Source organism: Flavobacterium restrictum (assembly GCF_007097245.1).
Lineage (GTDB): Bacteria > Bacteroidota > Bacteroidia > Flavobacteriales > Flavobacteriaceae > Flavobacterium > Flavobacterium restrictum.
The window spans coordinates 461,374-516,513 of record NZ_VJZT01000001.1 but is presented as its reverse complement, the minus strand read 5'-3'; the positions used below and the strand labels follow the sequence as shown (position 1 = coordinate 516,513).

Below are 55,140 nucleotides of genomic sequence, written 5' to 3'. Positions count from 1 at the left end.
TAAATTACCTGACATAAAAACTGCTTAATATATTGATTATTAAGCGTTAATGTAGTTATATTATATTTAATTAACAAATTTTTTAGTACTTATTTTTATGCAATATGATGCGTTTGCCCTGATAAACACCCATAATCGGGTAAATCAGCGAAAGTTTGTTTCTCTTTGTTTCTATCAAATATATTCATTTTTTCTTACAAATCGTTTTTTTTTGAACAAAGAAAAAATTTTCTAAACAGAAAACCCTTTCGTTTACTCGAATGCCGTAGCCCAGATAGCAGCGGCATCCTTTATGTTCTTTCTTTAAGAACATAAAGATAGAGCGTATAGCTGGATAAAGCTCCTGAAAACCGTCCTCATAAATGCTAAAATCTCATCTCCAACCTTTGGTTACTGCTTATAAGGTGAGTTAAAATGTCATATTGTCAGACCGTTTTCCGCCAAAAACACCATAAACTGACAATTTACTCGGTTTTTTGTCTTGGCACAATCCTTGACTTATCGGTTTCAAGATGTTAAAATAAGTATTCAATAAAAATTAAATAGAATAAAAATGGGTAAAATAATCGGAATTGATTTAGGTACGACAAACTCTTGTGTTTCTGTAATGGAAGGTAATGAAGCAGTTGTTATTCCTAATGCAGAAGGAAAAAGAACAACGCCATCTATCATCGCTTTTGTAGAAGGTGGAGAAATTAAAGTAGGGGATCCTGCGAAAAGACAAGCAGTAACTAATCCAACTAAGACTATTGCTTCTATCAAACGTTTTATGGGACAAGGTTTTGGTGAGGTTACGGCTGAAGCAAAAAGAGTTTCCTACAAAATTGTAAAGGGTGACAACAATACGCCACGTGTGGATATTGATGGTCGTTTGTACTCTGCACAAGAATTGTCAGCAATGACACTTCAAAAAATGAAAAAAACTGCGGAAGACTATTTAGGTCAAACGGTAACTGAAGCGGTTATTACTGTTCCTGCTTACTTCAACGATGCACAACGTCAAGCTACGAAAGAAGCTGGTGAAATTGCTGGTTTGAAAGTAATGCGTATCATCAATGAGCCTACTGCTGCGGCATTGGCTTACGGATTGGACAAAAAAGGAACGGATCAAAAAATTGCTGTTTACGATTTAGGTGGAGGTACATTTGATATTTCTGTTTTGGAATTAGGAGACGGAGTTTTTGAAGTATTGTCTACTAATGGTGATACGCACCTTGGTGGAGATGATTTTGACCACAAAATTATTGACTGGTTGGCTGACGAATTCAAAACTGAAGAAGGTATTGATTTGCGTTTAGACCCAATGTCATTGCAACGTTTGAAAGAAGCTGCTGAAAAAGCAAAAATTGAATTGTCATCTTCTGCTGAAACTGAAATCAACTTGCCATACGTTACAGCTACTGCTTCAGGACCAAAACACTTAGTGAAAAAATTGTCTAGAGCTAAATTTGAGCAATTGACGGATTCATTAGTAAAACGTTCTATGGCTCCAGTGGCTAGAGCGTTGAAAGATGCTGGTTTATCTGTTTCTGATATTGACGAAGTGATCTTGGTAGGAGGTTCTACTCGTATGCCAAGAATTGCTGATGAGGTGGAAAAATTCTTTGGTAAAAAAGCGTCTAAAGGAGTTAACCCTGATGAGGTTGTTGCTATTGGTGCAGCTATTCAAGGTGGCGTTCTTTCTGGAGATGTAAAAGATGTATTGTTACTTGACGTTACCCCTTTATCTTTAGGTATCGAAACTATGGGTGGAGTTATGACTACATTAATTGAGTCTAATACTACTATTCCAACAAAAAAATCACAAGTTTTCTCAACTGCTGCAGATTCTCAACCAACTGTTGAACTACACGTTCTTCAAGGTGCTAGAGCCATGGCTGCGGATAACAAAACTATTGGTCGTTTCAACTTGGATGGTATTCCACCAGCACCAAGAGGTGTTCCACAAATTGAAGTAACTTTTGATATTGATGCTAATGGTATCATCAAAGTTTCGGCAACTGACAAAGGAACTGGAAAATCGCATGATATTCGTATCGAAGCTTCTTCTGGATTGACTTCTGAAGAAATCGAAAGAATGAAACAAGATGCCGAAGCTAACGCAGAATCTGACAAAGTTTTAAGAGCAAAAGCAGAAAAAATCAATGAGGCTGACTCTATGATTTTCCAAACGGAAACGCAATTGAAAGAACTTGGAGCTAAATTAGCTGATGATCATAAAGTTGCTGTAGAATATGCTTTGACTGAATTGAGAATGGCGCACCAATCTCAAGATGTTCCTGCTATTCAAACGGCGTTGGACAACATCAATGCAGCTTGGAAAACAGCTACTGAAGCTATGTACGCTCAAGGCGAACAAGGGCAACAAGCAGCTCCACAACAAGAGCAAGCACAAGGAGACAACGTAGAAGACGTTGAATTCGAAGAAGTAAAATAGGGCGGAGCGTTAAAAAACAGTTGAGTGAACTGTTTTAGCGAACGAGCCAGGAGATGCATTGGCCTTCGAATCGCTTATCTCGATTTTTATCGGGATCTTTTGAAAAGCATAAATAATAAAAACCGAGTCAGCAATGGCTCGGTTTTTTTTGTTTAACTAATAAAAGCATTTTCCCAATAATTTATACTATTTCATAAACACAGTACACACAAAATTAATCCTTAAATCCTTGAATATAAGATTGATTCGTGGGTTTACTTTATTTTTTTACCAAACATAGTAAGTATTACAATAACGTGTGGAAATGTAATGGAAGCCAAAAAGGAAAAAAATAAAGCATAAAATGTTTTTTGATTTCTAAAAATAAGATACAATGCCGCAATGCCTGCAAGAGATACCATCCAGTAGACAAATGCTGATCGAAAGTATACTCTAAAGGTAGCCCATGTTACCTCTTGGTATAGAAATTTAATTTGATCCATCATAGAAGGAATACTGTGCCAAAAAATAAAATACAACGCAAAAGCCCATATAAGACTGGAAACTTTGAATAGAAGAGCAAATATGAGGAGATAGAATAGTTCCGTAAGGATAGGACTTTTGAAGTTTTTTAACACATAGTTATAATACAAGCAACTTCCCGCAAATGTAATTATCAAAAATTTTAAAATAGCTGAAAAATAAACAATTGGTATGGTAACGGCAGTTATGGCAACTATTATTTTCTGGACTTCTAGGTCGTGAAATACAAATATTAAAAATAAAAGTAAAACCCCATATTGGATTTCAAATAGCAATTTTATCCATTTGTTTTCACTATCTAGCTTTTTGTTCCAATGTTGCTCTCCAAAATGGTAACCACTAACAAGAACAAATAACACCAATGCAAACCACGGAATAGTATAGAATAAAAGGGCTCCAAATAGTACTACAAGAATGTAATAAAGCAATATATAATAGGAATGAATAGAATTACTTTGGGCGTTTACTTTTTTTATTAATAGTAAATCATTTGCACCATGCAGAATTCCAAAACTGAAAACGAGTATAAAACCAACCCAAGTTTGTGCCGTTTCGGTCAATGAAGAGTCCAACCAAAGCCCAAAAAAGCTTGCTACAATTGCGAAATTCGAATATTTTGCCATTCCATTTTATTTTTGTTTAAAAATACTTAAAAATTATTAAACAAAACGTATTGTTTTTGTTTAATGTTTTTATACATTTGGTTAAACAATTTATTAATCACAACCAAATCTTTTATTATTATGACAAATTTACTTTTCATTCCATCATTGGTGACTAAAATGTTACCTACTGATTATGTCGGTTTTACTTTTTTTGTAGGATGTATGGCCATGATGGCTGCATCAGCTTTTTTCTTTTTATCATTAAATCAATTTGATAAAAAATGGCGTACCTCTGTATTGGTTTCTGGATTAATTACTTTTATTGCTGCAGTTCATTATTTTTACATGAAAGAATACTGGGCAGTAATTGGGGAATCTCCAACTTTTTTTCGTTATGTAGATTGGATTCTAACCGTTCCATTAATGTGTGTTGAATTTTATTTAATACTTAAAGTTGCAGGAGCAAAATCTGATTTGTTATGGAAAATGATTGGACTTTCTATTGTGATGCTTGTTACAGGGTATCTAGGCGAAACTGTTTATGCTGATAATGCCGCATTATGGGGTGGTATTTCTGGATTAGCATACTTTGTAATTGTTTACGAAATATGGTTTGGTAATGCCTCTAAACTAGCTGCAACAGCAGGAGGAGATGTCCTTGCAGCTCACAAAATTTTGTGTTGGTTTGTTCTTGTAGGTTGGGCAATTTATCCTTTAGGGTACATGTTGGGAACTGACGGCTGGTATACTAGTATACTAGGAAAAGGTAGTGTAGATGTAGCCTACAATATTGCCGATGCGATTAACAAAATTGGTTTTGGTTTAGTAATTTACTCTTTGGCAGTAAAATCTCAAAAAGACTAATAGTACAATTTTAGTCTACTTTAAACCGAGTCAGCAATGGCTCGGTTTTTTTATGCTTTTATTTTTTGTGTTTTAAATTTAGATTTTCCCCATTTATAAGGGCATCAATAGGGCTAATTTACATTGCCATTTCGATAGGTTTCCGAAGTATATTTGACGGTATTTGGCAATGATAATTTGGTGTCTGAATTGAAAATTATTATCCATTTCATAATTCCAATTGCCATCTCTAAAAATGGTTTCGAAATTAAAAACATTTCCCACGAGCATTTTATAATCTGCAACCAAATCTTGCTGTTGTTTGGATTGCAAAATCGGCTTGATTTCGGTATCGTAGAAAGCCATTGCTGTTTCATTTACCGCCAATCCTTTCTCGATCCAATGTTGCTCTAATGAATCTTCTTCATATTTGAAAAAATCCGTAATCAGTTTGTCCGAAAACCAATCGGGTAACTTGACATTGGGCTGAACAGTATTCAAATCTGGTTGCAATTGCGAGTTGGGAATTACCGACGAATTGAATAGATACCAGACCGAATCTACAATCAAATAAATGAGTTTCCTAGTTTTTAGTTTGGCAAGCCACGTTCTATACCGCACGGGACTTTTGGGAAATAATCCAGGGTCAATAACCATTTTGCGTACTTTATTCCCAATGCGTACTTGAAGTATTGGCGCAACGTGATAGCCCCAATCTATTTTTCCATTAGGGGAAATATTTTTTTTATCGGCAAACGAGATTAATTTACTGCTAGATGTAGAATAAACCACCGGTGCAAACGCCCAAATTTTGGCACATTGATAGCCTTTAGATGCTAATAACATACTGATATAATGCGAAATATTATGACAATTGGCCTGTTGGTATCCAAAAGGAATTCCAGATTGCATAATTTCGGCAAATAAATCGTTCGCTGTATTTAGATCTATAACAGATGCTTTTCTTGGCGTTAAAAGTGGATGCTTTTTGATGGTGTTGGTATTAGATATTTTAATGTGATGTTTGTTACTGTTGACAACAAATTTATGTAAACTATTGACGGTCAAACTATAACAATGTGATCAATTGTTGTAAAATTTTAATGTTATTGGTATTCTGTTTTTTAAATTAAAATCAAACTAACGGTATCACATCCACCTCAACCTTTACTTTATGTTCTCCAGAACTAAAAATAATCCCTTTTAGCGGCGAAACATCGGCAAAATCTCTTCCGTAAGCCGTTACAATGTGCCGTTGTTGCGGAATCATATTGTTAGTTGGGTCAAATTCGCACCAGCCCATTTCTGGAATATAAACTGAAATCCACGCATGAGAAGCATCGGAACCCTCTAGTTTTATTTTCCCTTTTGGCGGTAGTGTTTCGATATAACCACTCACATATTTTGCTGGAATTCCAACGCTTCGCAAACTCGCAATCGCCAAATGAGAGAAATCTTGGCAAACTCCTTTTCGTTCTTTAAGTACCGTTTTTAGTGGCGTATTGACATTGGTTGCACCCGATTTGAATTGAAATTCAGTGTATATTTTTTTTATTAAATCTAAAATAGCTTCAAAAAGTGACACATCTGGAATGAGACAGGTTTTGGCAAAAGCTTCAATTTCTTCGTCCCAAGTGATGTATTGACTGGGCAATTGGTATTGCAAAACCTCAATTTTGAGTGCAAGATTGGTCTTAAATTTTTGTCTGGCTTCCTCGCAGGTTATCGGATTCAAGGGTTGTACCAGATTATGGAGTACTTCGACCTCGCTAGAAACGGTAACCTTTAGTGATTTATGCGATTCGTGCAGCGAAAAATAATGTTGAATGTTTCCAAAATAATCGGTACGAGAATATATTTTAGACGGTTTTGGCTCAATCTCTAATTTGAAATTGATGCATATTTGTTTGGCAGAATTTCGGGGTTGCAGGCACAAAATACTTTGGTAATTGTGCACCTCGTTTACGTAGGTATAAAGCGTTTTGTGTTTTAATTTATATTTCATCAGAATCGCTATTTTCAAGGGTTTCTAAAACAGAATGTTGCATCACAGAATGGTTGAAATACAAACGCGATAAATTGTTGGAAACAGTGCAAATCAGTTCAAAAACGCTAGAAAGAGTTTGATCTAATTCAGGACGAAATTGTGTTGCTGCATCGACTTGTATTAGATTATCTGCATCAATTAGTTTAATGATGGTGCTGGCCTCCAAAGCTGATTTTTCGGCAATAGTCAATCGGTGTGGCTCATTGGTTTTGGGCAATTTAGAAAGATAATACGAAAGTGTATCCAATAAATAAGTAAGCGTATAGGGTAGGTTTTTTTCTAAAAATACCATATTGATAACGGCTTTCAAACTCAAATGCGATTTGTAAATATTGCGATATTGTGCCAATAAATGGTGGTTTTCCAGAATAGCTTCCATCAAAACGGCTTCTTCTTCCACCATTTTTTTGAAATTGAATGTGGAACGAAATACCGATAATAAAGATAAAATACGCTCTATGTTTTTTCCTGCTTCCAATAAATAAAAGCCATTGTCTCGCGGCAAAGTTTCATAAATATTGCCATAAAAAGAAAACAAACGAATGTGCAATTTATCCAAAGCGTGGTTAACATAATTGATATTATCAGTATCGGTTTTTTTGAGTGTGTACAGGCTGTCTTCGACCAAATTAATGATGCGTCGGGTGTCGTGATTCCATTTTTCGCTCACCTGATTAATGGTATTGAGCAACGATTGTAAATTATAGACTACCGAGCCTGCTTTTTTAGGGTCATTAATCAAAAGCAGTAATTCTGCAATGGGGTCTTCAAAAATGGCTTCGTTATCAAATTCTTCCCCGTCTTTAGCTTCTTTCCCCACGAATCCTGGGTAAGTTTGGGTAAGATGTGTTAATGATTTTAATAAAACGACCAAAAATTCTGGCTGTTTATTGCCATGTTTGGTCACGTTTTCGTTCAATCTATTCAAGATTATTTTTAGAAAACTACGCAACGCCATCGTTCTTTCGCACAAGCGGCCTACCCAAAATAAGTTTTCGGCATTGCGGCTCGTCAAGGAATTATTGAGTTGGTTGTTAGTGTTTTTTCGTTCTACCGATTTTTCTTGATGTGTTGTAGGGCTATTCGTTATGATCCAAGTGTCTTTAGAAATTCCGCCTAATTGGTTCGAAATTTCAAACTTGTCTTTCACGGCAGAACTTCTAGTTAAACCGCCTTGCATTACTGTATATCCATCGCCATCAGCAATCAAAAAAGCACGTATGGCGGCATATCTTGGTTCAATTGATCCATTGATAAACGCAGGAGTTGTCGATAAACTTACTTCTTCTTGCGCCACATAATCTTTGGGACTTTTGAGAATTAAATGCTTTAAATCGGTCAGTTGTTCAATGGACAATAAGCGTCCGTAAATGGATCTAAAACCTTGTTTTCGGTTGGTTTTTTTGATAATTAATTTGGGTAAATTAGCCAAAACAAAATTCAATTCTTTGGTTTGTCCACACCACCAAGTCGCCACCGAACTAATTAAAAGCGGTTCGTTGAGTAAAAATTTACAGGCATTTTGCATAAAAGCCATCAAGCCATAATTTTCTAAAACGCTCGTTCCCGGAGGATTTACTACGGCAACATTTCCCAACCGAATTACTTGCAAAAGTCCCGGAATTCCTAGCAAAGAAGCTCTTCGCAATTCCAGCGGATCACACCATTCATCATCCAATCGTTTGATAATGACATCTACGCGTTCGAGTTGGTCAATCGATTTTAGCCAAACAAATCCATCTCGAACTAATAAATCGTTCCCTTGAACCAAAGTATATCCCAAATAGGACGAAAGGTAAACGTGCTCAAAATAAGTTTCGTTTCCTGGCCCAGGCGTTAGGAAAACTACATTTGGATTTTCGTTATTGTTGTTTCCTAATGTGTCAACGGTTTGTTGTAATTGATTAAAATAGGGAGAAAGTCGTTTTCTATAGGTTTTTTCGTTTAATTCTGGAAAAACCTTACTCATTACAATTCTATTCTCAAGAGCATATCCAGCACCAGAAGGAGCTTGGGTTCTATTGTCTAACAGCCACATTTTTCCGTCTGGCCCACGGGCTAAATCAACGGCATAATTTAATAATTGCGTATCTAGTTTTTGTCGAATATCAAAACACGGCAAGAGAAAACCTGAATTGTCAAAAACCAATTCGGCAGGAATAATAGCGTTTTTAATCAAAGTTTGATCGCCATAAAAATCTTTTAAAATCAAATCCAATAAATGCGCTCTTTGCTGTAATCCTTTTTCGATAGATAACCATTCCGATTCGTGGATTAGAAACGGAATAGGATCTAGTTTCCAAGCCCGATTCGACTCTTTATTAGAATCATACACATTATAAGTAACTCCGTTTTCCTTTAATTTTTTTACAATTTCTTGATTACGCAATTCCAATTCTTCAATTCCAATGGATTCTAAAGTATCAAAAAGTCCTTGCCAATAGGGTTTTACCTGACCGTTTTGGTCGAGTACTTCGTCATACGAATTGATTTTTTCTTTGTAGGTTTGGAGTAGTCCCAATGAAATATCTTGAATCATTTGTTAATTTGGAATGAATTATTTTATAGCCTTGCAAAATACTAGTTTTAAATGGGAATGGCAATGTTATTATTCAAAATAATCTGTGTTAATCATGAAATCTGTGGCAAGAAACTTTTACTTTTTCGCCACCCAAAAATGCCTTAAATCCAGTGTGTTTGGGTATTCGGGATTGACTAATTCTATGGGTGTATCGGGTTTTAGATTGGTTTTGTTTTGAGCCACAAATCTCGAAACCGTAGGTGTATCAATTACAGGTGCAGTTTTTTCAGAAATAGCGGATGGCGTGTGACCAAAATCCCAAAAACGACTAATTTTTCTCGATTCGGCTTCGTAACTATTGACAGGTACTGTTTCATAACTTCGACCGCCGGGATGCGAAACAAAATAGGTACAACCGCCAATAGATTTATTGTTCCAAGTATCTACAATATCGAAAACCAAGGGAACATCAACGCCAATATTAGGATGCAAAGCCGATGGCGGATTCCAAGCTTTATAACGGATTCCTGCTACATATTCGCCTTTGGTTCCCGTACTTCTTAACGGAATTCTACAGCCTTTACACAATAAAATATGACGGTCTGGAATGATTCCCGAAATTTTAACTTGCAATCTTTCTAAAGACGAATCTACAAAACGTGCTGTTCCATTACTGGATAATTCCTCGCCCAAAACGTGCCAAGGTTCTATTCCCAAACGGATTTCCAACTGAATATTATCTACCGTAATTCCTCCGTGATGCGGGAATCTGAATTCGAAAAAGGGATCAAACCACGAAATGTGAAAATCATAACCCACTTCTTTCAAATCATTAACGACATCAATCATATCCAAATAAGCAAAATGGGGTAACAAGAACTTATCGTGCAATTCTGTTCCCCAACGGACTAATTTTTTTTCATACGGGTTTTTCCAAAACTTCGCTACCAAAGAACGAACCAATAGGTTTTGAACCAAATTCATGTGTTTGTGTGGAGGCATATCAAAAGCGCGTAATTCCAGTATTCCCAAACGTCCGGTTGGCGAATCTGGAGAATACAATTTGTCGATGCAAAATTCAGTTCGATGCGTATTTCCTGTAATATCGGTCAGTAAGTTTCTAAAAATTCGATCCACCATCCAAAAAGGAACTTCTTCGTCTTTCGGAATTTGTTCAAAAGCAATTTCCATTTCATACAAGCGTTCGTCACGACCTTCGTCAATACGTGGCGCTTGACTTGTTGGCCCAATAAAAGGCCCTGCAAAAAGGTAGCTCAAAACAGGATGATGTTGCCAATAGGTAATCAAACTTCGCAATAAATCAGGTCTTCGCAATAGCGGACTGTCTTCTGGTTTTGCTGCGCCAAGGGTAACGTGATTTCCGCCACCAGTTCCAGTGTGACGGCCATCGACCATAAATTTATCAGTTCCCAAACGCGAAAGAAAAGCTTCTTCGTACAAAGCGGTGGTGTTGTCTACAATTTCCTGCCACGATTTCGCTGGATGTACATTGACTTCGATAACCCCAGGATCGGGTGTTACCATCATTTTTTCGATGCGGTAGTCGGTTTTGGGTTGGTAGCCTTCTATTCGAACAGGTATTTGTAATTTCTCGGCAGTGGCTTCAACTGAAGTAATTAGGTCTAAATACGTTTCTAAATAGTCCGTTGGCGGAAGGAAAACATAAATAATACCGTCCCGTTCTTCTACACACATTGCCGTCGAAAAAGTTTCTACTTCAAATAATAAAGATTCCTTTTCTTCCGTTTCCTCTTCCGATTTTGGAGCAACATTCGCTTTGTAAGTTGGCGAAGCACTACCGTATCGCTCTTTAACAGATTGGTAATAATCTCCCAAAGGGGGTAATTCTTCAAATAAACTTCTAGAAACGGGTTGCTCTCTTTTGTTTTTAGAAACTTCGGGCAACGATTCCAAAGGCAAACGCAAGCCAATAGGGGAGTTGCCGGGAATCAAATAACATTGTCCTCTTCGGAATTCCCAAACACAGCTGACCCAGTTTTGGGTTTCGTGAATCCATTTTAAAGGCAACACAAAACCAGATGGATTGTTCAAACCTTTTTCTAATAATTTTGCTAAAGTATGGCGCTGAATAGAATCTTTTAGATTGACAGCCAGCGGATCCAGATTTACAGGTAGTTTTCCTTCTTCCAAAGCCCAATAAATAGGGTCTTCATAAGTAGGATTTATATTTTTAATATCGATGCCCAAGTATTTTGTCAGTTCAATGGCAAAACGTTCGGCATCGTGAAAAGTAAATTTTTTACCGTCTTCTTTAGCAATTAAAGTGTCATTTTTCCAAAGTGGGAAACCGTCTTTTCTCCAGTACAAAGCATATTGCCAGCGTGGCATTAACTCGCCGGGATACCATTTTCCCTGACCAAAATGAAGCAATCCGCCGTGCGCAAAACGACCTTTTAATCGCAATGCCAAATCGTAAGCCAGTTTGCGTTTCAAAGGCCCATCGGCAGTAGAATTCCACTCGGGAGATTCGAAATCGTCTATGGAAACAAAAGTGGGTTCGCCGCCCATTGTCAAACGGACATCGCCTTCGATTAAGTCTTTTTCGACAACATTACCCACTTCCATAATGGCTGACCATTGCTGTTCTGTGTAGGGTTTGGTCACTCTTGGATCTTCGTGAATGCGGGTTACGGTGTTGTCAAATTCAAAATTCACTTGGCAAATTTCGCTCGCACCAGTTACGGGAGCGGCACTTTCGTAATCGGGCGTGCAACATAGCGGAATATGTCCTTCGCCAGCAAAAAGTCCTGAAGTAGGATCGAGTCCAACCCATCCCGCTCCGGGTAAATAGACTTCGACCCAAGCGTGTAAATCGGTAAAATCATTTTCGGGACCAGATGAGCCGTCAAGCGAATTTACGTCCGAAGTTAATTGCACCAAATAACCCGAAACAAATCGGGCTGCCAAGCCAATACTGCGCAAACATTGAACCAATAGCCACGCAAAATCACGGCAGGAACCGCTTTGTATTTGCAATGTTTCTTCACAAGTTTGAACCCCAACTTCGAGACGAATATTGTAACTTAAAGTTTGAAATACCAATTGATTGGTAAAAACCAAAAAATCAACGGTGATTAAGTCTTTTTTCTCGGCTAGTTTTGCCACGAAAGCATCAAATAGCATTCCTCGTTCATTTTGTCTTACTTCAAGATACGGAATCAACTCTTTATGCAACTTATTGTCGTAGAGAAAAGGAAAATTTTCGGCATATTCTTCAATAAAAAAATCAAACGGATTGATGACTTCCAGTTTGGCGATAACTTCTACTTCAACCCGCAATTCGGTTGTCTTTTCGTTAAAAACGACTCTTGCTTGATAGTTCCCAAAAGGATCCTGCTGCCAATTGATAAAATGATTTTCGGGATAGATTTTGAAGGAATAGCCTTCAATAGCCGTTCGGGAATGTGCGGCAGGTCTTAATCTGAAAATGTGTGGAAATAGTTTTACACTTCGATCAAATGTATAGGCTGTTTTGTGTGAAATGGCTATTTTTATGGACATAAGGAAGTATTTTTTAGAATAGTATTTGAAAACTACAAATATTGAAAAAAAATCACTATTTATCGAATTTATATGATAATAACAGCCCTGTTTTGATTGCGAATACTTTGAAATTGGTAATTTTAGGTAATTAAAATAAGAATAATGCAAATAGAATTAAAAACCTTGAAAAAGAATCTAGTTGCTAACGATACAAAGATTTTAGCTATGTAAAGGAAGCTTTAAAAAACAACAACAATTTTTTTGTAATTGCTTTTTTGGGAAAGTGTTACTGTATTTTTTCCAATTCTAATTTTAGTTGATTGGATTCTTTTTTGAGTTGCTCTATTTCATTTTTAATAGAATCAGTAGTATTTTTCAACAAATCAAGTTGCTCTTTTTTTTCTGTGGCAGTTCGCAACAACTTAAAATCGGCTGCATTAGTAAGCATTTTTTCAGCTGCATCTAAATTGATTTGGGAGTTAGCCAATGTTTTTTCAATTTCCAAAAGTCTCGAACTATCGCTTTGTTTTTTATCGGCAATTACTTTTTCAGCTGCTACTTTTTCTTGCATAGCAGCCTGTATTTTTTGATCTTCAGCTTCTTTTTGTTGGAGTTCCAATTGGTAATTTTCGGCTTCTGTTTTGTGGTTTTTGAGTTCTAATTCTCGAGTTCTTTTGTCTTCAATGGTGTTCAAAATAGTGATTCCAATCAATACGATTACTACGCCAAAAGCAATCCAAAAAGTACTTTTGGATAACCCAAGGATTTCCTTTTTCGAGGAATTGTTCGCCACTTTTTGCAATGGAGGCGTTTCTCGAGACATATCAATAGGAGGGGGGATTGCTACAAAAATGGTTTTTAGAGCTTCGATTTCACCAGCTGTTTTCCATTTTTCCAATCCTTCAAACCATACGGGAGTAGTTTGGGTTATTTTTTTGGATTTTAGTTCGTCTATATCAAATGGTCCGCTACTTTCGGTTCCGTTGTGTAGATAGTATTTTTTCATAAAATAAGGGATGCTGTGAGCTGTAAAAGGTCTGTTAAATCGATTTTTTCAAAGCTACAATCATTTTTTGATACTGCAAAATCGATAGCGGTTTCTATGGTAACTTAAATTTAGTTGGGCCGTTCGCTACTTTGTATTCTCAAACAACGTTCGTTGCCTAAATAAAGCGGGTTTCCGTGTTTTTCTGACCAGAATCCATCGAGAAAATCCTTGTTAATACAGCGATAAACCGCTACTCCTTTATAGGTTTTGTTGTCTTCGTTGTAGTTGAAATTAATTACGAGAATACGGTCTTTAAAGAAGCCGTTACCCATTTGCTCCTGCTCATTATTAATAAGCCAATGCGCTATGATGCGGTTGTTTTCGTCCAAGGATAAAGTCAAAATGCCTTTGTAAGTCATTTGATTAGTCTCCTCCTGATTGCTTCCAGAAATGGAATATTTACCTATTAAATCGTGTGTTGTCATTTATTTTCTTACCCAAAAATTAGTATTCGCTGTTTAATGATCTTCAAAATAGTTAATCACTTATTTTATAAAAGTTTAAATTATTTTTATAGGATAACAGTATAGGATGTACTTCTTCCCCCTTTATCCTCTTTCATTACAATTCCTTTTAAAATCAGATCTTGAATATCTCTTAAAGCGGTATCAGGAGAACATTTTGCAATCTTTGCCCATTTTGTTGAGGTTAATTTCCCTTCAAAACCATCTAACATTTTATTAAGAAGTAATTTTTGTCTTTCGTTTAGTGGTGTGTTATATAGTTTTTCCCAGAAATTAGCTTTTAATACAACGTGTTCCAAAGTAGTGTTGGTCGCATTTAAGGCAGCTAATACATTTTCGAAAAACCAAAATAACCAATTTGTAATATCCAAGCTCCCTTTCTGTGTTTGTTCTAAAATGGTGTAGTATTCATTCCGTTGTAAAAGAATTTGTGCTGACATACTATAAAATCGTTTTGAGCTGCCATCAGCTTTACACAATTGCATATCGGTAATGGCTCTGGCAATACGACCATTCCCATCATCAAAAGGGTGGAGGGTAATGAACCATAAATGGGCAATTCCTGCTTTTAATAAGGGGTCCAAAGTCTTTTCGTTAGCAAACCAATCTAAAAAATGATTCATTTCTTTCTCTAAATGAATCGCATCTGGAGCTTGAAAATGTACTTTCTCTTTTCCAAATCCTCCAGAAACTACTTGCATGGGACCAGTATCGTCGGTTCTCCATTGGCCTATATTTATTTTATAAATTCCGCTTCTTCCTGTTGGAAATAAACAGTTGTGCCATCCAAATAATCGATCTTTTACTAATGGTTTAGCAAAGTTTTGAGTGGCATCCAGCATCATATCTACGACACCATCAACAGTACTATCAGAGGGAATAAGGCCTGCAATATCCATTCCTAATCGTCTCGCAATAGAGGAGCGTACTTGATCTGTATTTAGAATTTCTCCCTCTATTTTCGAGGATTTTAAAACATCAACTGTCAAGGTGTCTAGCAAAGCTTGTTCCTGCAACGCAAATCCCATAGCTTCCATTTTTCCCATGAGTTTGCCTTGCTTGTTTCTTACCATTCCTATTAGCGACTGCAAAGCGGTTGCATCCCAAGTAAAGGATGGCCAGTTTTCATTTTGATAGCTATATTTCATTATTCTCCGCATTTTTTGCGGTAAATATAATACTTATTCTCCGCTTTCTGTTATATTCTCCGCTTAATTTGCGGAGAATAAGCCGTTTAAATACCACAAATATTTTCCATTATAAAGCAGTTATGGCCTTTTTGTATTTTCCACTAAAAGAGTGTTTTTAGGATTAAATACAAACGATTTTCCAGTAAAGCACGTTTTTAAACAATAATTTTCCAGTAGAAAACACCTTTTTAAAAACAGATTTATAGATACAAAATGTTATTTAAAAAAATGCAATTAGACCTTCGACTTCGTTCGGTGTAGGCTATGAAGTAAACAAAGCTCTTGGGATTATAATAGCCTTATCTTTAGATAGATTAAGTTTACTATGATCCATATCCCAAAATAAGTGTTTGGGAAAAATTGTTGCTATGTTTACTGATTGTTTCACTATGCAAAATTAGTGAATTTAGTGTTATGTGATGCTGAATTATAAAAAATATTATCATCAAACCATTATAGTTCTATTTTGGCAATTAAATTTTTTAGTGTTTAATTGCTCTTTCTTGAAGTGCCAAAACCAATTAAATTATTAACAAAAAACGCTAACCCCTATTGGCTTTTAGTATTTATACTAACTCTTTATATTCAATTACTTATGATATTGTATTGCTATAATTGACCTCCAACACCTTTAAACTTCTCTACAAATGTGGCTATTTTTTGAAAAACGCTTTGCTTTTTTGTTAAATATTGAGGATTTAAAGGACTCATTTTAGGTAAAATCGCATTTAGTTCTGTTCCGTTTTCATTAGCAAACTCACGCTTCAATGATGCTGAAATATATCGTTTAGCTTCGTCTTCATTTAAGTTCTCCTCTGTAATTAATTCCGAAGCCTCTTTTTTCTGTTTATCTTGGGCATATTTGAAGAATGAATCTATAACATTCGCTTTATCTTGAATAGTTTCAAGGTCTGTTTCATTAATAAAATCTACAACTAAACTTTCTTTTGCTCTGTTACCTATACTTGCGCGAATCACTCTTCGGATTTCTTCTATCAAGGTGGCTTTATCTTTATTCTTTTTATTATGATTAAAAATCAATTCAAGAATATAATCAAGGTTTATTTCTTGAGATTTAAGCAAATCTATTTCAAATACAACATCATCCCAATTAATAGTTGATTCTTCTGATGCTGCGCCATTTTTTTCTCGTCTTAACCAATCACGTATATCATTATAGGTAGATCGATAATCTTGAATCATTCTCTCTGGCAACAAGTTTATCTCTTGCATAATAGCTATTTCTTCGTTTGTTACAAAGTAAGCTTCTTTAAATGCTGCAATGGCTTCTGTATCATTTATATCTATTTTTTGAAGTGCTTTGAGATTGGTGAACTCATCGTAATTCTGTAGGATGTTTTCAACTCGCAAGTACTCTCCAAATAGTTTTGAGAACTCTTTTTTATCTTTTTCTGTTATTATTTCATCTGGATTCGAGAACTTTTCGTTTAATTCTTTTACTACATCCACAAAACCTCTGCGTGCTTCTCCTGTAGCAACATCTGTAAATCCATCTAAAAATTCTTTATAGCTTTTTTCGAGTACAACATTTTTAGTGTTCTTGTCTCCAAATAATGTTATGGCATCAACAGTAGCTGTTTCTAAATCTCTAAAAGTAATAATATTTCCAAAGGTTTTTGTCGCATCATAAATACGATTAGTACGTGAAAAAGCTTGCATTAAACCATGATAACGCAAGTTCTTATCTACAAATAAAGTATTAAGTGTTGGCGCATCAAAACCAGTAAGGAACATACCCACTACAATGATAAGGTCAATTTCTTTATTTTTTACACGTTTTGCAAGGTCACGGTAATAGTTTTGGAACTCTTTACTTTCTACCCCAAAACTAGTTTTGAACATGGCATTATAGTCATTTATTGCTGACGTTAAAAATTCTTTGGCACTGCTATCCATAGCAGATGGCTCAAAGTTTTCATCTACTATTTCACCAACTGCACTCTGTTCTTCATTGGCAGCATAGGAGAATATTGTTGCAATTCTTAAAGGCTTTTCATTGTCTTTTTGCTGGTTGTTTAATTCCTCATAATAACATTTAGCAGCATCCACACTACTTACTGCAAACATGGCGTTAAACCCTTTGTTTCCTCCTTGATTTCTGTGTGTTTTTATTCTAAAATTCTTTATAATATATTGTGAAATTTCTTTGATACGTGCTGGATGTAAAAATGCTTTTTTGTTTTCAGCAGCCGTTAACTTTTTCTCATCAATTTCTGTTTCTATACTCTTAAACTGTGCTCGTACATCATTGTAATCTACTTTGAATTTAAGCACTTTTTCATCTCTAATAGCATCTGTTATTACATAAGAATGTAATTCACGACCAAAAACACTTGCTGTTGTTTCTGCACCTAAAGCATTTTCAGGAAAGATTGGGGTACCCGTAAAACCAAATTGATAGAATTTTTTAAACTTTTTATTTAGATTTTTTTGAGCTTCTCCAAATTGAGAACGATGTGCTTCATCAAAAATGAATACCACTTGCTTTTGATAAATAGCTAAATCATTCTCGCTTTTCATTAGATGGTTTAGCTTCTGAATGGTTGTGACAATTATCTTATTGTCCTCTTTTTCAAGATTTCTCTTCAAACCTGCGGTACTATCTGAGCCGTTCACACTATCTGGAGAAAATCTTTGGTATTCTTTCATAGTTTGAAAGTCCAAATCTTTACGGTCTACCACAAAGAAAACTTTATAAATAAAATCCAATTCTGTAGCTAGACGAGCCGCTTTAAAACTCGTTAGTGTCTTACCTGAACCTGTGGTATGCCAAATATAACCACCACTTTGGGCTTTAGACCAATTTTTAGCTTGATAGGAACTTGAAATTTTCCATAGCATTCTTTCTGTTGCTGCAATTTGATAGGGTCTCATGATAAGTAGTGTATCACTTGTATCGAAAACCGAATAGGTGAGCAATACGTTTAACAACGTGCGTTTATCAAAAAAGGTTGTCGTAAAATCTTTCAGGTCTTTGATTAATGTATTATCGGCTTTGGCCCAGTTCATGGTAAAGTCAAAACTGTTTTTATTTCGCTCCACGGTGTTTGCAAAATAACGGCTATCAGTTCCATTTGTGATAACAAAAATCTGTAAGTATTTATATAGCGAGTTACTACTATTAAAACTCTCTTTGGAATAACGATGTAATTGATTAAAAGCTTCACGAATGGCAACGCCTCGTTTTTTTAGTTCTACTTGTACCAATGGTAAGCCATTGACTAGAATTGTAACATCATAGCGATTGGAATTGGTTCCTTTTTGTTGAAATTGTGAGATGACCTGAACCTTATTACGAGCAACATTTTTTTTGTCTACTAAATAAATATTTTGAATATGTCCATCATCAAAAACAAAATCGTAGATGTAATTATCATGAATTTTTCTAGTTTTTTCGACTAAATTATCACTTGGCTTATCTAAATATTCTTCTACAAAACGAAGCCATTCACTGTCTGAAAATTCCATGTAATTCAATGCTTGCAATTGTACTCTCACATTAGCCAACATGGCTTCATTAGTATTTAGATTAGGATTTTCATATCCTTGATTGATTAAATCTTGGATAAATTCTTTCTCAAGAGCTGCCTCAGTTTGATAAACCGCTGGTGGCTCATTTAAAATTGAATGTTTATTGTAATTATCTAAAACAATAAAATTGTTTGATTCTGCTATGGTTTTATACTGTGTCATGTTTATTTGTTATTTGGAATCATTTATTCATTTTCTTCATAATAGTATGAATAATCTATTCCTTTCATATACATTTCTCGGCTTTTAATGTCGGTGGTAAGTGCTGTTTTGAGTAATGAATTTAAAACGCTACTATCTACCGAGCTAATTATCATTGCATTCATATAATTGGTTTTGCTTATTTTGCTCCAATCTACGCATTTTTTTAATTGCTTTTTCAATATCAAGTCTAACCAAATTCGGGTACTTCTGCCGTTACCCTCCATAAATGGATGGGCTTTGTTCATCGCTACATATTTTTCTACAATTTCATCAAAATTGGTTTCAGGCATAGTGTCTATTTGTAGCAAAGTGCTATTTAGATAGTTTGCATACTCAAATCTATAGCCACCTTTGGCAATGTTTTTGGTTCTTATTTGCCCTGCAAAATCATATAACCCGCCAAAAATGTAGGCATGTATTTGTTGTAAGCCTTTGGCTGTGCCTACTTCGATGCTATCTGAAAAACTGGTTTCAAATAAAGCATACGCCTTGGTTTTGCTTTTGCCATCTATGCTTTCTGGGCTATAAGTAAACCAATCTATAAATCGGTTGGCAGTTTTGCTGGGAAATTCTTTTCCTAAGGTTATAATGCCTTCGTAGTCGAGCATATCGGTCAAATAGCGTTTGCCATCATTGGCTACTAATTTCAGTTGGGTAGTGCTACTAACCAACTCACTATTTTCTTTTTTAAGTTTGGCTTTTAGGTATTTCCAATAGTTTCGGTTTTTAGTATAGTCATCTTGGTTTCGCAATACCGCTATAATATCTAATACCGAGAACCGCCATTTGGAATTTTCATCGTCCCAAACGGCTCGCACTTCGCGATCATCAAAAAAACGTATTGAAACCTTAGACATAATGGATCCTTATTAAATGATAACATCAAGACTGTAAAATTTGACCGGTTTGTCTGAACTACTAATGTGCAAAATTTGCACATTGCTTTTTTCTTCTAATTCGCCTTCATTGAAAATATTACCAATATGTTTGGTTATTACGCTTCTATCTCTTTGAAACAGTTCGGCCATTTGCTCTTGATTGAGCCAAACGGTTTCGTTTTCTAAACGGGTTTGGATTTTAGTTGTGCCGTCTTCTGTTTGATAAATGATAATTTCACTTTGCATAACTTCTATTATTGTAAATTATCTTTTGGAAATGTTAATAACAAATCTCTGTAATACTCATATTGTTTTTTTCTTAACGCTATTTCTTTGGGCAAACCTTCGCTGATAGAATTAGTTAAAATGTCAAATTTGTCTAGAATGGAAACAATGCGCTCTTGTTCTTGTAATGATGGGATGGGAATTTTATAAACTTCGAAATCAGATGCTCTAACATGCGGTACGCCACTTCCTTCCTTCATTAAATGAATTTCCCTTTGATTTCTTTTTAAAAAATAAAAAGCAAATTTTGTATTTAAAACTGAACCATTTGGATGAATACTAAAAGCATCTGTTAAAAATAATTCTTCATTCCAATAACTTACCAGTCCAGCATTTGCTCCTGATCTAGAGACAACAATAAATTCACCATTTCTATTAAATTCATTATGAAAACTTATAGGTTCAGCCGCATTAGCAACTACGGGAAATTTGCCAAATACCGACTGCTTTTTTGTAAATGCCACTCCACGTTTAATTTCTCCTACTTCTTCTAAACGTTTCCATTCAACTTTACCTTCATCAAAAGTTAGCAACTTCTCTCTATAATAACTATATTGCGTTTTTCGTGCTGTAAGCTCTGCTGTAAGCTCTGCTGTAAGCTCCATAAATGTATCCAGAATTGCAACTATTTTTTGTTGAATTTCTAATAATTTTTTGGGATTATCTGGGCAGGGAATTGGTATAAGTTTCTTTGTATAATTGCTGATCCATTGTCTTTTGTGGTCGCCATCAACTAATTCACTTGGTAAAGTGTTTAACCAATAGTAAATGTATTTTAATGATGCTTTTGACTCGTCTTTTGATATTATCATTTTCATTGCAGATGATTTCGCTTTAAAATCAAAATCAACCCATTTATTGGCTGTAGTAAAATCATCAAAAATAATAACAGGATTTTCTGATGCTTTATTAATACCATCAGTTTCATCTGTATATCCAAGAATAAACGTTTTTCCAGCTGTCAAAACTGGTGTTTTAAAATTATCACTATAATTTTTTGAATTTACTAAATACCTAGTCGGCTGCTCATAATCTGCATACTCATCTAAAGGTTTCCACTCGACAACTTCGCCGTTTAATAATTTTTCTAGAAAACTCATTTTTTACGACTTTGTTTTTTTGCTGTTTTTTCTAATTCAGCTATGGTTTTTAAATAATCGTTTTCTACGGTACTAAGCGTTTTTACTTTATATTTTTGGTATTCCAGCTTTGCCTTTTGCTCGGCTTGAGCATAAGAAACGCTACCTGCGTTGGTTAGCACTTTACGACCAGTAGAGGTTAGAATGTTATCCAATTCGCGTACATAATCTTGCATGCACATTTCGCGTTCTTCAATGGTGTTTAGTTCTGCTAAATCAAAATAGGCAGCTACTAAATTGTTCAGTATTTTCAGCTCTTTTTCTTCCAAAAAATTCTTTGCAACCATGGCCTCTGCTTGCGTGGGTTGGTCGCCTTTAAAGTTGGTTAACCCTGCAAAAGGTTTATCGCTATCTACCCGTAAAAAAAGAACTTCGCTTGCGGTGTTGCCGTGTGCTGCATAGTGCAATTTGTTTTGAACTATTTTGAAAAACTGTAAACTTTCATCCCTTCTTGGGTCATAATCTGTGGCGGTTGCATATAAATCCAGCACTTGGCGGTACATTACTTTTTCGCTAGAGCGGATGTCTCGAATACGATCTAATAACTCTTTCCAATAGTTGCCACCACCCAAGTTTTTAAGCCGATCATCGTCCATGGTAAAACCTTTAACAATATACTCTTTAAGACGTTGGGTAGCCCATTGACGAAAGCGAGTTGCAATTTTAGAATTGATTCGATACCCCAGCGCAATAATCATATCTAGGTTATAGTAATCTAATTCGCGACTAACCTCTCTATTGCCTTCCGTTTGAACTGTTCGGGTTTTCCGAACAGTTGCTTCAGCGGTAAGCTCCTCGTCTTCATAAATATTTTTAATATGTTCGCTTACAGTTGATTTAGCGGCTTGATATAACTCAACCAGTTGTTTTTGAGTGAGCCACACCGTTTCATTTTCTAATTGCACCGAAAGTTCAGAAAGCCCATCAGCTGCTTTGTAAATAATTACTTCTCTTTTTTCGTCGCTCATGCTTCAATTTCGTTTATAATGGCATCAATGTCTGCACGTAGTTTATTTATTTTTAGTACTGTTTTGGCAACTGCTGCGTTCAATTCAACGATGTTAGTTTTCTCACGGTTGTTTTTCACTTCTACATAAGAACTAACTGATAAATTATAATCGTTCTCCCCAATTTTAGTATTGTCAATAGATTTTGCAACATGTTCTACATCTTCTTTACTATCAAATAAGGCCATTATTTTTTCAATATGCGCATCAGTCATCATATTGTTGTTGGTCACCTTCTTGAAGAAATCTTCGCCACTGGCATCAATAAATTGCGTTGTATTATCTGTCTTGTGTTTTGAAAGTACCAGAATTGTTACTGCTATAGAAGTGCCATAAAACAAATTGGGTGCTACAGAAATGATGGTTTCTACAAAATTGTTATCTACTAGGTACTTTCTGATTTTTTGTTCGGCACCACCGCGATAAAAAATACCAGGAAAACACACTAATGCTGCACGTCCTTTACTGGAAAGATAACTCAATGCGTGCAGTACAAATGCAAAATCGGCTTTTGATTTAGGAGCAAGCACTCCAGCAGGAGCAAAACGGTCATCATTTATAAGTGTTGGGTCATCATCTCCAACCCATTTTACCGAATAAGGTGGGTTTGAAACAATGGCATCAAACGGTTTGTCATCAATAAAGTGAGGATGATGAAGTGTATCGCCTAAAGCTATATTAAACTTGTCGTAGTTGATGTTGTGTAAAAACATATTCATACGAGCCAAGTTATAAGTAGTATGATTTATTTCTTGACCAAAAAATCCTTCTTCAATGATATGTGCATCAAAGTGTTTTTTTGCTTGAAGCAATAAAGAGCCAGAACCTGCCGCAGGATCATAAATTTTGTTTACTTTTTCTTGTTTGTGCATTGCCAATTGCGCAATAAGTTTAGAAACGTGCACAGGAGTAAAAAACTCACCACCCGATTTACCAGCATTGGCTGCATAATTGCCAATAAGAAATTCATAAGCATCGCCAAAAAGGTCTATTTCGTTATCTTCAAAATTACCGAAATTTAGTTCTTCAACACCTTTTAAAACCGATGCTAAACGGCTGTTTTTGCTTTCAACGGTGTTTCCAAGTCGCATACTGGTGGTGTCAAAATCGGCAAATAAGCCTTTTATATCTTCTTCCGATGGATATCCATTTGCGGAACTTTCAATGGATACAAAAATGGCTTTTAAATCTGTATTCAGGTTTGGATTGGTATTGGCAGTATTGACCACGTTTGTAAAAAGTTGGCTTGGTAATATGAAATATCCTTTTGTTTTAATTGCATCATCTTTTATATCACGAGTAATGTCTTTGTCAGGGTAGTTTGCATAGTTTACACTATCATCACCACCTTCAATATATTTTGTGAAATTCTCACTTATAAAGCGATAGAAAAGCGCACCTAATACAAAGTGTTTGAAATCCCACCCATCTACAGAGCCACGCACCTCATTGGCAATTTTCCATATTTTTGCTTGTAATTCTGCTCTTTGTATTGTACTTGTCATTATTTATGTTTTTGTAAATCTTTATATTTAAGTATTCTTTATTGACTTTTTCAACGTGTAATTATTTCTATTTTTAAAGCTTTATACCAATAGTAAAAAGCTTTTATTTTTACTTTATAATTATTCGTGTTTTTCGCTTTCTTCAATTTTCTTATTTTCGAATTTTCACATCAACTTTTTTCTTTCTATTCTTTCTTTGGCTTCGGCAACTAGCAAATGTATTTTTTCTTCAAACTGTCTTTTTGGAGGTAAGTCTGTCCAATATTCGGCAACCATTATTCCGTCTTTGTGCATTTCGAGTAATTCAATTTGTTCTCTGCTACTTTCGGCACAAAGTATTAAACCGATAGGTGTATTTTCTCCTTCTTGCTTTTCGTATTTGTCCAGCCATTTGAGGTATAATTCCATTTGCCCTTTGTGTTTGGCTTGGAATTTACCTAATTTTTATTCTATTGCGACTAATCGTTTTAGTTTACGGTGGTAGAAAAGCAAATCTAAATTAAAATCTTCGCCGTCAATAATCATTCTTTTTTGACGTTCTACAAACGTAAAACCTTTACCTAATTCGAGTATAAAAGTTTCTAAATCGTATAGTATTGCCTCTTCTAAATCTTTTTCTAAAAATGTGTTTTGCAAACCAAATAAATCTAAAATGTAAGGATCTTTGAATGTATTGAATGGAATATTCGTTGATTCGATAATTTGTGCATCGGCAATGTTTGTTCTTTCGAAAGCTTTTAAAGCAATTTGTCTTCTTAATTCTCTGACGCTCATAAAACTATTACCCACTTGATTTGCATAAAACACTTTGGCTTCGTGGGTTTTTATTGGTAATATGGCTAAATAATGAGACCAGCTCAATTGTCGTGACAGTGTCACGACAATTTGAAAATCTGTAAACTGTTCAGCAAATTGCATCATTCGACGGAGATTTTTTACTTCAAAATTTCTACCGTATTTGTTTTCCAATTGTGCCGACACTGTCGGCACAATTTGTTTTCCGTATTCGGCACGTTTGTTTTGTAGTATATCTTGATTGATGCGATTACCAACTTGCCAAAACAAAATAGTAACAGCACTATTGGCTTGAACCGCTACTTGTTGTTTGCTTTGCTCAATAAGTTGTGATAACTCAATGAATAAATCATTTTCTGAAATTGATAAACTGTTGGTTTTATCTGCCATATAATTACTTATGCTGCTGTTGTATTATAAAAAATCTACTTTTTTTGAATTGCGAACGCAGTGCATTCGTAATTCAAAATTGTTATTTGAATAAACGCTACAATTATGTTGTGATAGCAGTTGAAACGTATAATCTACAAACATACTAAAAAGCAACGGAATGTAAGGATTGAAATTGAAAAAGGATAGACATGGTAATCAAAAAAAGTAAGAAAGATAGGTATGTATTTCTACGCAATAAAAAACGGAATTTTCTTAAAACCTATTGCAAAAAAATAAATACGGTGATTACTTTCCAATACAAAAATTAGCAAAAATATTTCCTAACAATTCGTCATTCGTAACTTGGCCAGTAATCATTCCAAACTGGTACAAGGCTTCCTTGATGTCGAGTGCCATTAAGTCGCTGGATAAATTGGTTTCGATTCCAAATTTTACTTTTTGTATTTCGTCCAAAGCTTTTAGTAAGGAATCGTAGTGCCTTGTATTAGTGACTATTGTTTCGTTATTTCGCAAAGCACCTGTATTGACAAAGGAGAGTAAGGTGTTTTGAAGTTCATCGATGCCTAGCTTGCTTTTGGCAGAAATAAGCAGGATATTTGGAATTGTAGCCTTTAGAGTATGGATGTCAGTTTCGGTTAAAACATCCATTTTATTGCCAATAATTACCAACGGTTTTAGGGGAAACTGGTTCTTTATTTTTTCGATTTCTATAATAAAATCGGAACTCGAAACTTTAAATTTTGCACTGTCAAACAAATAAACAATCACTTGCGCTTGCTCTATTTTTTCGAACGTTTTTCGTATTCCTATGCTTTCTACCACATCTTGTGTTTCTCGAATTCCGGCTGTATCTATGAATCGGAAACCAATGCCGCCAATTACCAATTCATCCTCAATTGTGTCCCGAGTGGTGCCCGCAATTTCGGATACTATGGCGCGTTCTTCGTTCAGCAAAGCGTTTAGCAAAGTCGATTTCCCTACATTGGGTTCGCCCACAATGGCTATAGGAATGCCGTTTTTGATGACGTTTCCAACCGAAAATGAGTCAATTAATCGTTTCAAGACAAACTCGATTCGGTTCAACAACTCCTGAAATTGGGTTCTATCCGCAAACTCCACATCTTCCTCGGCAAAGTCCAATTCGAGTTCGATAAGTGACGCAAAATTCAATAATTCTTCCCGTAGTTTAGCGATTTCGTTCGAGAAACCGCCTCGCATTTGCTGCATCGCAATTTGGTGTGAAGCTTCATTGTCTGATGAAATTAAATCGGCTACGGCTTCGGCTTGGCTCAAATCGAGTTTTCCGTTCAGGAACGCGCGTAAGGTAAATTCGCCTGGATCCGCCATACGACAGCCTTTACGTAGTAATAACTGAATAATTTGTTGCTGTATATAAGTTGATCCGTGGCAGGAAATCTCGATGGTATTTTCGCCCGTGTAGGAATTAGGCCCTTTGAAAATGGAAACCAAAACCTCGTCGAGCGTTTTAGTACCGTCCATAATATGCCCTAAATGCAAGGTGTGCGTTTTTTGTTGCGTGAGTTCTTTGTTTTTGATGGATTTAAAAACCGAATTGCCAATAGTAATGGCCTCGTTACCAGAAATTCGGATTATGGCTATTGCGCCTGCACCAGATGGAGTTGCCAGTGCTACTATGGAATCGTGTGGAATCATGCTCAAAATTTTAGGCAAAAGTAAGTAAAATAGGCGGTTCATTTTTCCGAGTTTACTATTTTTATTGGGGCTTATTTTTATAAATTAAGGGAACGTTAAATAACTGCCAAACTGATAATTATCAGTTATTTTAGCAGGAAGTTTGCGTAACTTTATAGGATAAATAGGGGAGTACCCTAAACATTTTTATCATGAAAAAAATACTCTTTCCTACTGATTTTTCTGACGTGGCCAACAACGCTTTTGTGCACGCACTCCAACTGGCCAAGGTGGTTCAAGGCGAATTGGTGCTTTTGCATACGTTTGAACTGCCTATAGTTGACAATCAGTTTACGCCGGATAATTATTATATGATTTTCGAATCGATGCAACTCGCTCAATTTGATTTGTTCAAAGAGGAAGTTCCAAAACTTCGGGCTCTAGCGGTCGCAAATGATTTGGGTGATATAAAATTTACGCACCGTTTAATGGATGGCGATTTAGTGTATACCATCAAAAAAGCCATTGAAGAAGAGGCGATAGATTTTGTAGTCATGGGAACTTCGGGCGCAACTGGATGGGAATCTTTTTTTATTGGTTCTAATACTGGCGCGGTATTGTCCGCTGTTACGGTTCCCGTTTTGAGTGTGCCGCTTGCCGCAAAATTCAAAAAAATAGAAACAATAGGTTTTACCACTCGTTACCGAGAAAAAGATAAAAACGCACTAAAACGAATACTGGAAATTGCCAAAAAAACCAAAGCCGAAGTACGTTGTTTGTATGTTAAAACCAGTAATTCGGACGTGTTAGCCGATACAATTAAAGCTTGGGAAAAAGAGTTTGAACACGAACCCATTCATTTTTCGGTATTGCCATCGGATGATGTTCAGGGCACTATTTTAGATTTTGTCTCTCACAAAAGCATCGATATTCTGGCAATGGTAACCTACAAAAGAAACTTTTTTGTCGAATTGTTCCATCCTAGTTTGACTCGGAAATTATCTAATTTTTCTGAAATTCCAATTTTGGCTTTGCATGAAAATTAAAAAGAGCTGCAAAAAGTGTTCTTTTTTTAGATAAACTTCAAAAAAGAATCTGCTAAATCTGGGTGAAAAATATCACCGGATGCAGCAGATTTTTTTATTTAAATCAGTTTTGAAAACCTTTCAAAATCAAAAATTATTCATACAACTAGGATGATTGGGAGCATACTTCCGCAGCAAATTCAGTAGGGAATCATAATACTCTTGTAAGATTTTGTTGTTCATTTCTGGGGATTGATCCGTAGGAATGGTAACGGGCATTTCATTCAAAAATTTTATTAATTCTGGAAATTCGTTCCGAATGGTGGTGGTGATTTTTAGAATATTTTCGTTGAGTTCGGCTTCTGTTTTCATTTTATAAAAGATTAAAAATTAACGGTAGTAGTTAGGAATTATATATTTTTTAAAACACCTGTAAATTTATTTAAACTATTTTAAATAATTGTTATATAGTTATTTGTAGGTTTTATATAATGTAAAGGTTTTACTTTTCAGATACCAATTTTTTTTGTTCCTCGGCTTTTTTCTTTTTCTTAAAAAAACCTCGCAACAAGAAATTATGTTTGGCGGCTTCCTCGATTTCCAGCAACTCTTTGGAACCTTTTTCGATGTTAGTCAAGGACGAGTCCAGTGATGTTGCTAAACGTTCGTTGGTAACCAATTTAGACAAAATGCCTTTGTCCGAGTTTAGTTTTTGGGTAAAAGCGTTGAATTCATTGGAACTTTTTTCGAGATTGTGGAGTGTTTTTTCGATTGAATTGGCATAGTCGGGATTGGTCATCAACTTGGATAATGTGCCGTTTTCGTCGTTCATTTTTTTGGTGAAAACGAGAAATTCGGTGGAGCTTAATTGCAAATTGGTCATCATTTTTTGTACGCCATTTGCAAATTCTTCGTCGGTCAAGACTTTGTTCAATGCGCCTTTTCCTTTGTTGATTTTGGTGCTAAATTCGGATAATTGTAGCGTTACAATTTGAGCATTATCCACGCTTTTTTTTAATCCCTTCATCAAATCTTCGAGTTCTATAGCTTGTGTAGAGCCAATGGTGGCGTTGTCTTTTACGATTTCGTTGGAGGATGTTCCGGGCGAAATGGTCAAAACTTTGTCGCCCATCAAGCCATCGGATCCTATGCTGGCAATGGCATCGGTTTTGATAAATTGCTGGATTTCTTCCTTTATAATCAAGTCCACCACCACGACCGAATCGGTTATAAATTCGATGTTTTTAATCGTTCCTACTGTGATGCCAGAGAACAAGACATTGTTGCCCACTTTGAGTCCGCTGACGTTTTTGAAATGTGATTTGAGATGAAAATTGGATCCAAACAAATTTTTGCTTTTGCCTATAAAATAGATTGTTACGGTAAACAATGTGATTCCCAAGAGGACAAACATTCCTAATTTCCAGGTATAATTTGAAGATTTTTTCATAATTTTTATTTGTTTAATACCCTGTCAGGGTTCAAAACCCTGACAGGGTTGAGGGTTGAAAGGGTTGATGGGATTATATAAAAAACGACCGCACCCATTCGTCTTCGCTTTTTTCTAATTCATCATAGGTTCCTTCGGCATTGATTACGCCGTCTTTGAGAATCATAATTCGGTTTCCGGTCATTTTAGCACAAGCCATATCGTGGGTGATGATGATGGATGTGGTTTTGTATTTTTTTTGTACCGAAAGAATCAATTCACTAATTTCTCGTGACGTTATGGTGTCCAAACCAGAGGTTGGTTCGTCATACAAAATGATTTCGGGGTTTATGATGAGCGTTCTAGCGAGTCCTATTCGCTTGCGCATACCGCCCGATAATTCGGCTGGCATGGTGTCGATGGCTTCCTTTAAACCCACATTTTCTAGGGCTTCGATGATTTTTTTTTCGATTTCTTCATCAGATAAATCTTTGGTGTGGTGTTTTAGCGTAAAAGCCAGATTTTGTCGCACCGACATGGAGTCGTACAAGGCGCCGTTTTGGAACATAAATCCTACTCGAACTCGGATTTTGTTCAATTCTTCGTTTTTAAGGTTGGTAATATCGGTTCCAAAAACTGCTATTTTGCCTTTATCGGCTTCGACCAAGCCGACCAAACATTTTATAGTAACCGATTTTCCAGAGCCTGAACGTCCTAGAATTACCAAATCTTCGCCTTTGTTTACAGTGAGATTTACGCCTTTTAAGACGTCATTTTTTCCGAATGATTTCCATAGGTTTTTGATGGATATGATGGTTTCGTTTGGCATAATTTCTAAAAAAACAAATCGGTTAGTTGCACCGCCATCATATCGATAATAAAGATGGCGAGCGATGCCGAAACCACGGCTTCGTTGGCAGCAATACCTACGCTTGCGGTTCCGCTGGAGGCATTAAATCCTTTGTAACAGCCTATTAAACCTATAAAAAAACCAAAGAAAAAGGTTTTGATTACGGCAGGCATCAAATCGAGAAATTCCAAATGCTCAAAAACATCCGAAAAATAGCGGTACAATCCCATATCGCCGTGTACGTTGAAACCGATATATCCTCCAAAAACACCCACAAAATCGGCATAAATAACTAATATTGGTACCATTAAAGTGGTTGCTAAAATGCGGGTCACCACCAAGTATTTATAGGGATTTATGGCCGAAACTTCCATAGCGTCTATTTGTTCGGTAACTTTCATCGAGCCCAATTCAGCTCCTATTCCCGAGGCTATTTTGCCAGCACAAATCAAGGCAGTAATCACGGGGGCAATTTCTCGAATCAAGGATAACGAAACCATGCTGGGCAACCAACTTTCGGCTCCAAACTTGGTCATTGTAGGACGGGATTGAATGGTCAAAACCAATCCCATTATAAAACCAGTGATGGAAACCAAAGGCAAGGATTTATAGCCAATGGCATAACATTGCCGAAAAAACTCGTTGATTTGAAACGGAAGTTTGACAATTTCTCGGAAAAATCGTCCCCCAAAAAGGGCAAAATTTCCAGTTTCTTCGCAAATATCTTTAAAGTAGGATTGGATCATAATGGCTGTTATTAAGAAAACCTACACGATATAAAAAAACGTGTAGGTTAAAAAAAATAGTATTTGTTAGTACCAAAACTTTTATTTTGGTGACAACTTCTTCTCTTGACAAATACTATTTAGTACTCGTTTTTAATCAAAATGGACAATTTAGTTAAAAACGATTACCAACTATTCTTGAAGTCTTTTTTCGTTGGCAATGATATCACGCAATTGTTTCACTTTGTCGTGATCTGCTTTGAGCAACGCATAGTGTTTGTTGAGCATATCTTGTTCTCTTGGACGAACTTCTTGATGATCTTGAATTAGGATTTTCTTGTAGGTATCAAGAATTACATCTTCGCCATATTCGCAGGAATCCAGAATTGCTTTTCGATCGCTTCCTGTAAAAGCGGCTTTGACATCCATCCAAACTCTAAAGAATTTTCCGGTAACTCGCGTGCCTTCATCTGGAGTTGCTCCCAATCGAGTTACCTCGGCGACTAACTCTTTTCGGTTTTGTACGCTGGTTTCCATCAAATCTCCAAAAAGCATTTTCAAATCGGTTTCTTTGGCCTCTGCTTCGGCGGTTTTATAACCCTCGATTCGGTCGTTATTGATTATAATTAAGGAGTTTAATACTTCAATTATGTTCTCGTTTTCCATTTTTATATGATTTAAAGTTTGTTATTTTGTTTTGTAAAATTCTATATATTAGGGTTTTAAACTGTTATATAACTTTTAGAATAAGTTGTAATATTCCTAGATTTTGGATTTTTTTTGGAATGGGTTTGCTATAATTTTTTTGTATGACTTTGAATTTCTTCAATTTCACATTTTTCTCTTTTAATATCTTGCCGAATAAAAGCAAAAAGACTCATATAAACATTGGCAATCCAAACCAACGAAAACAGCGCAATGGCATAACCTCGCCAATCGTCTAAAAGCAATTTAAAGTCCGTGAAAAAGATGAAAAACAAGCTCACATAATGACTAAAACAATATTCGCAAGTAAAAAGATAGAATAGTTTGCGCTGCACTATTGTTTTGGAATTTTGACTTTTCCGAACACAAAAATCTCGTGGCTCTTTGAAAATTTCCTCGTGCGTAACCGTCCAAGCCACACAGGCAATGGGAATTGCAAGTACAAAAAGCCAGATTAATTGGGTAGCCAAATCCATTATTTTTGACTTACTTCAACACATTTCAAAAAATTATCGATAAAAATTTGTGCAAATTCATCCATTTCTTGAGGGTCAATTGGAAGACCAAATTCGTCAAATTTCTCTTGAACTTTGGATACTGGAAAGTTTTTAGAAACACACAGCGCACCAATTTTCCAAAATATAAATTGCAAATGGGTGATTGCTTGCAACCCACCAAAATCGCCTGACGAAGCCGTCGAAAAAGCAATGGGTTTTCCTTGCCATTCTTCGTACAATAAATCGATTGCATTTTTTAAACTGGCAGGAATACTGCCATTGTACTCTGGAGTTACAATGATAATTCCGTCCGAAGCAACAATTTTACTTTTAAATTCCAATGCAATCCTACTCGGATTGGGTTGGTATTTTAGTGGGGATTCAAAAAGTGGAAAATTATAGGATGCCAGATCCAAAATTTCGACGGTTGCTAGCCTATTTTCGTTTAAAAAGTGTTGGAAATAAAGGGCTATATTGTGGCTTTTTCGACCTGTTCTGATACTTGATGATAGAATTGAAATGTGCATGATTTTGAGTTTTTATTTTAAATGCGCTCTTAAAAACCAAGCCATTTTTTCGTGGGTTACTATAAGTCCAGTTACAAAATCGGCGGTGCCTAAATCCTTAAAATCATCGCTAATAGGCGTAATAATTTCTCGAATATAAAGGATAATACTTTCGTGACTTTCTAACAATTCACGCATAAAACCTTGACTATCATTTTGATGTTCCGTAACTTCTGAAAGATGTGTCAAACTTAAAAAATTTTTCAATGATGAGGCGGTATAATGCCCAATGGCACGAATTCGCTCGGCAATGTTATCCGTAATTTCGTCAATTTGACCAAATTGTGATTCAAAAAATTTATGAACATCATAAAAATCGGCACCTTCTATATTCCAGTGTGCGTTTTTGGTTTTGGTATAAAGTACAAATTCATCTGCCAATAATTTCTGCAAATAATTAGCTACTGCCTCCGTGTTTTTTTCTGTAATTCCGATGTTTGGTTTCATAATAAAATTTTTAATTTATAACCACAAAGTTGCCAATCAAAAACTGTTTTTTTGTTATACAAAAAGAATGGAATCTTGTATAATTCATAGTTTTTTAATTGATTATGAGGAGTTTAGTTATCTTTATATCAAATAAATAAAAAGGTATGGCAACACTCATTTTAATCCGCCACGGACAATCGATTTACAATCTCGAAAACCGTTTTACAGGCAGTTTGGACATTGGTTTGACCGCATTGGGCGCAAAAGAAGCGCAATGGGCTGGACAAAAATTGGTGGGTTACACATTTGATTTTGCCTATACTTCGACATTGAAAAGAGCGCAGGAAAGTTTGCGAATTATTCTGGAGGAAATCCATCAAAATAACATTCCCATCATTCTTGACAAAGCTTTGAACGAAAGAGATTACGGTAGTTTGCAAGGTTTGAATAAAGACGAAACCATTGCAAAATATGGATTGAAGCAAGTCGAAATTTGGCGAAGAAGTTATGCCATTCGTCCGCCCAATGGCGAAAGTTTAGAAGACACTTTCAAGCGAACGATTCCGTTTTATCAACACGCAATTGAGCCACAATTAAAATTGGATCAAACCATTTTGATTGTGGCTCACGGCAATAGTTTGCGGGCTTTAGTGATGTATTTAGAGCATATTAGCCCTGAACATATTTCAAATTTGAACATTCCAACGGGTATCCCAAAAAAGTATGTTTTTGATGCCAATTTGAAGGTTTTACAAGTCAATTATTTGTAATTATACTTCTAATATTTAATATAAAAGATTGAAAAATTTTAAAGAACTCTTTATTTTATTTTTGAAATTAAGGTCTAAATTCCAATCGTTTAAAATAATCTCGAACAAAATGATGCTGCTCGGTATCGGTCATTTTATCGGCGTTTTTTACTTCGATTATAATTGTATCGTATTTATGATCTTTTTTCAAAAAATGAAACAATTCAACTTTGGCATCTGTTGGTCCAAACAGAAGTACCTCATCGAAATTTTGGATAACCGCAGCTAAATTTTTATAAAAAGTGGCGTGTTTGTGCTGTTCTTTGTTGTGCATTTCGCTTTCGCTGCGTTGCAACGTTTCTACTTTGTCTTGAAAAGTAAAATCGGAAGTAATGGTTTTAGTTTCTTTTACTTCCGAAGAAAATTCGATTAAATGCGCATTCGAATGATCCATCCAAATGCCTAATTTTTTTAGTGTTTTCATTGTTTTATTTTTGATTGTTAGATATTTTTTTTGTGATTCTTGATTTTTGCTGTAATTAGTCATTTTTTTTTAAGCTAAATAGCAATCATCGTATAATGTCGTGTTTTAAAACTAGATAAAATTAAGTAATATACTGATTTTGAATAATTAACATCAATATTACTTCATTTGACTTTACCACTTTTAAACTTTCGACTTACTTATATATCCGCCAGTTGCCACAACCATATTGCTTTTTTTTGATTGAGTTTTTGAAACTGCATGGCCACCAAATTGAACCCTTTTTTGCTCATGCGCCAATCGGTGTGGATGGTGTTGGTTTGGGCATCAAATACATAGATTTTCTTGAAGTGTAGTTTGCTTTCGATACCCACTAAATAGCAAATCGAGAGGGCGTTTTTTATGGCTTCGTCCATTTCGTCGTCGGCTATTTCTTGAATTAATTTCAAATTAAAAGTCGAATAGTGCAAGTTGGCGTGCAAAATAGACTCTTTTAATGGGGTCAAAAAAGCCAAATAATTTTGGGTAACGTACGGAACAAGGACGTGTTTTTTCATTGTAAAATAGTTTAGGAAATGGCTTTCAGTTCTTCAAATAATGCTTTTTGTTTGTCGGTCAATTGAATAGGAATTTCTATTTGAATCAACATATAAAAATCGCCAAAAGTGCCTGCTTTTTCATAAACGGGCATTCCTTTTCCTTTCAATCGAATGGTTTTTCCGTTTTGCGTTCCAGCAGGAATTTTGATTTTCAACTTGCCCGATATTGTTTCGATAATTATGTCATTTCCTAAAATTGCATCATATAAATTGATAGTTGCTGTTTGATGCAGATCGTCGCCTTTACGAATGAACTTTGGGTTATCTATAACTCGAATCCGAACAAACAAATCGCCCCGATTCGCATCCGAACTGCCTTTGGCTCCTTTGTTTTTAATGCGCAATTGTTGATCGGTATACGCTCCAGGCTTGGTAGTAACGCGAAGTTTTTCGTTTTCTAATTGAATAATTCGGCTGGTTCCTGTGTAGGCTTCCTCGAGCGAAATTTCCATTTCGGTTTCGTAATCGCCTCCTTTTCGGGATTGGTTTTGTTGCGGATTGCCGCCTCGTTGTTGGGCAAAAAACTGCTCGAAAAAATCAGAGAAATCTTCTTGATTTCCGCCACCAAAACCTTGATTTTGTTGGCGATACTGCCTGTTTTGACCTTGTTGTTGGTTTTGAGCCTGCTGGTTTTGTTGCCAATTTTCGCCCAAGTCATCGTATTTTTTTCGTTTTTCGGGATTGCCCAAAACTTCATTGGCTTCGTTGACTAGTTTAAAATTTTCCTCGGCTTTCTTGTCGCCCAAATTTTTGTCGGGATGGTATTTTTTGGCCAAGGTGCGGTAGGCCTTTTTCACTTCGGCGGGTGTGGCTTTTTTGTCTATTTCTAATATTTTGTAGTAGTCTTTATAGTCCACGATTTGAAATTATTTAATGAAATTTTAGGACAAGGAACTTATACTTTAACAATCATTTTTCCAGTATTTTCGCCTTTAAACAATCCAATTAATGCGGCTGGCAAATTGTCAAAACCATTTTCGATAGTTTCGGTAAATTTTAATTTTCCGTCTTTTACCCATTCACTTAAATGCTTGATTCCTTCGGGAAAATCAGTGCTAAAATTGCCTACGATAAACCCTTGCATCAACACACTTCGGGTTAATAGCATGGGTTGAATTCTGGGACCAACTGGAGTTTCGGTGCTATTGTAAAGCGAAATTTGTCCGCACAAAGCAATACGAGCTTTAAAATTAATATTGGCAATAACGGCATCAGAAATTGCTCCGCCCACATTGTCATAATAAATATCGACACCATTGGGACAAAATTTTGCGATTTCTTTTTCTAGATTTTTAGTAGTTTTATAATTTATAACTTCGTCAAAACCGAATTTTTCTTTCAAAAGATTCCCTTTTTCGTCGGAACCCGCAATACCAATAACTCGGCATCCTTGAATTTTGGCAATTTGCCCAACCACAATTCCTACAGCACCTGCAGCACCAGAAACAACAACCGTTTTGCCTTTTTTGGGTTTTCCAATGTGCATCAATCCAAAATAGGCGGTGAGTCCAGTCATTCCTAAAACGCCTAAATAATAGCTTTCGGGGACAACTTTTGTATCGATTTTTCGCAACCCTTTTTCGGAAACAACAGATTGTACTTGCCACGGCAACATGCCAACTACACAATCTCCTTTTTTAAAATTGTTAGATTTACTTTCCAAAACAGTTGCCGTTACACCTCCGTTTATGGGTTTATCAATTTGAAAAGGTTCCGCATACGATTTGGCATCGTTCATTCGCCCTCTCATATAGGGATCTACCGAAAAATAGTTTGGTTTTAGCAACACTTCACCGTTTTTTATTTCGGATAATGTTATGGTTTCCGTTCTAAAATTGGCAGTTGTTGGTGTTCCTTTTGGTCTTGATGCTAGAACAATTTGTTTGGTTTTCATTGCTATTTTATTTTAATTTTGTTCTTTTTTTGAATCTAATACGGCTAACAATTCATTGGCAACAGCAGCTGCCGAGGCAAGATTTTGCCCCGTAATTAGCAAGCCATCTTTCACTACATAGCTTTTACAATCGTCGTTTTTAGAATAAATTCCCCCCTTATTTTTAAGTTCATCCTCAAGAGAATAGGGAACAATTTTGTCGAGATGTGCTGCTTTTTCTTCGGTGTTTGAAAAACCAGTAACTTTTTTTCCTTTTATCAAAAAAGCACCATTTTTATCTTTGACATTTAGTAAAACCGAAGGCGCATAACAAACAGCTGCTATTGGTTTTTTGGCATCCCAAAAATCTTCAATTAATTTTATAGAATTTTTATCAATGGTCAAATCCCATAATGGTCCGTGTCCTCCAACACAAAATACAGCATCAAAATTCTTGGCAAATACCTCTTGTAATTTGTATGTATTGGCCATTAATTGCAACAATTTTTGGTCAGTTTTGTATCTAATTGTAGACTCGGTTTGGTTTTCGGGGGTGTCACTTCTAGGATCTACAAGCGGTTGTCCACCCTTTGGGGATGCCAATGTAATTTTGGCTTCAGTTGCTTTGAATAGATAATATGGAGTGGCAAATTCCTCGATACAAAAACCCATTTTTCTGATGGTGTTGGTTAATTTGCAATGCGATGTAAGTACGATTAGTATTTTCATTTTTTTAAATTTCAATTTGGCCTTCAGTAGTTTCAATAGCATTGTTTCCTTTTATCGTAGGTGCAATTACTTTAAAGAAATTGATCATCTTTTGGTTTTCGCTATCCCAATAGTGAGCCTTTTTGGGAACTATTTTTAGTAAAGAAATATTGGTATCATCGACACCATCTTGAAACCAAACTTGTAATAAAGGATTCCATAATTTTGCTATTTTATCTTTATCAGTAACTATAGTTGCCTGACCGCTAACGGATAAATAGGAATTTTTTTCGGGTGAGGAAAAATACAAGTGTACCTTTTTATGGGTTGTAATATCTCGATTTCTGTCGCTATCTAAACCACTAAAAAACCAAATAGCACCTTCTTGATCCACAAATTGAGCTGTCATTACGGTTGATGACCTATCATTTTCGTTTTTTAAATCGGTAGCAAAAAAACAGAATTTAATCCCATCGACCATTTGTATCAGTTTTAATATTCCATCTTTTTTGTCTAAATTTTCTATACTATTCATAATCGATTTTATTAAGTTTTTAAAAATAAAATTCTGAATCACCATTTTTTTAGGTTAATTAACGATTATCTAACTCGTGTACCTTTTCGTTGGTCACTAGCGGAAAATTGGAAAACCCATAGTGTTTTAGATGTCGTTGCGCCAACTTATCAAATTAACAAAAAATGGCAAACAGAATTTATTTTTGGTTATATTTCAAAATGTACCTCGGAGGTTATTGGGATGTTCAATACTTTGGAAATCAAGCAATTTTTCTCGGCATCCTTTGTAATGGTTGAAAATTCCTCGGCGGTAATTCCTGGTACTGCACCCGAAATATTCAAGTGCATTCCTGTAATGTTGAGTCCCTCCATGGTTAGGGTGGCTTCGGTGTTTAATTTAGTTGGTGTAAATCCTTTGGCGTTGAGCATTGACGTTACTGCCATTGTAAAACAACCCGCGTGTGCGGCGGCTAGTAATTCTTCTGGGTTTGTGCCTTTTTGGTTTTCTTCAAAACGGGTTTTGAAACTGTAATTGGTGTTGTCGAGAACGCCACTTTGTGTGGATAGTGTTCCTGTACCTTCTTTGAGGTTTCCCTCCCAATGTGCTTTTGCTGTTCGTATCATTTTTTTTAGTTTAAAAGTTATTTAGTCCTAACGTTGTAAAGTCTTCCAGTCGAAAGTCAGAATCTTAAAGACTTTATGACCTTCGACTTTTGACTTTCAAACTATTTTTACATTGGGTCTGAAAATTCGCTAATGCGAACGAGTTTTCTGTTGACAAATTCTTGGATGCCGAGTTCGGATAGTTCCCTGCCATAACCCGAATTTTTGGTACCTCCAAAGGGCAATTCGGCGGTAGTCCAAGTGGGGTGATTTATAGTAACCATTCCTGCATCGATATGATTAGCGATGTTTTTGGCTCTGTCTATGTTGTTCGAAAAAATAGAACATCCTAGACCATAACTGGAATCGTTGGCGAGTTTGATGGCTTCATTTTCGTCCTTGACCACATAGTAGGATACTACGGGACCGAATAATTCTTGGTAATAAACAGGGTTTTCGGGTTTGATGTCGGTTAGGATTGTAGGATCCATGAAGGCACCTTCGCAATTGGTTCGAGTGCCACCCAAGAGTAGTTTTGCGCCTGCATCGATGGCTTTTTTTACCTGATCGGCAATGTGTACTGCGGCATCTTCGCTGGAAAGTGGGCCTAGTTGGGTTTTGGGGTTCATGGGGTCGCCGAGGACTAAATTTTTCATTTGTTGGGTAAATTTTTCTAGGAATTCATCTGCAATTTCTTGTACAACAATAAACCGTTTGGCAGCCACGCAACATTCGCCATTGTTGTTTATACGACCTATAATTCCCCATTTTACGGCTTCGTCAATATCGGCATCCTCTAGGACAATATAGGCATCGCTGCCGCCCAATTCGAGCACCGATTTTTTGATGTATTTTCCTGCTTGTTCGGCAATACTCGATCCTGCTTCCTCGCTACCGGTGAGCGATACGCCCTTGATACGAGTGTCTGAAACTAGTGCCGATGCGCGTTTTCCGGAGATGAGTAGGTTGGTGTAAACGCCAACTGGAACGCCTGCATCTATAAATAATTTTTCGATGGCAATGGCGCATTGTGGTACCATCGAGGCGTGTTTTACGAGTACGGTGTTGCCTATCATGAGGTTGGGAGCGGCAAAACGAGCGACTTGGTAAAAGGGAAAATTCCAAGGTTCTACGCCCAAAATGGTACCCAGTGGGCTTTGTTTGTAATAGGCTTTTCCGAATTTTGGATTGAGGTATTTATCTGCTAGAAAAGTGGGGCCGTGCTCGGCATAATAGTCAAAAATATCGGCACTCAAATCGATTTCGGCCTCGGCTTGGGCAATGAGTTTTCCCATTTCAAGGGTAATTGTTTTGGCGAGTTCTGCTTTTCGTTCTCGCATTAATTTGGAGACTTTGATGAGCATTTCGGTGCGGTGTTCGTAGCTGGTTTTTTTCCAACTTTCGAATGCTTCGGCCGATTGTGCTACGAGATTGTCCAGCGTTACTTCGGACATTTCTTCGAATGATTGTACCACTTTGTTGTTAAATGGATTTACGGTTTGTATGGACATGATGTTGTGAATTTATTTGTTTTTACGTTTTATTTAATTTCGTTTTTTAGTTCTCTATTCTCTTCAAAATCGGTGAAGTTTTGGATGGATATTTTGGCTATTTCGGTAACGGCTTCTTGGGTATAAAAGGCTTGATGCGGTGTGATTAAAACGTTGTTGAAGGATAATAATCGTTCAAAAACATCGTCTTGTATGACGGTTTGCGATTGGTCTTTGAAAAACAAGCTGCCTTCGTTTTCGTAAACATCGATTCCTAAATAGCCAATTTGTTGGTTTTTTAAAGCTTCGATAGCCTCTTTGGTGTTGATTATTCCGCCACGGCTGGTGTTGATAATCATTGCACCTTTTTTTATTTTACCGAAGGCTTTTTTATCAAATAAATGAGTGGTTTTTGGTGTTAATGGGCAATGAATGGATATAATATCCGATTGAGAAAGTAGGTCGGTAAAGGTTTTATACTGCACCCCTTTTTGTTTTAAATCCTCATTTTCTTTGACATCAAAAGCGATTATTTTACATTCAAAACCCAGCATAATGGCACAAAATGCACGACCAATTTTGCCTGTTCCCACCACACCAACGGTTTTATTACATAGATTAAAACCCATTAAATGTTCCAACGAAAAATTATTTTCTCGAACCTGATTGTAGGCTTTGTGGGTTTTTCTATTCAAGGTCATGATTAGGGCAACAGCGTGTTCGGCAACGGCTTGAGGCGAATAGGCGGGTACTCTCAAGACTTTGATGTTGTTTGTATTAGCTGATTTTAAATCCACATTGTCGTATCCTGCACTTCGCAAATCGATGAGTTGTACTCCTAATTTTGCTAATTTCTGGATGCAACTTTTATCCATTTTATCTGTTCCAAAAACACAAACTGCGCGGAATCCTTTGGTTAAATGGCTTGTTGTAGCGTTTAGTGATTCGTTAAAAAAAACCAATTCGTGCTTGTTGTCCACATTAAATTTTGTGAAATATTCCCGTTCGTAAAATTGAGTTCCAAATAGGGCTACTTTCATTTTTTTAATTTTTTAAAACCACTATTGCTATTGATTATCCTCGTCCAAATCGTTGTGATCATCGCCACCAATGCTGTAGGAATTGTTTTCTTCGTCTTCGCTTCCTATATTTTCTTGATCGTCATCGAGTTCCGTTCCAGGAATATCTAGGTCATCTCCTGATTGATCTTGGTCGAAATTTTTCTCGTTCCAAGTAGGATTTTTTTGGATTTTGATACTTTCTTTGTTTATCGAAATATTTTCGGGATCGATGTCAAATTCTTTGTCGAATTTGTTGTAGATATCCTCGTTTTCGGGATATTTTGGATAGCCATCTTGGTCTTCCAACTGCTCGTTTGGCGCTTTTGGAAATTTTTCTGTGTTTTTCATGGTATAAAAAATTAGGATTTTCGCAATTCTTCTTCCAAGATTTTTTTCTTGTCTTGGTACTCGGATTCAGTGATTTTTCCTTCGGCATAGCGTTTTTGCAAAATGGAATAAGCCGACTCTTTTTTGCTTCTTTGCCCCGGAATATCATACGGAATCACAAAAATCCAAAACAATAAAACTATCCATAAACCCCACCAAATGCCTGTCATTCCGTAATAATAATTGTCGTAATACATGATTTTTCTTTTTTTATCTCCATTTCAGCCCTTTCGCCGTGGTGATGAGGGAGCCGAGATACGAGAGTTATTGTTACTTTTTTTTGTCTTTTGTTTTTGTCTTTTTTCTTTTTTTTGCGTGAGGGATGGTAGTGGAGCTCTTTTTTTTGCCTACCCTGTCAGGGTTCAAAACCCTGACAGGGTAGGCAAAAAAAAAGCGGGAACGTACAGCCCGACCCGACCTTTTTTGGGAGGGGCACGCCCAAATTAAGAGACGTTTTTAGTTTTTCTATTCGTAATAACCCACGGTAAGCTCGTTGTTGACAGCACTTACTCCTGGTGCTTTCCAAGCAATTCTCTCGGCTTCGTCTTTTTGATAATAGGAGGTAACCGCTCCTGTTAGGGTCACCTCGTTGGCTTTGACATCGACTTCAATGTCATTATCGTTGATGCTCCAGTTTCTAGAAAGTGCTTTTTCTATTGCCGCTTTTTCAATAGTATCAGTATTGTCCGATTTGATTTTGATGTTATTGTAAATTCCCTTTACACCTTCGAGATTTTGAATGGCATTTCGGGCAGCTTCCCGCTGATAATTCCAAGTCAAATCGCCGTCTAGGGTTACCCAACCGCCTTCGACTTTGACTTTTACGGTATCGTTTGGTACATTCCAATTCCATCGCAAAGCGCTAATTACCTCGTTAGCAATATCCAAATCTGATTTTATATCCCAAGAATTGTTGTATTTGATTTCGATTTTTTCGACTACCGCTTTTACGCCTTTTACGTTTCTGGCAGCAATCTCGGCTTCGGTTTTTTTGATGTAATTGTCAACCGTTCCTGTTAGTGTTACCACCCCATCTTTTACGGCTACACCAATCTCGGCGGCGTGCAAAAGCGGTTCCCATTTGATGGCATCTTGCACATCGATTTGTAAACTTTCATTTGTTTTCATGTTGTCTTATTTATCGTGAACTGTTTTTTTGTGTAACAAAGTTGGTCATTATTGATTATCAATAGGTTATATAACTCTTGCTGTTTTTAGTAAAATTCATAGGTATTACAACAAATTAATAGCTGCAAATTCAATCCACTTTTTGGGTTGATTGGTATTTTCAATCGTTACTTTTTGAGGCACTACTATTTTTTTTGAAAAAGGTGTTTTGTTTGGAATTTTTTGACTCTTTTTGACCAAATATTTTTCAATAGTTAATCGTGCCATTACGTAGCTTACGGTGGATTCGGCACCTTGATTAAGGTTGATATAGGTATCTTCTAAACCGTCGTAGCATCCGCCGGTACAGGGATTATAGACTATTTGATGCAAATGATTTTTGCCCAAAAACCAATCGAAAGCTACTTCCATTTTGTTTAAATAATCCGTTTGTTGGAACGTTTCGTAGAATTTGCTTAACGCCAAAATCGTATACGCTACATCGATGGGTTGTTCGCCACCAATTTTATCTGGGTGTATTTTGTTGTCATTATGCAGCCAACCTTTGTTTGAAATTACTTTTATAGTGTTGTTTTTGAAAATTTTGGTCAACAAAAAATCAAAAGACGTTTTGGCAATTTCTCGATACACATCCATGTTTGTTGCTCGATAGGCACACAACATCGCTTCTGGCAAGATGCTATTTCCATAGGTCAAATAGGGTTCAAACCATTGCCAATTTTCATCTGTTTCGTGTTTGTACATTTGTACCAATCGATCCGACAACTGTTTTAGAACAAACGTATTTTCCTCAAGATAATTTGTGGTATTACTGTAATAAATTCCTTTAATAATGAATGCCATGGCTCGCGGCGAATGGATTTTATGTACTTGGACCAAGGCTAATTGCAGTGTTTTTTTGGCTTTTATTTCCAGTTCGATAGGCAATAAATCACTTATAGAAATCAAATATCCTAGTGCCCAAATTGCTCTTCCATTGGAGTCGTTTAGGTTTTCGGAATTTTGTGTTGTGAATTTTTTATTGGTATCTACATAATTCAAAAAATGACATTCGGGTTGCAGACAAAAGGCTATAAAATCCAAATATTTTTGGATGTATTTTAAATCGTTTGACTCCTTTTTTAGTGCATAATTTTGACACATAGCCACCAAAGCGCGCGCATTATCATCAAGCGTATAGCCTGAATTTAAGTCCGGTTGATTGATAATCGAAAACTGAATCATGGCAAAATCAGTAGTCATTTTCTTGAAATGATTCCAGTTTATAGCTGGAATTTTATAATGCAATTCGATTTTTTCATGGCTTATTTTTTCGAATAATAAAGCGTGAGCAATCGCCGAGTTTTCCCAAGCGGTTGGGGCTAATTTATGGATTCCGTTTGAGGATATTTCGTTGCGAAGGGACTCATTATCCAGCAAAAGAGTAACTTGCTTTGCCAATTGTTTTGGATTTTCAAAATCGATGATAATGCCTGTTCCGTTTTGCAAAACCTCGACAGCATGCGGAATAGGAGTGGAGATGATGGGGCAACCACAACTGATGGCATACGAAAAAGTTCCCGAAACGGCTTGATTCCTATCTTTGGATGTAAATAGATAAATATCAGTAAGTTGCAGGTATTCTAGTAGCTCGTTTAAAGGCAAATACTGATTGATGAACAACACATTAGCATTCAAATTCAAAGCGGTTATTTGGGCTTCGAGTGTGGAACGGTATTTTTCTCCTTCATTTTTTACAACTGTTGGATGTGTTTTTCCAATGACCAAAAACAACACTTCAGGGTGTTTTTTGACAATAGTAGGCAATGCGTTGATAGAGGTTTCGATGGATTTTCCGGAGCTTAACAATCCAAAAGTAGCTATTATTTTTCGTCCTGCAAAGTTGTATTTTTCTTTCAAAAAATCTTTGTTGGTATGCTCCACCAAATGAGTTCCGTGCGGAATTACAGCAATTTTATCTTTTGCAATCGCATAATCATGTACTAATAATTTAGCCGATGATTGTGTCATTACGATTATGGATTGGACGATTTTGTCAATTTTTTGGACGTTTTCTCTCAACAAAGCATTTGGATTGGGCAAAACGGTATGAAAAGCAACAATAATGGGTTTGTTTACGGATTGTAAAAATGCCATAAAATCCGCTTCATTGGATCTAAATAACCCAAATTCATGTTCGATAACCATCATCGAAATGGTGTTATTTTCGTTGATATTTGCGGCTAAATCGAGATAAGATTTTTGATTGTCCGTTTCCAAAATGTAATTAACTTCATCTGGATAATGTTGTTTTTCAAATTCCGATTCCAACGCACAAATTTTTATGTCAAACGATTTTTGGAATTTGTTATTCAACGCCAAAATTAAATCTTGGGAATAAGTAGCAATACCACATTCGCGAGGTGGATATGATGTAATAAATAGAATTTCAGGCAAACTATTTGGATTTTCGATGGTATTAGTATTAGATTTTGCATGGTGTTTTTGGTTTTTTCTAGTGGAGAAAAGGGTGTTTTGATGGGCAGATAGTGTCGTTCTCATATTTATTTTAAGTTAAGCATTAATTCCGTTATTAAATCAGACAAAACGACTGATGCACAAGCAATTCGTTCATCGGCGGCTCCGTAATAAATGTATAATTTATCGTCAAAAACAACCGCTCCCGTAGGAAAACACACGTTGTTGACTTCACCTTTTAATTCCCATACATATTCGGGTTTGAACAAGGGGTAGGGCAATCGAGCAATTTCTTTTTCGGGATTTTCTAAATCCAATAGGGCAGCACAAGCGGAATAGACATACCCATTAACATCGTCTTTTACGCCGTGGTAAATCAGTAACCAACCTTGCGGGGTTTCAATTGGGGGACAGCCTCCGCCGATATAACTGATTTCGTGAGGATATTTTGGCGAAAGCAAGGCATAATCATCAAAATTGAGTAAGTAATTTTTCCAAAAAGAAAGCGTTAAATCTTCTAGCTTTTCGATCCCAACCACAATTTGAATTTCGGGTTTGATGCGGTGCATGAAAAAGAATTTTCCATTGATTTTTCTTGGAAAAAAAATAATATTTTTGTCCCAAACCAGCATTTTTACACCTTCTTTTTCCAGAATTCCTTCGTGCTGATTGTACCGGAAATATTTAGAATTGATGCTTGAATTTGTTTTGGATAAGTGGTGAAATTCTTCATACGTAATTTGTGGCACTAGAATTCCTTTTTTTTCAAAATGAACCAAATCAGTAGAAGTTGCCAAGCATCCTAGAGCATTTACGCCATCGTAAGCCGTATAAGTTAAATAGTAGGTATCCTCAATTTTTACTAATCTGGGATCCTCAAGACCTTGTGACTCGTAGTCGAATTCAGGAATCAAAATGGGTTTGTAATGACGGTCTTCAATTTCCAGTGGCCCATCTAACTTGCAATAGCCTATGGTCGAATGATTTCCTTTTTGCACCGCTCGATAAAACAAATGCACAAATTCCCCCTCCCGAATGGCAGCTGGATTTAGAACCCCTTCGTTTTCAAAATCCAATGTTGTTTTTTCTAAAACAATTCCTTCCTTTTTAACATTTAACATGGCAGTTTATTTAACGGTTACAAGATCAAAATTACCTACTAATTTTGTCTTGTAAAATTCTGATTATTTGCAGTTTATAGTGTTGTAGAACTTTGGGTATAACTTACAAAATTACTAGGTGGAGGGATTTGACGGTACAAAAAATGACTGTCTTTTTTTTGACAGTCATTCCTTTTTTATGAAATTGGCGGATTAAATAGAGTTGTTTTTTGGGCTATTCTAATGCTTTAGCCATGCTACAACTTCTGTGTATTTGGATTATAAAGGTTTTGGTGCAATGCCTTATTTTTTCTTTTCATTCAATTCTTCGGCTTCGCTCAAAGCGATGGCAATGGCTTGTTTTGGGTTGGTTACAATGGTGTTCGTTTTGCCTGAATGTAAATTACTTTCTTTGAATTTGTGCATTACTTGCGCAATTTTTGTTTGTTTAGGCGTACTTTTTTTGGGTTTCGATGCTTTCATAATTTTAATTTTTTTAGCGAATACCTTCATTTTTGGTTTTCTATTTTCTATTGTTTCTAGTCTCTAAAATTTACAATGTTTTTTCTAATGTGGTTGGAATTTCCACTTTTGCAATAGCGGTTGGAGCAATAGTTCCAGAATACATTTTGGCGTAAGCGGCAGTAAATTCGGCTCCAAAAAATAAAATCATAGACGAGTACGAAACCCAAAGCAAAATAAGAATTACTGAACCCGCAGCACCATAAATGGAGGCTGGTTGTACTTTTCCAAAATAATAAGCCAAACCCATTTTACCTAGAGTAAACAATAATCCAGTAACCAATGACCCCAACCAAACGTGTTTCCATTTGATTTTGGCATCAGGTAAAATCTTGAATATCATGGCAAATAAGGCTGAAATAACCGCTAACGAAATGATAAAATTGAGTAGTCCATAAAGGAGCATCATGAATTGTGAGCTTTCGAACGCAATATAATTGCTTACAGCTACTAATGCTGTTGAAATGACTAACGAGATGGTCAATAGGAACGCAATTGCCAGTATCAATCCAAACGAAAATAGACGTGCTTTTACAATGAGCCAAATGCCGTTTTGGGGTTTTACTTTTACATTCCAAATTAAGTTTAGTGTTTTTTGAAGTTCTACAAAAACGCCTGTAGCGCCTACTAACAATACGGATATTCCAACGATTGATCCCCAAGTGGTCGATTTTTCGGTGGTCGATTTTGATAAAACTTCTTGAATTTGTAGAGCGGTTTGGGATCCAATTGTTTCGGATATTTGTTGCATCAAGTTTTGATTTACCGCATCAGTTCCAAAGAAATATCCAGCAATGGCAATACATAAAACTAGCAATCCTGGAATGCTAAATATGGCATAATAGGCAATAATGGCACTTTGCCGGAACGGATCTTTGGCCAGCCATTCTTTGAAAGTAGCCTTAAAGAGTTGTCCTAAATCGTTAATTTTGAATGGTATCATTTGGTTGTTTTTATTTTTTTTTGGGGTGTCCGCCAAGAGGACTAACAATTCAATAATGGTACACAGATGACACAGATTTTTGCTGATTGATATATACGAATCGATTTTTATCGGTTTAAATTCGTTTCATCTGGGTACCATTTTTAAAATTGGTTTAATTAACCCATTGTTATATTTTTTTTAATTTGGCAATAAATCCAACTTCTTTTTTACTGCTTTCAATTTCTCCTATCAAAAAACCAAAAGGCTTTAAGGATTCGATATGATCACAAACAATTTTGAACATTGCTGTGAGCGGAATTGCTAAAATAATGCCTGGAATCCCCCAAAGTAATTCGCCCAAAACCAAGGCTATAATGGTAAATAGGGAATTTATTTTGACTTGTGGTCCCAAAATCAAAGGTTCCAAAATCCAACCCTGAATGAGTTGCACAATGCCATAAACAAGCACGATTCCGCCCAATAACCCCAAATTGCTACCGTGAATGGCTGCTACCAAAACCGTCAATGTAGTACCCGTGATGTTGCCTATAAACGGAACGATTTCTAATAACCCGCACAAAATGGCAAAGAAAATAGCGTTTTCGACACCCAAAACACTAAAACCTACACCGTACATTATCCATAAAAGAAAAATCATCTTGAATAAACCCAGTAAATATTGTTGTGAAACAGCGGTTACTTTTTTCAAAATTTGCTGCATTTCGGTTTGTTGTGATTTGGCAGTGAGTTGCACCAAAAAGTCTTTAATGTGACTGCGATAGTACAATAGGAACGCAAAATAAACCAGTAGTAAAATAAAACTGGACAAAAAATTAGTTACTGAACCTACCATCATTTGCAACATATTGGAGTAGGAGGGTTGCTCGTTTTTAAGAATCTTGAACTGCTCCGAGATAGAAATATTGAGGTGGTTAAAAACGTATTTTTGGATTTGTGTCCCCGTTTCGATGGCTTTTTGTTTCAAAGTGGCAATGTCGCTAATGAGTTCCATAACCTTGTAACCCAAAAGCGAAATCAGAATAAAAAGTAAGAGTAAAAACGCCAATAAGCAAGCAAAAACGGCGATTCCTTTGGGTACTTTTTTGCTTTCCATCCAATGGCAAAAAGGTAAAAACAAGGTAGCCAAAATGCCACCAATGCACAACGGAATCAAGAAATCTTTGGCAAAATAAAGCCCTAAAAATAATAGAAAAAGAAGAAGTATTTTTTTGATAACTGATGTTAAAGATAGTGTCATTTTGATGTTTTTTTAAAATTTCGTTTCCATAATTTGACTAGTTCGTACCACAAAACGGAAACACTTCCTATTGCTATTGCCATACCTAATTGATTGCCGTTCAAATACTCAAAATCAAAAAAGTTGGACAAGGGAGCTACATAAAGCAGTAAGCCCATAACCACTATTGTAATGCCAACAATCAAAGCAACCAACTTGTTTTTGTACGCCAAAGTGGTCAAAACCGAATAATAAAAGGAGCGATTGACCAAGGTTAAAACGATATTGGCGGTAACCAAAACCACAAAAACCATTGTTCTCGTATGGGCTTCGTTATACCCCAGAGCTACTCTGTATTGATACATTCCTAACGACCCTATTGTGATCATCAAACCCTGAAGAATACTGGTCGAAAGCTCTTTCCAATTGAAAAAAGTGGTTGTAAAAAGCCTTGGTTTTTGCAACATTGTGTTTTTTTCTATCGGTTCGTTTTCGTACACAATCGAGCAAGTAGGTCCCATAATCAATTCGAGAAATATAATGTGCAAGGGCGAAAAAATACTTGGATATTTCCAGCCCAAAGCCAGTGGTATAAAAACGGTAAGTATAATAGGAATGTGTATAGAGATGATAAACCGAATGGCTTTTTTGAGGTTGGCATATATTTTTCGCCCCATCGAAATGGCAAAAACCATTTTCGACAAATCGTCGTTTACTATAATTAACGAGGCGGCTTCTTTGGCTATTTCGGTTCCTTTTTTGCCCATTGCAATGCCTATGTGCGCTGCTTTGAGTGCTGGTCCATCATTTACGCCATCGCCCGTCATGGCTACAATTTCGTGATTTGCTTTGAGTGCCTCGATGATTTTAAGTTTTGCTTCGGGAAACATTCGGGTAAATAAATGGATTTCCTTTACTTTCTTTTTGAGTTCTAAATGGGTCAATTGCATCAGTTCCTCGCCCGAAATACTTTTGTCAAATCCTATAAATCCTATTTGTTTGGCAATGCTCGAGGTGGTTTCGGCATTGTCGCCCGTAATGATTTTTACGGCAATTCCTGCTCTGTAAAAGTGCTGTAAAACCAGCCGAATATTCTTTTTTGGTGGGTCATAAAACGCTAATAACCCCTTGAATTCCAACTGAAATTCTTGTTGGGTTTTGGGGTACTTTTTGCCTTTAAAAACCGCTTCGCCAACCGCTAAAATTCGGTAGCCTTCGGTAGCCAATGCTTGTATGGCTTCCTGAATTTGCTTTTTTTGGTTCACCGATAATTTGGAAATAGCCATTATGGCTTCGGAACCGCCTTTGGCAGCGATAATTTGGTTTCCAGATTTGTTTTCAAACAAATGCGTCATCATAGGCGGTTGGCCAGACAACGGATATTCGTGTACCATTTTGTATAGCAAGCGTTCGTCTTTTTTTGTTTTTTGAGCATACATTTCGTGCAATGCTACTTCCATTGGGTCAAACGGAATGGGTTCGCTTGCCCACATTCCCATTGTTATTAATTGGTTTTCGGCATCCGACAAATCATTTTCTAAATCCAAAATTCTATTGGATTCTAAAGTAAAAATTTTTGCCAAACGCATCGTGTTTTCTGTAATTGTACCCGTTTTGTCAATGCAAATCACGGTGGCACTTCCTAGGGTTTCTACGGTTTTCATTTGCTTCACGACAATCCCTTTTTTCATCATGCGCCAAGCGCCAAGTGCCATAAATGTGGTAAAGGCAATAGGGATTTCTTCTGGCAAAACACTCATTGCCAAGGTCAATGCTTTGAGCAAGCTGTCCATAAAACTCTTGGAATGGTACCAATTGATACCCCAAACCACCCCAAAAACGATGGCTCCTGCAATGGCCATTTGCTGCACAAAATGACCAATTTGTAGTTCCAAAGGTGTTTTTTCTTCGGCAATTGCTTCTAGACTTTTGCCAATTTTTCCCAATTTGGTTTGGTTACCAATAGCAGTAATAGTGGCAATTGCCAATCCGCTTGCCACTGTTGTTCCTTGAAAAATCTGGTTATCGCTACTCGATTTGTCTTTGGAAACCAATAGCGATTCGCCTGTTAAAATAGCTTCGTTTACCGAAAAATCGTTCGAATGTACTATTGTTCCATCACCCGATATTGAAGTTCCTTCCTCGACCAATAGGCTGTCTCCAACCACTAATGCTGACGTTTTTATTTCGATCGTTTTTCCGTTTCTAATAACTTTGCATTTGGGTTTTGTAAAATCTTTCAGTTTATCCAAAGCATTCCTGCTCCGAGCATTTTGATAGGACGAAAGCACGGAAACCAACACAATTGCCGATGCCAAAAACAGGCCGTCAACCGTTTTTCCGCTCACAAAATAAATCGTTGACGCCACCACCAACAATAGTATCATAGGATCTTTTACAAACTTTAAAACCGATTTTGCAAATGGATTTTCGTCCTTTAAATCCACCGAATTGCTGCCGTGTGTTTTTCTGGATAAAAGCACTTCTTCATTCGATAAACCTTTGATAGTATGTGGGCTTGTTGTCATTGCTTTAATTAAAAAAAGGCAAGAAATTAATCCTACCTTTGGTGGTTATGGTATTAAAAATCTTATCTAAACAAATCTTTTATGTTGTTTCCAATTTCGTCCATATCTCGATTAAAATCGCTTTTGAATGTTTGCCAATCGGTTTGGTTGCCGTCGTAGTTGTTTAATTTTGCTTTGAGATCGTTGTTTTTGGCTTCGAGTTTTTCGATTCGAGTACGGTATATTCCGTCGAAAGTGCTGCCTGGTTTATTCATTTTTTCTTTCAAATTAGCAATTCGTTGCTCATTATCGAGAATTTTTGCTTGTGATTCGGCTTTGAAAGCTTTCCATTCAGCAACATTGGATGCTTGCGTGTTTGTCAAATCCTGATTGGCTTCTGTTGCATTTTGTTGGGCTGTCGCTTGTTTTTGATTGGCCGATTTGCAAGAAGTAAAAATTGTTCCTGCTGCTATGGCGAGGATTACGATTGCTTTGTTCATTTTTTCTATACTTTAAAATTGTTTTACAAAGTTGCATTTGAAAACAATAAAAACCGTTATAGAATTTTTGTGAAATGTTATAAGATTGCTGTTTTATGACAGGGCATTCGCTTTTAAAAAGCATAATTTTCTTTAACCACAAATTACACAAATTACACAAATTACACAAATTACACAAATTACACAAATTTACTCAAAAATGAACCCGTCAATAACATCATAATTAACTCAAACATACCAAAAACAGACTTTGAATTTGTGAAAATTTGTGGAATTTGTGGTGAAAAATTTTAAAAGCGAATGCCCTGGTTTATGATGGCAATTTCAAAAATCAATTTCAGCACTTTGAAATCAAAATCCTTACATTCTTTCCATGTACCAATTCAATTCTTTTTCCATTTTTTGGTATTTAAAAATGGTTTCAATAGCTTTTTGAAGCCGAACAAATGCGGTTTCGGATTTTACAATATAATCCGATGCTTTGTGGTGCATACAACTGATGGCAACATCAATTTTGTCTTGGCTAGAGAGCATTATTACAGGGATTTTAGGATTGAAATCTTTGATTTTGTCTAATGTTTCTAGTCCGTTTATAGCGGTTCGATCTATTCCGTCAAGGTGAAAATCCAGGATTACAATATCAGGATTTTGAGCGATGTTAGCAAGGCATAATTCGCCTGTAGCAAAGGTTTCTATGTCCAAATTTGCGTGATCTAGGAACTGAATTTCGAGCGATTTCAAAAATACAGCATCGTCATCGACTAGGAATAATTTTATTTTGTTTTCTTTTGGCACGATGTTATTTATTTAGATTGGTAAGTTCGATTTCGAGTTCTATAAAAGTTTGGTTGCACACGTTTTCGATTTGGTCAACTAGCTGATCCAAGTCATCGGAAATTTCGAGTTTATGAGCAAATTCTTGAATTTTATGAGCAACGGCGGCAATTTCGGGATTGATTCCCATGATGGTAAACGACGGGAGCATCTTGTGAATGGTGGCTTGTAGCAAATGCCAATCTTTGTCCAGAAAACTTTGTTTCATCGTCCTGACAAGTGGGGGCGTTTGTTTTAAATAAACGCGGATCATTTCGGTCATTAGTTTTGGGTTGGATTTGGTTAGTTTTAACAAATAACTCATATCCACATATTTCATCTTTTCGATGATGGTGTTTCCCTTTCTTTTTTCTTCAATAATGAGTACTGGTTTTTTGATAACGCTTATCAGTTTGCTGTACAATAATCGTTCATCAACTGGTTTGGAAATGTAATCGTTCATTCCTACTTCTTTGCATTTTTCGACATCAACGGTGGTTACATCCGCTGTGAGAGCAATGATTGGGATGTCCATTTTTAGTATTTTACGAATGTATTTTGTGGCATCAAAACCATTCATTTCAGGCATTTGCAAATCCATCAAGATAATATCGTAGGTCTTGGTAAGTAGTTTTTCGATGGCAATTTTTCCGTTTCCTGCAATTTCGCATTCAAAACCAAAATCATCCAAAAGCGTTTTCATCAGTAATTGGTTGAGTTCCATATCCTCGGCAACTAGGATTTTGATGTCCTTGATATCGGTATTTAATTCTAGAATTTCGGGTTCAAGCACCGCATCGGCATTGGTTTTTTTAAAATCTAAACTAAAACTAAAAACGGAACCTTTGTTCTCCTCACTGGCAACTTCTATTTTTCCGTTTTGGGCTTCAACGAGTTGTTTTACAATAGCAAGTCCCAATCCAGTACCGCCAAACAAACGGGAAGTACCGCTGGTGGCTTGCTGAAAATTCTCAAAAACTTTTTCGATTTTGGTGTTTTTTATTCCTATTCCAGTATCGGCAACCGAGAATTTTACGGTTGCTTTGTGCTCATTTTCCGTAACCAAGAGGACGCTTACGGTTATTTTTCCTCTATTGGTAAATTTCACTGCATTACTTACTAAATTTAATATTATTTGGTGTAACCTTACTGGATCTCCTACTAAAACTTCTGGGATGCTGGCGTCGTAATTTGTTATTAATTGGAGGTTTTTCTCTTGGATTTTGGTTTCAAAAAGGTGCAACATCGCTTTTATGGACAATTTGAGTTTGAAAGGTGTTTTTTCAAAAGTCATTTTTCCAGCATCGACTTTGGCCAAATCTAGAATGTCATTGATGAGTACAATTAGCGCATCGCCACTCATTTTTATAGCAGTCAAGTATTCTTTTTGTTTGGCAGAAAGCTCTGTTTTGAGTACCACTTTTGTAAAACCGATGATGGCGTTCATTGGCGTACGAATTTCGTGGCTCATATTCGACAAGAATTGCTGTTTTGATTTTACGGATTCATTTGCAACTATGGTAGCGCGTTCAGCGATGGATGTTGCGTGTTCCGCAAAAACTTTGGCTTCGGTTAGTTCTTTTTCTAATGCTTTTTGGAGTGTAATGTCACGAGCCACAGCCACAGCTCCAATTACAGTATTGTTTTGGTCTTTATAAACCGAACCATTAAAAAGGACATCGGTCAATTTATGGTCTTTTATGGTCAATGGAAAATCGATTACAAATCCTTCGTTGAAAATGGTTTCGTAACCGTCTTTTGCTTTTTCAGGGTCTGTAAAATACCCTATAAAATCAGATCCTATTAAGTCGTTTTGTGAAACTCCTGTAACCCGAACGCTGGCTTTGTTGACATCGGTAATTTTTCCTTGGGGACTTATCGTAAATAACGGATCGCGGCTGGCCTCAATCAAACTGCGAGAATAGGCTTGCTGTTGCGCTAGATTTTTTTGAAAATTTAGTTCAATAGTTGCTATTTTGAGTTCATCGACCCGATTTTGTTTTTCGGATTGTTGGTGTGCCAATTCGATATTTGCAATTCCGAGTTCAAGGGCACGATTCGACTTTTCGGCTTGTTGGTGTGCCAATTCAATATTGGCAATATCCAATTCATCGGCACGGTTTTGCTTTTCCGTTTGTTGGTGCGCCAGTTCAATATTGGCAATATCCAACTCATCGGCACGATTTGATTTTTCGGATTGTTGGTGCGCCAATTCAATATTGGCAATATCCAACTCGTCAGCGCGGTTTTGTTTTTCCGTTTGTTGATGCGCCAATTCGATATTGGCAATATCCAACTCATCAGCACGATTTTGCTTTTCGCCCCTTTGAAACAGCAGTTCTTTGTTAGCAATTACCAACTCGGCGGCTCGTTTTTCTTTTTCATCGTTCTGAAAAGCCAGTTCTTTATTCGCAACCACTAATTCAGCAGCTCGTTTTTCTTTGATTGTATTTTGATATTCTAATTCCTCATTAGCAATCAATAATTCATTAGCCCGTTTTTCTTTTTCATTGTTTTGAAAAGATAATTTTTGATTGGCATTACTTAATTCTTCGGCATTTTTTTTTGATTTTGAAATATCAATAAATGACGTTAAAGAGCATTTTTTGCCTTGAAATTGTATAGCTTGAATGGAGGCTAAA

The 55,140-nt window shown here is 36.3% G+C and carries 49 protein-coding genes and 1 pseudogene (1 of these 50 only partly in view); 4 read left to right on the top strand and 46 right to left on the bottom strand.

All coding sequences use genetic code 11. The annotated features are described in order from the left end of the window. The first annotated feature begins 553 nt into the window (after nt 1–553). Nucleotides 554–2,437 (top strand): molecular chaperone DnaK, encoded by a 1,884-nt coding sequence (dnaK, locus tag FNW21_RS02190; RefSeq protein WP_144255089.1) that lies wholly within the window; start codon nt 554–556, stop codon nt 2,435–2,437. A 254-nt stretch (nt 2,438–2,691) separates the two neighbouring features. Here dnaK and FNW21_RS02185 read toward each other — a convergent pair whose 3' ends face one another. Next, complete coding sequence (locus FNW21_RS02185; RefSeq protein WP_144255088.1) at nt 2,692–3,582, bottom strand: Brp/Blh family beta-carotene 15,15'-dioxygenase; 891 nt, start codon at nt 3,580–3,582, stop codon at nt 2,692–2,694. A 120-nt stretch (nt 3,583–3,702) separates the two neighbouring features. Between FNW21_RS02185 and FNW21_RS02180 the strand changes: the two genes are divergently transcribed. Next, on the top strand, nt 3,703–4,428 hold the full coding sequence (locus tag FNW21_RS02180; RefSeq protein WP_144255087.1) for a bacteriorhodopsin-like: 726 nt from the start codon (nt 3,703–3,705) through the stop codon (nt 4,426–4,428). A 93-nt stretch (nt 4,429–4,521) separates the two neighbouring features. Here FNW21_RS02180 and FNW21_RS02175 read toward each other — a convergent pair whose 3' ends face one another. The 16 genes and pseudogenes from FNW21_RS02175 to mnmE all read right to left on the bottom strand — a co-directional run bounded on the left by FNW21_RS02175 (nt 4,522) and on the right by mnmE (nt 26,634). Beyond that, entirely contained in the window at nt 4,522–5,475 is a 954-nt protein-coding gene (locus FNW21_RS02175; RefSeq protein WP_221932036.1) for a protein-glutamine glutaminase family protein, read from the bottom strand. Nucleotides 5,476–5,542: 67 nt separating this feature from the next. Continuing rightward, complete coding sequence (locus tag FNW21_RS02170; RefSeq protein ID WP_144255086.1) at nt 5,543–6,412, bottom strand: transglutaminase family protein; 870 nt, start codon at nt 6,410–6,412, stop codon at nt 5,543–5,545. Then, nucleotides 6,402–8,993: a circularly permuted type 2 ATP-grasp protein gene (locus FNW21_RS02165; RefSeq protein ID WP_144255085.1), complete on the bottom strand. Its 2,592-nt coding sequence runs from the start codon at nt 8,991–8,993 to the stop codon at nt 6,402–6,404. The genes FNW21_RS02170 and FNW21_RS02165 overlap by 11 nt, the downstream gene beginning before the upstream one ends. Before the next feature lie 117 nt (nt 8,994–9,110). Then, nucleotides 9,111–12,518 (bottom strand): transglutaminase family protein, encoded by a 3,408-nt coding sequence (locus FNW21_RS02160; RefSeq protein WP_144255084.1) that lies wholly within the window; start codon nt 12,516–12,518, stop codon nt 9,111–9,113. A 268-nt stretch (nt 12,519–12,786) separates the two neighbouring features. Then, nucleotides 12,787–13,506 carry a DUF4339 domain-containing protein gene (locus FNW21_RS02155; protein ID WP_144255083.1) on the bottom strand — a complete coding sequence of 240 codons (720 nt, stop codon included), beginning with the start codon at nt 13,504–13,506 and terminating at the stop codon, nt 12,787–12,789. A 110-nt stretch (nt 13,507–13,616) separates the two neighbouring features. Next, nucleotides 13,617–13,973 carry a hypothetical protein gene (locus FNW21_RS02150; protein ID WP_144255082.1) on the bottom strand — a complete coding sequence of 119 codons (357 nt, stop codon included), beginning with the start codon at nt 13,971–13,973 and terminating at the stop codon, nt 13,617–13,619. A gap of 86 nt (nt 13,974–14,059) precedes the next feature. Continuing rightward, on the bottom strand, nt 14,060–15,160 hold the full coding sequence (locus FNW21_RS02145; RefSeq protein ID WP_144255081.1) for a Fic family protein: 1,101 nt from the start codon (nt 15,158–15,160) through the stop codon (nt 14,060–14,062). 304 nt (nt 15,161–15,464) lie between these two features. Continuing rightward, nucleotides 15,465–15,590, bottom strand: coding sequence for a DUF6922 domain-containing protein (locus FNW21_RS16760; protein WP_394344682.1), 126 nt, complete (start codon nt 15,588–15,590; stop codon nt 15,465–15,467). Between the two features lie 221 nt (nt 15,591–15,811). Continuing rightward, on the bottom strand, nt 15,812–18,916 hold the full coding sequence (locus FNW21_RS02140; RefSeq protein WP_144255080.1) for a type I restriction endonuclease subunit R: 3,105 nt from the start codon (nt 18,914–18,916) through the stop codon (nt 15,812–15,814). A gap of 23 nt (nt 18,917–18,939) precedes the next feature. After that, a complete protein-coding gene (fic, locus tag FNW21_RS16755) occupies nt 18,940–19,815 on the bottom strand; it encodes a protein adenylyltransferase Fic (RefSeq protein WP_144255079.1) in 876 nt (291 codons plus the stop codon). Nucleotides 19,816–19,827: 12 nt separating this feature from the next. Continuing rightward, nucleotides 19,828–20,082, bottom strand: coding sequence for a virulence protein (locus FNW21_RS02130; protein WP_144255078.1), 255 nt, complete (start codon nt 20,080–20,082; stop codon nt 19,828–19,830). An 8-nt stretch (nt 20,083–20,090) separates the two neighbouring features. Continuing rightward, nucleotides 20,091–21,221 carry a restriction endonuclease subunit S gene (locus FNW21_RS02125; protein WP_144255077.1) on the bottom strand — a complete coding sequence of 377 codons (1,131 nt, stop codon included), beginning with the start codon at nt 21,219–21,221 and terminating at the stop codon, nt 20,091–20,093. Then, the gene (locus FNW21_RS02120) at nt 21,218–22,228 is read right to left on the bottom strand and encodes a virulence RhuM family protein (protein WP_144255076.1); all 1,011 of its coding nucleotides are present in this window, start codon (nt 22,226–22,228) and stop codon (nt 21,218–21,220) included. Before FNW21_RS02120 ends, FNW21_RS02125 begins: the two co-directional genes overlap by 4 nt. Next, on the bottom strand, nt 22,225–23,772 hold the full coding sequence (locus FNW21_RS02115; RefSeq protein WP_144255075.1) for a type I restriction-modification system subunit M: 1,548 nt from the start codon (nt 23,770–23,772) through the stop codon (nt 22,225–22,227). Before FNW21_RS02115 ends, FNW21_RS02120 begins: the two co-directional genes overlap by 4 nt. Before the next feature lie 165 nt (nt 23,773–23,937). Further along, a pseudogene (locus FNW21_RS02110) lies at nt 23,938–24,957 on the bottom strand (PDDEXK nuclease domain-containing protein). Nucleotides 24,958–25,245: 288 nt separating this feature from the next. Next, on the bottom strand, nt 25,246–26,634 hold the full coding sequence (gene mnmE, locus FNW21_RS02105) for a tRNA uridine-5-carboxymethylaminomethyl(34) synthesis GTPase MnmE (protein WP_144255074.1): 1,389 nt from the start codon (nt 26,632–26,634) through the stop codon (nt 25,246–25,248). A 191-nt stretch (nt 26,635–26,825) separates the two neighbouring features. On the opposite strand from mnmE, the gene FNW21_RS02100 reads away from it, so the two are divergent. Beyond that, nucleotides 26,826–27,659 carry a universal stress protein gene (locus FNW21_RS02100; protein WP_144255073.1) on the top strand — a complete coding sequence of 278 codons (834 nt, stop codon included), beginning with the start codon at nt 26,826–26,828 and terminating at the stop codon, nt 27,657–27,659. A 126-nt stretch (nt 27,660–27,785) separates the two neighbouring features. On the opposite strand, the gene FNW21_RS02095 is transcribed toward FNW21_RS02100, so the two are convergent. The 8 genes from FNW21_RS02095 to FNW21_RS02060 all read right to left on the bottom strand — a co-directional run bounded on the left by FNW21_RS02095 (nt 27,786) and on the right by FNW21_RS02060 (nt 32,857). Then, entirely contained in the window at nt 27,786–28,010 is a 225-nt protein-coding gene (locus tag FNW21_RS02095) for a hypothetical protein (RefSeq protein ID WP_144255072.1), read from the bottom strand. A 130-nt stretch (nt 28,011–28,140) separates the two neighbouring features. Then, a complete protein-coding gene (locus FNW21_RS02090) occupies nt 28,141–29,088 on the bottom strand; it encodes an MlaD family protein (protein WP_144255071.1) in 948 nt (315 codons plus the stop codon). A gap of 73 nt (nt 29,089–29,161) precedes the next feature. Beyond that, nucleotides 29,162–29,896 (bottom strand): ABC transporter ATP-binding protein, encoded by a 735-nt coding sequence (locus FNW21_RS02085; protein WP_144255070.1) that lies wholly within the window; start codon nt 29,894–29,896, stop codon nt 29,162–29,164. 5 nt (nt 29,897–29,901) lie between these two features. Continuing rightward, nucleotides 29,902–30,663 carry an MlaE family ABC transporter permease gene (locus FNW21_RS02080; protein WP_144255069.1) on the bottom strand — a complete coding sequence of 254 codons (762 nt, stop codon included), beginning with the start codon at nt 30,661–30,663 and terminating at the stop codon, nt 29,902–29,904. 171 nt (nt 30,664–30,834) lie between these two features. Continuing rightward, nucleotides 30,835–31,308 carry a ferritin-like domain-containing protein gene (locus tag FNW21_RS02075; protein ID WP_144255068.1) on the bottom strand — a complete coding sequence of 158 codons (474 nt, stop codon included), beginning with the start codon at nt 31,306–31,308 and terminating at the stop codon, nt 30,835–30,837. Between the two features lie 128 nt (nt 31,309–31,436). Further along, nucleotides 31,437–31,823, bottom strand: coding sequence for a hypothetical protein (locus FNW21_RS02070; RefSeq protein WP_144255067.1), 387 nt, complete (start codon nt 31,821–31,823; stop codon nt 31,437–31,439). Beyond that, a complete protein-coding gene (locus FNW21_RS02065) occupies nt 31,823–32,371 on the bottom strand; it encodes an NADPH-dependent FMN reductase (protein WP_144255066.1) in 549 nt (182 codons plus the stop codon). The genes FNW21_RS02070 and FNW21_RS02065 overlap by 1 nt, the downstream gene beginning before the upstream one ends. 12 nt (nt 32,372–32,383) lie before the next feature. Then, nucleotides 32,384–32,857 carry a Dps family protein gene (locus tag FNW21_RS02060; protein ID WP_144255065.1) on the bottom strand — a complete coding sequence of 158 codons (474 nt, stop codon included), beginning with the start codon at nt 32,855–32,857 and terminating at the stop codon, nt 32,384–32,386. A gap of 146 nt (nt 32,858–33,003) precedes the next feature. Between FNW21_RS02060 and FNW21_RS02055 the strand changes: the two genes are divergently transcribed. Further along, a complete protein-coding gene (locus FNW21_RS02055; RefSeq protein WP_144255064.1) occupies nt 33,004–33,609 on the top strand; it encodes a 2,3-bisphosphoglycerate-dependent phosphoglycerate mutase in 606 nt (201 codons plus the stop codon). Between the two features lie 67 nt (nt 33,610–33,676). Here FNW21_RS02055 and FNW21_RS02050 read toward each other — a convergent pair whose 3' ends face one another. From FNW21_RS02050 to FNW21_RS01950, 21 genes are all read right to left on the bottom strand, one after another. Beyond that, nucleotides 33,677–34,072, bottom strand: coding sequence for a hypothetical protein (locus FNW21_RS02050; RefSeq protein ID WP_144255063.1), 396 nt, complete (start codon nt 34,070–34,072; stop codon nt 33,677–33,679). Between the two features lie 200 nt (nt 34,073–34,272). Next, nucleotides 34,273–34,629 (bottom strand): hypothetical protein, encoded by a 357-nt coding sequence (locus tag FNW21_RS02045; protein WP_144255062.1) that lies wholly within the window; start codon nt 34,627–34,629, stop codon nt 34,273–34,275. 11 nt (nt 34,630–34,640) lie between these two features. Further along, nucleotides 34,641–35,528 carry a DnaJ C-terminal domain-containing protein gene (locus FNW21_RS02040; RefSeq protein WP_144255061.1) on the bottom strand — a complete coding sequence of 296 codons (888 nt, stop codon included), beginning with the start codon at nt 35,526–35,528 and terminating at the stop codon, nt 34,641–34,643. Between the two features lie 38 nt (nt 35,529–35,566). Next, nucleotides 35,567–36,565 carry an NADP-dependent oxidoreductase gene (locus FNW21_RS02035; protein WP_144255060.1) on the bottom strand — a complete coding sequence of 333 codons (999 nt, stop codon included), beginning with the start codon at nt 36,563–36,565 and terminating at the stop codon, nt 35,567–35,569. A 12-nt stretch (nt 36,566–36,577) separates the two neighbouring features. Further along, nucleotides 36,578–37,273: a type 1 glutamine amidotransferase domain-containing protein gene (locus FNW21_RS02030; protein ID WP_144255059.1), complete on the bottom strand. Its 696-nt coding sequence runs from the start codon at nt 37,271–37,273 to the stop codon at nt 36,578–36,580. Between the two features lie 4 nt (nt 37,274–37,277). Then, nucleotides 37,278–37,787 (bottom strand): pyridoxamine 5'-phosphate oxidase family protein, encoded by a 510-nt coding sequence (locus FNW21_RS02025; RefSeq protein WP_185963864.1) that lies wholly within the window; start codon nt 37,785–37,787, stop codon nt 37,278–37,280. A 188-nt stretch (nt 37,788–37,975) separates the two neighbouring features. Next, nucleotides 37,976–38,392, bottom strand: coding sequence for an OsmC family protein (locus FNW21_RS02020; protein ID WP_144255057.1), 417 nt, complete (start codon nt 38,390–38,392; stop codon nt 37,976–37,978). A gap of 107 nt (nt 38,393–38,499) precedes the next feature. Next, entirely contained in the window at nt 38,500–39,882 is a 1,383-nt protein-coding gene (locus FNW21_RS02015; protein ID WP_144255056.1) for an NAD-dependent succinate-semialdehyde dehydrogenase, read from the bottom strand. Between the two features lie 29 nt (nt 39,883–39,911). Continuing rightward, the gene (locus FNW21_RS02010) at nt 39,912–40,901 is read right to left on the bottom strand and encodes a 2-hydroxyacid dehydrogenase (RefSeq protein WP_144255055.1); all 990 of its coding nucleotides are present in this window, start codon (nt 40,899–40,901) and stop codon (nt 39,912–39,914) included. 27 nt (nt 40,902–40,928) lie between these two features. Further along, entirely contained in the window at nt 40,929–41,270 is a 342-nt protein-coding gene (locus tag FNW21_RS02005) for a hypothetical protein (RefSeq protein WP_144255054.1), read from the bottom strand. Nucleotides 41,271–41,281: 11 nt separating this feature from the next. Further along, nucleotides 41,282–41,506 carry an SHOCT domain-containing protein gene (locus FNW21_RS02000; protein WP_144255053.1) on the bottom strand — a complete coding sequence of 75 codons (225 nt, stop codon included), beginning with the start codon at nt 41,504–41,506 and terminating at the stop codon, nt 41,282–41,284. 268 nt (nt 41,507–41,774) lie between these two features. Continuing rightward, nucleotides 41,775–42,437: a BON domain-containing protein gene (locus FNW21_RS01995; RefSeq protein WP_144255052.1), complete on the bottom strand. Its 663-nt coding sequence runs from the start codon at nt 42,435–42,437 to the stop codon at nt 41,775–41,777. Between the two features lie 105 nt (nt 42,438–42,542). Beyond that, nucleotides 42,543–44,978, bottom strand: a complete 2,436-nt coding sequence (locus tag FNW21_RS01990; RefSeq protein ID WP_144255051.1) for a glycosyltransferase — start codon at nt 44,976–44,978, stop codon at nt 42,543–42,545. Nucleotides 44,979–44,980: 2 nt separating this feature from the next. Next, the gene (locus FNW21_RS01985) at nt 44,981–46,015 is read right to left on the bottom strand and encodes a glycoside hydrolase family 130 protein (protein WP_144255050.1); all 1,035 of its coding nucleotides are present in this window, start codon (nt 46,013–46,015) and stop codon (nt 44,981–44,983) included. 282 nt (nt 46,016–46,297) lie between these two features. After that, entirely contained in the window at nt 46,298–46,477 is a 180-nt protein-coding gene (locus FNW21_RS01980; protein WP_144255049.1) for a DUF6496 domain-containing protein, read from the bottom strand. Between the two features lie 70 nt (nt 46,478–46,547). Continuing rightward, nucleotides 46,548–47,459 carry a YihY/virulence factor BrkB family protein gene (locus tag FNW21_RS01975; RefSeq protein ID WP_144255048.1) on the bottom strand — a complete coding sequence of 304 codons (912 nt, stop codon included), beginning with the start codon at nt 47,457–47,459 and terminating at the stop codon, nt 46,548–46,550. 169 nt (nt 47,460–47,628) lie between these two features. Then, nucleotides 47,629–48,699 (bottom strand): AI-2E family transporter, encoded by a 1,071-nt coding sequence (locus tag FNW21_RS01970; protein ID WP_144255047.1) that lies wholly within the window; start codon nt 48,697–48,699, stop codon nt 47,629–47,631. Continuing rightward, entirely contained in the window at nt 48,696–51,206 is a 2,511-nt protein-coding gene (locus FNW21_RS01965; protein ID WP_144255046.1) for a cation-translocating P-type ATPase, read from the bottom strand. Before FNW21_RS01965 ends, FNW21_RS01970 begins: the two co-directional genes overlap by 4 nt. A gap of 62 nt (nt 51,207–51,268) precedes the next feature. Next, nucleotides 51,269–51,685 (bottom strand): hypothetical protein, encoded by a 417-nt coding sequence (locus tag FNW21_RS01960; RefSeq protein WP_144255045.1) that lies wholly within the window; start codon nt 51,683–51,685, stop codon nt 51,269–51,271. Between the two features lie 360 nt (nt 51,686–52,045). Further along, nucleotides 52,046–52,480 (bottom strand): response regulator, encoded by a 435-nt coding sequence (locus tag FNW21_RS01955; protein WP_144255044.1) that lies wholly within the window; start codon nt 52,478–52,480, stop codon nt 52,046–52,048. 4 nt (nt 52,481–52,484) lie between these two features. Beyond that, nucleotides 52,485–55,140: the 3' portion of an ATP-binding protein gene (locus tag FNW21_RS01950; RefSeq protein WP_144255043.1), read on the bottom strand. 308 nt of this gene lie beyond the right edge of the window; 2,656 of the gene's 2,964 nt are visible here — the last part of the coding sequence; its start codon lies off the right edge, out of view — the gene reads right to left on this strand; its stop codon occupies nt 52,485–52,487.

Excerpts from the sequence above, each read along its gene's own strand:
- FNW21_RS02025 (WP_185963864.1), bottom strand. The coding sequence starts at position 37,787 with ATGAATAGTATAGAAAATTTAGACAAAAAAGATGGAATATTAAAACTG.
- FNW21_RS02030 (WP_144255059.1), bottom strand. The coding sequence starts at position 37,273 with ATGAAAATACTAATCGTACTTACATCGCATTGCAAATTAACCAACACC.
- FNW21_RS02070 (WP_144255067.1), bottom strand. The coding sequence starts at position 31,823 with ATGGATTTGGCTACCCAATTAATCTGGCTTTTTGTACTTGCAATTCCC.
- FNW21_RS02180 (WP_144255087.1), top strand. The coding sequence starts at position 3,703 with ATGACAAATTTACTTTTCATTCCATCATTGGTGACTAAAATGTTACCT.
- FNW21_RS02160 (WP_144255084.1), bottom strand. The coding sequence starts at position 12,518 with ATGTCCATAAAAATAGCCATTTCACACAAAACAGCCTATACATTTGAT.
- FNW21_RS02020 (WP_144255057.1), bottom strand. The coding sequence starts at position 38,392 with ATGATACGAACAGCAAAAGCACATTGGGAGGGAAACCTCAAAGAAGGT.
- FNW21_RS02150 (WP_144255082.1), bottom strand. The coding sequence starts at position 13,973 with ATGACAACACACGATTTAATAGGTAAATATTCCATTTCTGGAAGCAAT.
- fic (WP_144255079.1), bottom strand. The coding sequence starts at position 19,815 with ATGTCTAAGGTTTCAATACGTTTTTTTGATGATCGCGAAGTGCGAGCC.
- FNW21_RS02130 (WP_144255078.1), bottom strand. The coding sequence starts at position 20,082 with ATGCAAAGTGAAATTATCATTTATCAAACAGAAGACGGCACAACTAAA.
- FNW21_RS01975 (WP_144255048.1), bottom strand. The coding sequence starts at position 47,459 with ATGATACCATTCAAAATTAACGATTTAGGACAACTCTTTAAGGCTACT.
- FNW21_RS02140 (WP_144255080.1), bottom strand. The coding sequence starts at position 18,916 with ATGACACAGTATAAAACCATAGCAGAATCAAACAATTTTATTGTTTTA.
- FNW21_RS01985 (WP_144255050.1), bottom strand. The coding sequence starts at position 46,015 with ATGTTAAATGTTAAAAAGGAAGGAATTGTTTTAGAAAAAACAACATTG.
- FNW21_RS02085 (WP_144255070.1), bottom strand. The coding sequence starts at position 29,896 with ATGCCAAACGAAACCATCATATCCATCAAAAACCTATGGAAATCATTC.
- FNW21_RS02115 (WP_144255075.1), bottom strand. The coding sequence starts at position 23,772 with ATGACAAGTACAATACAAAGAGCAGAATTACAAGCAAAAATATGGAAA.
- mnmE (WP_144255074.1), bottom strand. The coding sequence starts at position 26,634 with ATGATTCCACACGATTCCATAGTAGCACTGGCAACTCCATCTGGTGCA.
- FNW21_RS02065 (WP_144255066.1), bottom strand. The coding sequence starts at position 32,371 with ATGCACATTTCAATTCTATCATCAAGTATCAGAACAGGTCGAAAAAGC.
- FNW21_RS02095 (WP_144255072.1), bottom strand. The coding sequence starts at position 28,010 with ATGAAAACAGAAGCCGAACTCAACGAAAATATTCTAAAAATCACCACC.
- FNW21_RS02060 (WP_144255065.1), bottom strand. The coding sequence starts at position 32,857 with ATGAAACCAAACATCGGAATTACAGAAAAAAACACGGAGGCAGTAGCT.
- FNW21_RS02120 (WP_144255076.1), bottom strand. The coding sequence starts at position 22,228 with ATGAGCGACGAAAAAAGAGAAGTAATTATTTACAAAGCAGCTGATGGG.
- dnaK (WP_144255089.1), top strand. The coding sequence starts at position 554 with ATGGGTAAAATAATCGGAATTGATTTAGGTACGACAAACTCTTGTGTT.
- FNW21_RS02145 (WP_144255081.1), bottom strand. The coding sequence starts at position 15,160 with ATGAAATATAGCTATCAAAATGAAAACTGGCCATCCTTTACTTGGGAT.
- FNW21_RS02015 (WP_144255056.1), bottom strand. The coding sequence starts at position 39,882 with ATGTCCATACAAACCGTAAATCCATTTAACAACAAAGTGGTACAATCA.
- FNW21_RS02050 (WP_144255063.1), bottom strand. The coding sequence starts at position 34,072 with ATGAAAACACTAAAAAAATTAGGCATTTGGATGGATCATTCGAATGCG.
- FNW21_RS01980 (WP_144255049.1), bottom strand. The coding sequence starts at position 46,477 with ATGAAAGCATCGAAACCCAAAAAAAGTACGCCTAAACAAACAAAAATT.
- FNW21_RS02000 (WP_144255053.1), bottom strand. The coding sequence starts at position 41,506 with ATGTATTACGACAATTATTATTACGGAATGACAGGCATTTGGTGGGGT.
- FNW21_RS02010 (WP_144255055.1), bottom strand. The coding sequence starts at position 40,901 with ATGAAAGTAGCCCTATTTGGAACTCAATTTTACGAACGGGAATATTTC.
- FNW21_RS01990 (WP_144255051.1), bottom strand. The coding sequence starts at position 44,978 with ATGAGAACGACACTATCTGCCCATCAAAACACCCTTTTCTCCACTAGA.
- FNW21_RS01970 (WP_144255047.1), bottom strand. The coding sequence starts at position 48,699 with ATGACACTATCTTTAACATCAGTTATCAAAAAAATACTTCTTCTTTTT.
- FNW21_RS02100 (WP_144255073.1), top strand. The coding sequence starts at position 26,826 with ATGAAAAAAATACTCTTTCCTACTGATTTTTCTGACGTGGCCAACAAC.
- FNW21_RS02075 (WP_144255068.1), bottom strand. The coding sequence starts at position 31,308 with ATGGAAAACGAGAACATAATTGAAGTATTAAACTCCTTAATTATAATC.
- FNW21_RS02165 (WP_144255085.1), bottom strand. The coding sequence starts at position 8,993 with ATGATTCAAGATATTTCATTGGGACTACTCCAAACCTACAAAGAAAAA.
- FNW21_RS02055 (WP_144255064.1), top strand. The coding sequence starts at position 33,004 with ATGGCAACACTCATTTTAATCCGCCACGGACAATCGATTTACAATCTC.
- FNW21_RS02125 (WP_144255077.1), bottom strand. The coding sequence starts at position 21,221 with ATGAGTTTTCTAGAAAAATTATTAAACGGCGAAGTTGTCGAGTGGAAA.
- FNW21_RS02170 (WP_144255086.1), bottom strand. The coding sequence starts at position 6,412 with ATGAAATATAAATTAAAACACAAAACGCTTTATACCTACGTAAACGAG.
- FNW21_RS02035 (WP_144255060.1), bottom strand. The coding sequence starts at position 36,565 with ATGAAAACCAAACAAATTGTTCTAGCATCAAGACCAAAAGGAACACCA.
- FNW21_RS02045 (WP_144255062.1), bottom strand. The coding sequence starts at position 34,629 with ATGAAAAAACACGTCCTTGTTCCGTACGTTACCCAAAATTATTTGGCT.
- FNW21_RS02005 (WP_144255054.1), bottom strand. The coding sequence starts at position 41,270 with ATGAAAAACACAGAAAAATTTCCAAAAGCGCCAAACGAGCAGTTGGAA.
- FNW21_RS02090 (WP_144255071.1), bottom strand. The coding sequence starts at position 29,088 with ATGAAAAAATCTTCAAATTATACCTGGAAATTAGGAATGTTTGTCCTC.
- FNW21_RS01960 (WP_144255045.1), bottom strand. The coding sequence starts at position 51,685 with ATGAACAAAGCAATCGTAATCCTCGCCATAGCAGCAGGAACAATTTTT.
- FNW21_RS02185 (WP_144255088.1), bottom strand. The coding sequence starts at position 3,582 with ATGGCAAAATATTCGAATTTCGCAATTGTAGCAAGCTTTTTTGGGCTT.
- FNW21_RS02155 (WP_144255083.1), bottom strand. The coding sequence starts at position 13,506 with ATGAAAAAATACTATCTACACAACGGAACCGAAAGTAGCGGACCATTT.
- FNW21_RS02080 (WP_144255069.1), bottom strand. The coding sequence starts at position 30,663 with ATGATCCAATCCTACTTTAAAGATATTTGCGAAGAAACTGGAAATTTT.
- FNW21_RS01965 (WP_144255046.1), bottom strand. The coding sequence starts at position 51,206 with ATGACAACAAGCCCACATACTATCAAAGGTTTATCGAATGAAGAAGTG.
- FNW21_RS01995 (WP_144255052.1), bottom strand. The coding sequence starts at position 42,437 with ATGAAAACAAATGAAAGTTTACAAATCGATGTGCAAGATGCCATCAAA.